Source organism: Paraburkholderia sp. GAS334 (assembly GCF_050436625.1).
GTDB lineage: Bacteria > Pseudomonadota > Gammaproteobacteria > Burkholderiales > Burkholderiaceae > Paraburkholderia.
Genome location: NZ_JBNDMO010000034.1, coordinates 1 through 46,748, shown reverse-complemented (window position 1 = coordinate 46,748; position 46,748 = coordinate 1). Strand labels below are relative to the sequence as shown.

37 protein-coding genes and 7 pseudogenes are annotated in these 46,748 nt (G+C 60.2%); 20 read left to right on the top strand and 24 right to left on the bottom strand.

Going from position 1 to position 46,748, the window contains the following annotated elements:
• From P3T21_RS33375 to P3T21_RS33360, 4 genes are all read left to right on the top strand, one after another.
• Window positions 1-984: amidase (locus P3T21_RS33375; protein WP_429260198.1), on the top strand; the 984-nt coding region annotated here is incomplete at its 5' end.
• A 380-nt stretch (window positions 985-1,364) separates the two neighbouring features.
• Window positions 1,365-1,727: a hypothetical protein gene (locus P3T21_RS33370; protein WP_429260197.1), complete on the top strand. Its 363-nt coding sequence runs from the start codon at window positions 1,365-1,367 to the stop codon at window positions 1,725-1,727.
• Window positions 1,728-1,774: 47 nt separating this feature from the next.
• Window positions 1,775-2,017 carry a hypothetical protein gene (locus tag P3T21_RS33365; RefSeq protein ID WP_429260196.1) on the top strand — a complete coding sequence of 81 codons (243 nt, stop codon included), beginning with the start codon at window positions 1,775-1,777 and terminating at the stop codon, window positions 2,015-2,017.
• Window positions 2,014-2,310: an H-NS histone family protein gene (locus tag P3T21_RS33360; RefSeq protein ID WP_429260195.1), complete on the top strand. Its 297-nt coding sequence runs from the start codon at window positions 2,014-2,016 to the stop codon at window positions 2,308-2,310. Before P3T21_RS33365 ends, P3T21_RS33360 begins: the two co-directional genes overlap by 4 nt.
• 467 nt (window positions 2,311-2,777) lie before the next feature.
• Here the strand turns inward: P3T21_RS33360 and P3T21_RS33355 are convergent, their stop codons facing one another.
• Window positions 2,778-4,223: an IS1182 family transposase gene (locus tag P3T21_RS33355; protein WP_429260194.1), complete on the bottom strand. Its 1,446-nt coding sequence runs from the start codon at window positions 4,221-4,223 to the stop codon at window positions 2,778-2,780.
• Between the two features lie 498 nt (window positions 4,224-4,721).
• A pseudogene (locus tag P3T21_RS33350) lies at window positions 4,722-4,964 on the bottom strand (alpha-L-rhamnosidase C-terminal domain-containing protein); the annotation flags it as partial.
• Window positions 4,965-5,382: 418 nt separating this feature from the next.
• On the opposite strand from P3T21_RS33350, the gene P3T21_RS33345 reads away from it, so the two are divergent.
• From P3T21_RS33345 to P3T21_RS33320, 6 genes are all read left to right on the top strand, one after another.
• On the top strand, window positions 5,383-5,964 hold the full coding sequence (locus P3T21_RS33345) for a UxaA family hydrolase (RefSeq protein WP_429260193.1): 582 nt from the start codon (window positions 5,383-5,385) through the stop codon (window positions 5,962-5,964).
• On the top strand, window positions 5,958-6,689 hold the full coding sequence (locus P3T21_RS33340; protein WP_429260192.1) for a hypothetical protein: 732 nt from the start codon (window positions 5,958-5,960) through the stop codon (window positions 6,687-6,689). Before P3T21_RS33345 ends, P3T21_RS33340 begins: the two co-directional genes overlap by 7 nt.
• Window positions 6,690-7,174: 485 nt before the next feature.
• Window positions 7,175-8,458, top strand: coding sequence for an ATP-grasp domain-containing protein (locus P3T21_RS33335; RefSeq protein ID WP_429260191.1), 1,284 nt, complete (start codon window positions 7,175-7,177; stop codon window positions 8,456-8,458).
• Window positions 8,459-8,468: 10 nt separating this feature from the next.
• Window positions 8,469-11,168, top strand: a complete 2,700-nt coding sequence (locus P3T21_RS33330) for a CoA-binding protein (RefSeq protein ID WP_429260190.1) — start codon at window positions 8,469-8,471, stop codon at window positions 11,166-11,168.
• Window positions 11,169-11,375: 207 nt separating this feature from the next.
• Window positions 11,376-12,674: an MFS transporter gene (locus P3T21_RS33325; RefSeq protein ID WP_429260189.1), complete on the top strand. Its 1,299-nt coding sequence runs from the start codon at window positions 11,376-11,378 to the stop codon at window positions 12,672-12,674.
• A gap of 46 nt (window positions 12,675-12,720) precedes the next feature.
• On the top strand, window positions 12,721-13,503 hold the full coding sequence (locus P3T21_RS33320) for a substrate-binding domain-containing protein (RefSeq protein WP_429260188.1): 783 nt from the start codon (window positions 12,721-12,723) through the stop codon (window positions 13,501-13,503).
• A gap of 61 nt (window positions 13,504-13,564) precedes the next feature.
• On the opposite strand, the gene dctA is transcribed toward P3T21_RS33320, so the two are convergent.
• The 4 genes and pseudogenes from dctA to P3T21_RS33300 all read right to left on the bottom strand — a co-directional run bounded on the left by dctA (window position 13,565) and on the right by P3T21_RS33300 (window position 18,725).
• Window positions 13,565-14,866, bottom strand: a complete 1,302-nt coding sequence (dctA, locus tag P3T21_RS33315) for a C4-dicarboxylate transporter DctA (RefSeq protein ID WP_429260187.1) — start codon at window positions 14,864-14,866, stop codon at window positions 13,565-13,567.
• Complete coding sequence (locus tag P3T21_RS33310; protein ID WP_429260186.1) at window positions 14,863-15,795, bottom strand: LysR family transcriptional regulator; 933 nt, start codon at window positions 15,793-15,795, stop codon at window positions 14,863-14,865. The genes dctA and P3T21_RS33310 overlap by 4 nt, the downstream gene beginning before the upstream one ends.
• A gap of 167 nt (window positions 15,796-15,962) precedes the next feature.
• A pseudogene (locus P3T21_RS33305) lies at window positions 15,963-16,322 on the bottom strand (alpha/beta fold hydrolase); the annotation flags it as partial.
• 150 nt (window positions 16,323-16,472) lie between these two features.
• On the bottom strand, window positions 16,473-18,725 hold the full coding sequence (locus P3T21_RS33300) for a WD40 repeat domain-containing protein (protein WP_429260185.1): 2,253 nt from the start codon (window positions 18,723-18,725) through the stop codon (window positions 16,473-16,475).
• 158 nt (window positions 18,726-18,883) lie between these two features.
• Between P3T21_RS33300 and P3T21_RS33295 the strand changes: the two are divergent.
• Together P3T21_RS33295 and P3T21_RS33290 are read left to right on the top strand one after the other, a co-directional pair.
• Window positions 18,884-19,419, top strand: a pseudogene (locus P3T21_RS33295) (transposase); the annotation flags it as partial.
• Window positions 19,420-19,723: 304 nt separating this feature from the next.
• Window positions 19,724-20,277, top strand: a pseudogene (locus P3T21_RS33290) (tyrosine-type recombinase/integrase).
• Here P3T21_RS33290 and P3T21_RS33285 read toward each other — a convergent pair.
• Window positions 20,261-21,067, bottom strand: coding sequence for an IS5 family transposase (locus P3T21_RS33285; protein ID WP_429260184.1), 807 nt, complete (start codon window positions 21,065-21,067; stop codon window positions 20,261-20,263). The pseudogene P3T21_RS33290 and the gene P3T21_RS33285 sit on opposite strands and share 17 nt — an antisense overlap.
• A 42-nt stretch (window positions 21,068-21,109) precedes the next feature.
• On the opposite strand from P3T21_RS33285, the pseudogene P3T21_RS33280 reads away from it, so the two are divergent.
• Window positions 21,110-21,199: pseudogene (locus P3T21_RS33280) on the top strand (integrase); the annotation flags it as partial.
• Between the two features lie 626 nt (window positions 21,200-21,825).
• Window positions 21,826-22,794, top strand: a complete 969-nt coding sequence (locus tag P3T21_RS33275) for a hypothetical protein (protein WP_429260183.1) — start codon at window positions 21,826-21,828, stop codon at window positions 22,792-22,794.
• A 173-nt stretch (window positions 22,795-22,967) separates the two neighbouring features.
• Here the strand turns inward: P3T21_RS33275 and P3T21_RS33270 are convergent.
• Window positions 22,968-23,182 (bottom strand): annotated as a pseudogene (locus tag P3T21_RS33270) (DUF3820 family protein).
• A 387-nt stretch (window positions 23,183-23,569) separates the two neighbouring features.
• On the opposite strand from P3T21_RS33270, the pseudogene P3T21_RS33265 reads away from it, so the two are divergent.
• Window positions 23,570-24,070: pseudogene (locus P3T21_RS33265) on the top strand (DNA-3-methyladenine glycosylase I); the annotation flags it as partial.
• Window positions 24,071-24,118: 48 nt separating this feature from the next.
• Here P3T21_RS33265 and P3T21_RS33260 read toward each other — a convergent pair.
• From P3T21_RS33260 to P3T21_RS33205, 12 genes are all read right to left on the bottom strand, one after another.
• Window positions 24,119-24,622, bottom strand: a complete 504-nt coding sequence (locus tag P3T21_RS33260; protein WP_429260182.1) for a methylated-DNA--[protein]-cysteine S-methyltransferase — start codon at window positions 24,620-24,622, stop codon at window positions 24,119-24,121.
• A gap of 36 nt (window positions 24,623-24,658) precedes the next feature.
• Window positions 24,659-25,333 (bottom strand): antibiotic biosynthesis monooxygenase family protein, encoded by a 675-nt coding sequence (locus tag P3T21_RS33255; protein ID WP_429260181.1) that lies wholly within the window; start codon window positions 25,331-25,333, stop codon window positions 24,659-24,661.
• A 95-nt stretch (window positions 25,334-25,428) separates the two neighbouring features.
• The gene (trxA, locus tag P3T21_RS33250; protein ID WP_429260180.1) at window positions 25,429-25,758 is read right to left on the bottom strand and encodes a thioredoxin TrxA; all 330 of its coding nucleotides are present in this window, start codon (window positions 25,756-25,758) and stop codon (window positions 25,429-25,431) included.
• Window positions 25,759-25,907: 149 nt separating this feature from the next.
• Window positions 25,908-26,414 (bottom strand): DUF1993 domain-containing protein, encoded by a 507-nt coding sequence (locus tag P3T21_RS33245; protein WP_429260179.1) that lies wholly within the window; start codon window positions 26,412-26,414, stop codon window positions 25,908-25,910.
• 129 nt (window positions 26,415-26,543) lie between these two features.
• Window positions 26,544-27,455: a LysR family transcriptional regulator gene (locus P3T21_RS33240; protein ID WP_429260178.1), complete on the bottom strand. Its 912-nt coding sequence runs from the start codon at window positions 27,453-27,455 to the stop codon at window positions 26,544-26,546.
• 148 nt (window positions 27,456-27,603) lie between these two features.
• Entirely contained in the window at window positions 27,604-28,350 is a 747-nt protein-coding gene (locus P3T21_RS33235) for an SDR family oxidoreductase (RefSeq protein WP_429260177.1), read from the bottom strand.
• A gap of 380 nt (window positions 28,351-28,730) precedes the next feature.
• Window positions 28,731-29,375, bottom strand: coding sequence for a glutathione S-transferase family protein (locus P3T21_RS33230; protein ID WP_429260176.1), 645 nt, complete (start codon window positions 29,373-29,375; stop codon window positions 28,731-28,733).
• 5 nt (window positions 29,376-29,380) lie between these two features.
• On the bottom strand, window positions 29,381-30,043 hold the full coding sequence (locus P3T21_RS33225; RefSeq protein ID WP_429260175.1) for a DUF7002 family protein: 663 nt from the start codon (window positions 30,041-30,043) through the stop codon (window positions 29,381-29,383).
• A gap of 126 nt (window positions 30,044-30,169) precedes the next feature.
• Entirely contained in the window at window positions 30,170-30,973 is an 804-nt protein-coding gene (locus P3T21_RS33220) for an isocitrate lyase/PEP mutase family protein (RefSeq protein WP_429260174.1), read from the bottom strand.
• A 43-nt stretch (window positions 30,974-31,016) separates the two neighbouring features.
• Window positions 31,017-32,540 (bottom strand): efflux transporter outer membrane subunit, encoded by a 1,524-nt coding sequence (locus tag P3T21_RS33215; RefSeq protein ID WP_429260173.1) that lies wholly within the window; start codon window positions 32,538-32,540, stop codon window positions 31,017-31,019.
• Window positions 32,537-35,725: an efflux RND transporter permease subunit gene (locus P3T21_RS33210; protein ID WP_429260172.1), complete on the bottom strand. Its 3,189-nt coding sequence runs from the start codon at window positions 35,723-35,725 to the stop codon at window positions 32,537-32,539. The genes P3T21_RS33215 and P3T21_RS33210 overlap by 4 nt, the downstream gene beginning before the upstream one ends.
• A 13-nt stretch (window positions 35,726-35,738) precedes the next feature.
• Entirely contained in the window at window positions 35,739-36,971 is a 1,233-nt protein-coding gene (locus P3T21_RS33205) for an efflux RND transporter periplasmic adaptor subunit (RefSeq protein ID WP_429260171.1), read from the bottom strand.
• A 442-nt stretch (window positions 36,972-37,413) separates the two neighbouring features.
• Between P3T21_RS33205 and P3T21_RS33200 the strand changes: the two genes are divergently transcribed.
• Window positions 37,414-38,025, top strand: coding sequence for a TetR/AcrR family transcriptional regulator (locus tag P3T21_RS33200; protein WP_429260170.1), 612 nt, complete (start codon window positions 37,414-37,416; stop codon window positions 38,023-38,025).
• A gap of 112 nt (window positions 38,026-38,137) precedes the next feature.
• Here P3T21_RS33200 and P3T21_RS33195 read toward each other — a convergent pair whose 3' ends face one another.
• Complete coding sequence (locus P3T21_RS33195; RefSeq protein WP_429260169.1) at window positions 38,138-39,247, bottom strand: alkene reductase; 1,110 nt, start codon at window positions 39,245-39,247, stop codon at window positions 38,138-38,140.
• Window positions 39,248-39,687: 440 nt separating this feature from the next.
• On the opposite strand from P3T21_RS33195, the gene P3T21_RS33190 reads away from it, so the two are divergent.
• Complete coding sequence (locus P3T21_RS33190) at window positions 39,688-39,981, top strand: hypothetical protein (protein WP_429260168.1); 294 nt, start codon at window positions 39,688-39,690, stop codon at window positions 39,979-39,981.
• A 326-nt stretch (window positions 39,982-40,307) separates the two neighbouring features.
• On the opposite strand, the gene P3T21_RS33185 is transcribed toward P3T21_RS33190, so the two are convergent.
• On the bottom strand, window positions 40,308-40,895 hold the full coding sequence (locus tag P3T21_RS33185; RefSeq protein WP_429260167.1) for a hypothetical protein: 588 nt from the start codon (window positions 40,893-40,895) through the stop codon (window positions 40,308-40,310).
• Between the two features lie 1,007 nt (window positions 40,896-41,902).
• Here P3T21_RS33185 and P3T21_RS33180 point away from each other — a divergent pair.
• The 3 genes from P3T21_RS33180 (at window position 41,903) to P3T21_RS33170 (ending at window position 44,109) form a co-directional block, all read left to right on the top strand.
• Window positions 41,903-42,595 carry a nucleoside 2-deoxyribosyltransferase gene (locus tag P3T21_RS33180; protein ID WP_429260166.1) on the top strand — a complete coding sequence of 231 codons (693 nt, stop codon included), beginning with the start codon at window positions 41,903-41,905 and terminating at the stop codon, window positions 42,593-42,595.
• Window positions 42,596-42,791: 196 nt separating this feature from the next.
• Window positions 42,792-43,568: a tyrosine-type recombinase/integrase gene (locus P3T21_RS33175; protein WP_429260165.1), complete on the top strand. Its 777-nt coding sequence runs from the start codon at window positions 42,792-42,794 to the stop codon at window positions 43,566-43,568.
• Window positions 43,569-43,641: 73 nt separating this feature from the next.
• Complete coding sequence (locus P3T21_RS33170) at window positions 43,642-44,109, top strand: hypothetical protein (protein WP_429260164.1); 468 nt, start codon at window positions 43,642-43,644, stop codon at window positions 44,107-44,109.
• Between the two features lie 131 nt (window positions 44,110-44,240).
• On the opposite strand, the gene P3T21_RS33165 is transcribed toward P3T21_RS33170, so the two are convergent.
• A complete protein-coding gene (locus tag P3T21_RS33165; RefSeq protein ID WP_429260163.1) occupies window positions 44,241-45,164 on the bottom strand; it encodes a hypothetical protein in 924 nt (307 codons plus the stop codon).
• A gap of 101 nt (window positions 45,165-45,265) precedes the next feature.
• Window positions 45,266-46,228, bottom strand: coding sequence for a DUF4238 domain-containing protein (locus tag P3T21_RS33160; protein WP_429260162.1), 963 nt, complete (start codon window positions 46,226-46,228; stop codon window positions 45,266-45,268).
• Between the last annotated feature and the right edge of the window lie 520 nt (window positions 46,229-46,748).

Sequence of the window (46,748 nt, the reverse complement as noted above, 5' to 3'; positions counted from 1 at the left end):
AACAATCCATGGGATCTCGAGCGTACACCGGGTGGTTCAAGCGGCGGTGAGTCGGCAGCGATTGCAGCCGGTATGTCACCGCTCGGGCTGGGTACCGATCTCGCCATCTCGGTGCGTGGGCCGGCGGCGCAAACGGGCATCGTTTCCCTCAAGGCTACGCACGGACGCGTGCCAATGACGGGCATCTGGCCGCGTGCACCGCGCCGCTTCTGGCATGTGGGTCCGATGGCGCGCAGCATCCGCGACCTTGCGCTCGCCTTCTCGCAATTGTCGGGTCCTGACGGACACGACGCCTTCGCGAGTAGCACGGTCCCGTTCGATGCAGGCCTCGGTCACCCGACGGATCGGCAATTAAGGATAGGCTGGATGGTCGAGCCAGGATTCGGGCCGGTCAATCCCGAAGTCGCCGCCACTGTTAGAGCGGCCGCCGAGGCGCTCAGTGGCGTAGGCTGTTTCGTGGAACCCGTCCGCATTCCCGAGCTTGAGCGCGACTTCGCTCTCGATGTGTTCAACCGTCTGCACGTCATGGAATTGAAGCCGGCCTTTGAGCAGGCCACGGTCGGGCGCAGTCAGGACGAAATCTACAAGATGGCGAAGACAATGCTGTCACTGCCCGATACTTCCATGAAGGACTATATCGATGCGGAACAGGCTGCTGAACGTCTGCGAGACGGCTACGCCGAATACTTCAGGAAGTACGACGCATTGATCACGCACGTGCTGCCAATCCCGGCCCACAAACATGGCGTGGACACGTTCACCGTCAACGGTCAGACCGTCGACGCGACGTATCTCCAGGGCGCAACTGTTCCGCTTAACGTGACCGGCTTGCCCGGCATTTCGATGCGATTTGGTACAAGCAAAGAGGGTCTACCGATCAACGTTCAGATCGTTGGCAGCTGGCATGCAGAGTCGACCATCCTCCATGTCGCGTCATTGCTTGAGTCTGTGAGCCCCGTGCGCAACCAGCATCCGAAGATCTGATGCGGTTGGCGGTTTGGTTTTGTCGCGCCAGACTAGTCCGCGAGTTGGGCGCACACGAGCACCTTAACCTCGGCGACCGCTTGCTGTCTGACAACGGTCGCTCGCATGGTGGCGGCTTACCAAGTTCGGATGTCCGCTCATGGCCGGCTTGTGCCTGTCGACGATCGGCGGCACACGATTCGATTGATGCCGATGCTACGAATACGGTGCGTTTGTCGCAGAATCACTGGAGGTTCGCTACACAGTCACGGATTGCCTCTGCGAATTGGAGGTCGGCCCTTCAGGCTCTCCGGTCGACGGGACGTCCATGGCTTGGTTCTCCATTGATGCTCTTCTACAATTGACGCGGGGACACAACCTGCGTCAGATGGACTATCACGATGAGCCGGCCGTTGAATCTGGATTTGCGCGCTCGCGCGGAACTGCTTACCTATCTGGTTGCCTCGCACCTGCTGACACGCGAGATGACCGGTGAGTGGCTTTCCGTAGAGCACGTCGTTGAATCCACCAAACTGTGGCTCTCGTCAAACGGGGGCGGTGCCGACCTGATGCAGCGTGCGCACCTGGCAAGCCAGGCGCTGGATATTGCAAAGCGCATCGCACTCACGTCAGCAACCCGGTTTGATTCCAGAACCGTTACCGGCATGTTCTGCGAGAACCTGCGCCTGGACTTTCGTTCGGCTGCTGTGAGGGAGACCTACCAGACGTGCCTGAACCGGCTGGTCAGTCAAAGATGGTATTAGTTGCAGGCACCGCGACAATTCAGGTGCGGTCCACGTCCGAGGAAACGATGACCGATAACGTTGAGGTCAATGTTGTGCCGGGTGGTCAGTCGGGCGGCTCGCTTGATGCGGCATGCGCCCATGTCCTCCAGGTCACCCACGCACGGTGCGCTGCGGTCATCGTGCTTGACGGTGAAGCCGGCTCCGGTTACTCGGTCAAGGGGCCGCTTGACGCACAGGTTATGCTACCCGACATCCTGGAGCAGATGGCACAGACATTACGCCTGCAGCTTGCCAGAAATCTGAATTGAGCATGCGCGAGAGTACGTATCTTGAGCTGAGGGCCAAGCTCGCCATCCTTGATGGGAAGATTCAGCGCGACAGGGCTGCCGAACGGGCTGCAGCGATCGAGCGGATCCGCAAACTCATGCGCGAATACGCCGTCTCGCCTGACGAAGTCGTGACCCGACGGCGCGGGCGTCCGCCTGTGTCGCCGCGCTATAGAAATCCTGCAACCGGGCAAACCTGGACGGGATGGGGCAAACGACCCGACCGGCTCGATGGAAAGGATTCACGCGAGTTCCGCGTCGCAAGAAGCACCTGACCCACAAGGACCCGGAAGAAGCTGCGTCTCAAACTGCGGAACGGTCGCGTTGTGTGCGGCAAGTGCAAAGAAGTCGCAATGTTCCATATCGACCCGTTGCCGACATTCGACCCGGTACGGCTACGGCGGCAGCTTCCAAAGTACAACGGCCGTTCAGTCGGACACATCGGTTGGCTGGAGGTCGGCCACAGCGGTCGTTGGTCCCTCAGGGCTTCAATGGCCGGTGTGGGTTCCTCAGCTGACGATGGGCGACCAGTTCGGGCGAACGGCCGCTTTGACCGTCGCCGAGCGGCAGTGCACGACCCAGGCTGTGTGGAAACCCGATGGAATTAAAACGCGACGCATGACCGGCGCTTCCGCCGGCGCGTTTGGCTGGCTTTGCGGCCATCACAGCGACGACGAGAAGGTGAGCCTCTCCCATCGTTCCCGAAGAGTTTAAGGGCTTTGTTTCAGGACCTACGGGGTGCTTACGCACCCACCCGCCGCATTGCCTTCATCGTCTTCTTGAAGCCTAGGATTCTCAGCACTCGAGTAAGATTGTAGGCGAGCACGTTCAAACTCATCTCGGTACCTACGTTGGGCAACCTGCGCGTCAGGAAGTGCGTGTAGCCCATCCAATGCTTGAACGTTCCAAAGACATGTTCGACGGTTCGACGGCGCACGGTCATCGCATCAGGCGTCTTGTCCAGCCGACGTTGAACTGCCTCCAGCACCGACTCATGCTCCCATCGACTTATCCGTCGTTCGCCGCTGGGCGTGCACTGTGACTTTATTTTGCATTGCGAACAGGCGCTACTCCAGTATCGGTGTAGCTGCATCCCGTGTTCCTCGCTGGTGTAACGGTAAATGGCTCGTTCTCCAGCTGGGCATTGGTATTCGTCGTCCCGCGCAATGTAGATGAAGTCTGCCTTGTCGAATCGGCCATGGTATTTCGCACCTGATGTTGTCGGCTTCGGTAGCATGACCGCAATGCCCGCATCGGCGCACTCCTTGATCTGAGGCCCAGTGTAGTAGCCACGATCGGCGACGGCCCGCAGTCTGGTCTTACCCATCGCGTCGCGCGCAGCTTTTGCCATGGGGCTAAGCTGCGCCCGGTCACTGCCAGAGTTCGTGACCTCGTGAGCCACGATGAGGTGGTGTTTGGCGTCAACAGCCACCTGCACGTTATAGCCCACCATTCCCGAGCCTTTGCCGCTCGTCGCCATGGAGCGAGCGTCGGGATCAGTCATCGAGAGTTGGCCATCAGGCTGCGTCTTGAGTTGCTCCTTGATCTGATCGAGATTTCGCATCTGCTCGCGTAAGCGCGCGATCTTGTCCTGCAATCGAGTGGTCTTCGCTTCCAGCTCAGCGGGTTGCGTACGATCGGCAGTTTCCAGCGCGTTCAGATACCGCTGGATGCTCTCCTCGATCTGCTTCTGCCGCTTGTCGACCTTACCCTCTGTGAAGTTGCGATCGCGCGTATTGACTGCCTTGAACTTGCTGCCGTCAATGGCCACCAGTGCTTGCGAGAACAGCTTCAGTTCACGGCACAGCATCACGAAGCGGCGACACACGTTGCGAATGCCGGTGCCGTTGTCACGACGAAAGTCCGCTATCGTCTTGAAGTCCGGCGCCAGACGACCCGTGAGCCACATCAGTTCAACATTGCGTTGACACTCCCGTTCCAGGCGACGGCTCGATTGGACCCGGTTCAGATAGCCGTAGATATAGATCTTCAGCAGCACTGCTGGATGATAGGACGGGCGACCTGTAGTCGACGGCATCGCGCCATCGAAGCCTAGTGACCCAAGGTCAAGCTCTTCAACGAATGCCTCGATGATCCTGACCGGATTGTCCTCGGCGACGAAATCATCGAGGCATTCTGGAAGCAGCGTCACCTGCTTGCGGTCTTCACCTTCTATGAATCGCTTCATCCGGTCACCCATGCTGAATGAGTTAATCCAGTCTAGGTGATCGGCGTGTTTTCACACAAGCTCGACCCGAAGCTGTCGTCTCGGCGTGATTTTCCAACGTCCGCGATTTGCTCAACAGCCGTCATTCGAAAATCTTCATCCGGCGTCCTGTGGACAAAGCCGCCACGACCATCATCCCGCCCGCGAGGCTGTGCGTTTGTCCCTGAACACGTTCCGCCTGAAGCCAAAGCGTCGAGCCGCAGCCTGCCGCCCCGTCTACCCTTCAAATCGTAAATTCAGGGCCGACCAGACGCTCCAGCAGTGCGCTGGAGCGCTCAAGGGGTCGCTATGGCCCATCACCTTGACTGCCGCAGGCCGACCATCAGCTTCCGATCTCCATTTCGTACGAGCCGGCAGCGATGCCGTCGATATAACGATAGCCGAAGCCATCGCTGCCCGAGGTCTTCGGGTCCAGCACGGAAGCCGGTGCGGTTGCGACCACTCTTCCGTTGACCTTGACTGCGCGTCGCCGGTCACGGGCACCGCAATCGTTCCGGAGGTACCGTTCGGCACAAACACATTCATCGCGAAAGTCCGATTCGAACGGACGCCCCACTTCACCGAGATGTTGCCGTAGGGAATGGGGGCCCGGCCCACTGCCGGTTTGTGGTTTAGCGAGCCACTGCTTGAAATCCGGGGACACAGAACGAATGCCAAGCACGTATCGGGATAATGCCGACATCGGGCCTGATGCCCAGCCATGCGCGAGACTCGTCTGTGTCTGTGTGCTGACCGGTATGCCGCTCGCGTTCAATGCTTCCCGCGTTTCGCCCGTAGAGTAATCGCCATCGACATTCACGTTGCCCCAAAGCGGTGAGATCAGATTGATCGCGCCTTGGACTAACTAACCTAAGTAGGGATAGTCCTTAAAGAAAACCTGCCTGTGTGAAAGCTAGCAGAAGGATTTGGCACACTACGATCGTAGCGTCGATACGGAAGTGGCGGCAGAGCGCGGTTGCGCGCCGCGCATGAAAAGGTGATCCGCTACGGCGCACCAATTGAACACGTGAACGTCGGCATCGAGACGGGCGAGCACATGCACGCAACCCCGAAAGCGACTGTCTTCGCGCCTATACGCGCAACGGAGGCCACAGCTATGTCGTGCGCTGAGGGATCGATCATGAATCGACCTGTTACGGATCAACCGATGCTGAGCGGCTATCCGCGCGGCGACGGGCGCAAGGGTATCCGCAATGTCGTCGCGGTCGCATATCTCGTCGAATGTGCACGCCACGTCGCGCGTGAAATCGTCGCGCAGTTCAAGCCGCTCTTCGGCGACGCGGACTTCGACGTGGCGAACGCGCACCATGCGGCGCCCGAAGTGCATCTGATCGGCTTTCCGGGATGCTATCCGAACCGCTACGCCGAGAAGATGATGGAACGCATCGCGACGCATCCAAACGTCGGCGCGGTGCTGTTCGTGTCGCTCGGCTGCGAGAGCATGGACAAGCACTATCTGGCGGATGTCGTGCGTGCGAGCGGGCGTCCGGTAGACGTGCTGACGATTCAGGAAAGAGGTGGCACGTGCAGCACGATCCAGCAAGGCGTCGAGTGGATTCACCATGTGCGCGAGTTGTTGCGCGAGAAGCCCACCGTGCCAATGCGCCTCGACGAACTGATCACAGGTGCGATCTGCGGTGGCTCGAACGGCACAAGCCGCATTGCCGCCAACGGGCTGTGGACCGCGCGCTCGTCATGCTGATCGCGGAGGGTGCCGCATGCGTGTTCGATAGAACGGCGGCGTGCGAATACGAAATAAAGTCGTGCGAGGCGCGCCCCGAACTGGCCGATGCGATCATCCACTGCCTTGCTAAGGCGACCCGCTACTCCAGGACGGTCGGGCGCGGCGGTTTCGCGGTCGGTAACGCGGGAGGCGGACTGATGATGCAGGAGAAGAAATCGCTCGACGCCTGTGCGAACAGCGACGCGTTGCCGGACGTCGGCATCGTCAAACCGGGCGACATTCTGCTGACGGGTGGCCTGTATCTGCTCGAATGTGGTGCCGGACGGCGAGCCACCTTCGGTTTGCCGAAAATCAGCGATAACGCGGAGATCCGCGAGCTAATCGCCTGCGGTTGCCACGGGATCCTGTTCACGACTGGACGCGCGCCGGTGGTCGGCTCCGCGATCTCACCCGTCATCACTGTGTGTGCGCATCCGACGATGTTCCGTAATCTGTGCGGTGACATGGACGTCGACGTCGTGCATGTTCTTGAGGGCTGCAGCACGCTCGATCAGATTGGCCGCGGGTTGTTCAGTCTGACGGTGGCCGTCGCGAACGGCACGCGTTCGAAGTCGGAGATGCTTGAGCATCGGGAGTTCATCACGAGCTGTAACTCCTTCGAGCCGATCGGGCCGGCGTGCCTGCCGGCCAGTGCCCACGACGAAATGTTGCATAAAAAGTCACTCGGACTCATGGCTGCGTGAACTGACCGTATCTGTCCGCGAGGCGGCTTGCTGCGGCATCGGTGCACGGATGCCGATGTGAATGGTCCTGGAAGTGCATTGATAACGTTTGAACATCAATGCTTCAAAAAATTGCACTTATCGCGTAGTTCCTTTTGCGTGAGTATCTGCAATCAAGATACCAGAGAGATTGGAACGACAGTCGAACGCATCGGAGACAAGCACATGCACACCCGGACGCCGCCCTTTCCACACGTCGCAGCCTGCAAGGCAGCCCACATCCCTCCTTGCATGGCGGGCGGTGCGGTTTCGCGATCAAGTCAGTCTTCGCGCATCGGATTTCGTAGAGCGCACCCGAGCGCCGCTTAGAGCGTGCGCCAACGACCGCGCATCTGTTCTGCGCACATACGGTGCCCGATCAATGGCCCGGCCGGCGGTTTGCCAATACCGGCGCCACACGACCCGTTTTCCTTTTCATATCGCAATGAACTTCAGGAGACATTTCCATGCAAATCACCGGTATGTTGCACGGCGCCCGCCTGTTGCAATTCGTCGGATTCCCGGCCAGCGAGATCCTGGACCCGAGCGCCAGCGAGGAGGAAATCAAGGCCTTGATCGATCGTCATGGTCAGATTTTTATCAAGCCCGTCTTCAAGGGCGGAGTCGGAAAGAAGGGGAAGGCGGGCTTGCTGGGCCGCGCGACCGACCTCAAGACAGCGTTGTCCGAAAAGGAGCGGTTGTACTTCGCCAAGCATGCCGTCGGCCACCTGAAAGCGAAGGCGAATGGCGTGACGTTCGAAGCTGGCGTCCCGGCCAAACACGAGGTCTACTTCTCGATCACCGATTCCACCCGCTTTCGTGCACCAACCATGACGCTCTCGCACATGGGTGGCATGGAAATCGAAGAGGTCGACCCGAAGCACGTGGCGATGGTGCCATTCGACGCGTTGACCGGCTTGAAGGCGTTCGTCGTCGCCAATGCGCTGAGTGAGATCGGCGCGCCGAAGGAGATCATCTCGCCGCTCGTTCAGCAGTTGCCGAAACTTTGGGAGCTATTTCACGACTTCGGCATGACCACGCTGGAGTTGAATCCGATTCGCATGCGCGAAGACAGGAAGGGGCGCCTCACACCGGTTGCCTGTGACTTCAAGTGCGGCTTCGATCGCGATGATCCGCGCTGGGCGCGTCTCGGGCTGCCGCCTCATCTGTTCGCAGCGGACTACTCCGATTTCGAGCAGGAGATCAACCAGCTGCGCACCCACCAGGGGCAGAGCGATGTGTATGTGATCAACGAGAGGGGAACGATCCTCGCCCCCACGTTCGGCGGAGGCGCCAACTCGCTCGTGACCGAAATGCTGGGCGATGCGGCGATCATCTCGTCGGATTTCGGCGGCAATCCACCTTATGCAAAGATGAAGGAAGTGGCTCGTATCTGCTTCAGGCACTGGCTCAAGCAGGCGAATGTGCTTTTCATCATCGGCGGCAAGTCCAACAACACCGACATCTTCGAGACGCTGCGAGCGATGGCCGACGCGCTTCGCGAACACTTCAGCGAGCACGGCCCGACACCGCTCTATGTCGTGCTGGGCCGGGGAGGCCCGAACCTCGTACGAGGCATGGCCGCGCTGAGAGACACATGCGATTCGCTCGGTCTGCCTTACCGGCTGTTCGGATTCGACTCCGACATCAGCGAAGTCATCCAGTACGCGAGGCAGGCAGACGCATGGATGCAGGCCGGCGGCCGTGCCGAGGTTGCAGCCCAAATCGGCGCTGAAACGGCTCAGGCTTAAGGAGATCGACATGTACAAGCAAGGCAGCAACCAGTTCAAGTATTTCGTCGGTGTCAACTCGCTCGCGCAGATCGCCACGCGCGACGACCGCGTGTGCGTCCTCAACATCCTGGGCGGCGAATCCTCGGACGTGACGCCCATCAGTCATGCATTCTCCGGCGGCAATGTCGTGTTCGGCACGGCGCCGGGCAAGGGCGGGCAAGTGCTAGCCACATCGATCGGCGATATCCCCGTCTACAACAACGTTCGCGAGGGTCTGGAAGCGGGACACCGGTTCAACTGCGGGGTGGTCTACCTGCCGCCATCGGCGGCCCGCGACGGTGTCGCCGAACTGATTCGGGTCAATCCTGATCTTCGAAAGATATTCATCATCACCGAAAAGATTGCCGTACACGACGCCCGCGAAATCCGCGCGATGGGGCAGCAAGCGGGCATCGACATCTTTGGGGCGAACGGGCTCGGCGTCGCCGACTCGTGGAATCGCGTGAGAATCGGCGGAGCGCTTGGCGGCGACAATCCGGACGATTCGTTGCGCAGGGGCTCGATCGCGATCTTCTCCAACTCGGGCGGCTTCAGCACGACGATCGCGCAGTATCTGCGCATGAGTGGCTGGGGCACGTCGACGGTCATCTCCAGCGGCAAGGACGTCTACATCCACTACGCCGCGCCGGAATTCGCCTTCGCGCTCGCGAACGACGCGCGCAGCAAGGCCGCTGTGCTCTATTGCGAACCGGGCGGCTACTACGAAGCCGACGCGGCCTTCACGAAGCCAGTCGTCGCGTGCGTGGTGGGGCGATGGAAAAGCCAGCTGACGCGGGCAGTCGGCCACGCCGGAGCGATGGCGGGCGGCGCCGACGACGCGCAAGCCAAGGAACGCTGGTTCATGGAGAAGTTCTGCGTGGATCGCCTCTTTACGCCCGACGATCCCTGCTGCTCGGACAAAGGCGCCGTGGTCACGAACATCGCGCATATCCCGGCCGCCCTGACTGCCGTGATGCGCGCCAACGCAACGATGCCCGACTTCGCGCCGGAGGGCAGTCTCGCGCTCAAGCCGTGGTTCGGTTCCGACCAGGACATCGCCCTTCCCTCCGGCCTTGCGATTCCGGTGGTAGAAGCTGTCGCGCCGTACAACGAACAGATCTTCCAGGTCAATCGCCAGGTCGGCGCGATTGCGCCCCGTCAGGCGCTAAAGGACGCATCGAGTGCGTCGCAGATGGACGCGAAGACGCAGGTAAGCAGTCTGCACGGAACCTCGATGCTGGATGCCGCGACGCGTTCGCTTGAAGCAAACGTAAGCCTCGCCCTGCTGCATGAATTCGGCGGCGAGAACGACGAGAAGCTCATCAATGTCGCGATCGCCGCATCAGTCAATCTGCACGGAACACCGGAGCTCGCCGCGGCGCAGGCCGCTCGCGAGGCCGGCAACGCGCCGAACGCAATTCTGGCGGCTGCCGCTTCGATCGTCGGGCCGAATCGTCAGCGCGCGGCGCGGGACGCCGCGAAATGGCTGATCGATCGCTTCGCTGCTGCCAACCTTGCCAACCCGCTTGATGAAACCTTCGACATCAGCCGGATCGACGCGAGCGGGTCGGAGCGGCTATTTACGGGCTCCCATGACCCGCGCGCCGAGGCGATGCTCGCAGGACTCGCCGAGCGTGGCGCCAGGTCGGCTTTCATCCGCTGGATCACGTCCCGACCCGCTCACCCTACGGCGGACGCGGTGCTGGCCGCGATCACCGCGACGCTGGCGTGGGGACCGCTCATGCGCAAACGCATCTCGCGCGTGACTGCCGAGAGCCTGCCCTGGTGGACCATGCTGTTCGGAACGCTGATCGGCGCTTCTGCGGATGCATCGCGACACAGTCCAGATGGCTTCTGTGGCTTCGCAACAGACGAACTCCTGAACGAACGCAGCCTTACCGAGATCTGCTTTGCCGCGCTGCTCAACCTCAAGCCTGCCCCTGACGACCTGTTCGCCTTCAAGACGCTCGTCGGCCTGCTGCTCACCAACGGTCCGGGTGCAATCTCGGCGCAGGGGGCGAAGGGCGCGGTATCAGCCGACGGTCCGGAAAGTCCCGAGCGCGTGCAACTCAACAAGGCGCTCGTCGGCTTTCTTTCGCATACAGGCTACACGCATGGCGGCAACGGGTATGAGGGCATCGCATTTCTGATTGAGGCCTTCCGGGATAGCGGGCTCGACGATCCGTCGAACCCCGGCCATGGTGTGGATCTGCGGTCGCTTGCCGAGCGCTCCGTGGAGCGGTATGCGCAGTACAAGGCACGGCAGAAAAATGCAGGCAGCCTCGACATAGCGAAGCTTCCGGGCGTGAATCATCCGGTCTTCAAGGACAGGCCAATCAACCACGACCCGCGCGAGGTGTTCATCGCGGATCTGTGCGAGAAGCGTGGGGAATACAACGTGTTCCATGCGTGGTATCGCTCGCTCGTGCAGGCGTTGTTCGATGCGGGCGTCTCCCGCAACGTCTATTGCGTCAATGTCGATGCGGTGATCGCTGCCCTGCTGCTCAAGATGCTGTGGCAGCCGCTGCGAAGCGGAGAATTCAGCGAGTCCGACCTGGAAACCGCCGCGTTCACGATCTTCCTTTATCCCCGGATGCTCGGCTGCGCGGCGGAAATCGACGATCACCTCAACCGCGGGCGCAACATGGACACACGCACGCCAGCGTCTGAGTGCCGCTTCGTGGCCTGATCGTTCGCCTTGCCGGCTGCGGGGTGAGCCAGCCGCGTCGCTGCTGCACCGAGCAGCTTCGGCGGGCTTTCCTCGCACCCATTGATAACCACCGAACATCAATCGTTCAGAAAATTGCACTTATCGTTTCGCGGCGTCCAGGCCAATATTCCAGAAAACCACAATCCGCCGGATCGTCGCGAATTCAAAATTTCAGGAGACACCTTGATGCAACCCTCCGCCACCACCCTGTCCCCCGGGCACTCCAGGAGCGCCGCCGTTTTCCGCGTGACAGCCGGCAACTTCCTGGAGCAGTTCGACTTTTTCCTGTTCGGCTTTTATGCGACGCAGATCGCCGCTGTCTTCTTCCCGGCGGCCAGCGAGTTCGCATCACTGATGATGACCTTCGCGGTCTTCGGCGCCGGCTTCCTGATGCGGCCTCTCGGCGCGGTCATTCTTGGCGCCTACATCGACGACGTCGGCCGCCGCAAGGGTCTGATCGTTACCCTGTCAATCATGGCGAGCGGCACCATCCTGATCGCCTTCGTGCCGGGTTACGCGACGATCGGCCTCTTCGCTCCGGCCCTTGTCCTGATCGGCCGTCTGCTGCAGGGCTTTTCCGCGGGCGCCGAACTGGGCGGCGTATCGGTTTATCTCGCCGAAATGGCTACGCCGGGAAAAAAGGGCTTCTTTACCAGCTGGCAGTCCGCGAGCCAGCAGGTGGCGATCGTTGTCGCAGCCGGCCTCGGTTTTGCGCTCAATCAATGGCTGGACGCGGCGGCAATCGCCGCGTGGGGATGGCGGGTGCCGTTCTTCGTCGGCTGCATGATCGTGCCATTCATCTTTATGCTGCGGCGTAATCTCGAGGAAACGCAGGAGTTCAAGAAGCGCCAGCACCGCCCGACCATGAACGAGGTCTTCCGCACGCTCGTGCAGAACTGGAATATCGTGATCGCCGGCGTGATGCTGGTGGCGATGACCACTACGAGCTTTTACCTGATCACGGTGTATGCGCCGACATTCGGCAAGACCGTTCTGCATCTGAGCACGGCGGACAGTCTGCTGGTCACGTTGTGCGTCGGTGTGTCCAATTTTATCTGGCTGCCGATCGGCGGTGCGTTGTCGGACAGGATCGGACGCCGTCCTCTTCTGCTCGCGATGACGGTCCTTACCATCGCAACCGCGTACCCCGCGCTCTCGCTGCTCGCCCACGCGCCGAGCTTCGTCAACATGCTGCTGGTGCTTCTCTGGCTCTCGTTCATGTATGGCATGTACAACGGCGCGATGGTCGTCTCGCTCACGGAAGTGATGCCGGTCGAGGTCCGGGTCGCCGGATTCTCGCTGGCCTACAGCCTCGCGACAGCGGTCTTCGGCGGATTCACTCCTGCAATCTCGACAGCGCTCATTCATGCAACGGGCGACAAGGCCGCGCCGGGCTACTGGATGAGCTTCGCCGCTGTGTGTGCGCTCGGCGCGACAATTGTTCTGTACCGGCGCCGTCCTCTCACCTTGCACCCAGCCTCATGAAGCAACCCTCCGTTTATTTATAAATCAGACTGACGCGCTTATACCGATGAAATCCTTCCTGCTGAAAATCTGCTCCGCCGCTCTGCTCGCGAGCACGGTCGCTGCGGCAAACGTACAAGCGGCCGAGCTGCATGTCATGAGTTCGGGCGGCTTCACTGCCGCGTACAAAGTGCTCGGCCCCAAATTCGCGGCGTCGACCGGCAATACCCTCGACACCACGCTGGGGCCGTCGATGGGCAAATCGCCTGAGGCCATTCCCAATCGGCTCGAGCGCGGCGAGCCCGCCGACGTGTTGATCATGGTCGGCTACGCGCTCGACGATCTGATCAAGCAAGGCAAGGTCATTCCCGGCTCGCGCGTCGAGCTTGCCGATTCGCGCATCGGCATGGTCGTGCGCGACGGCGCGCCGAAACCGGACATTGGATCTGTCGAGGCGCTCAAGCAGACCTTGCTGCATGCCAGATCTATTGCCTACTCGGACAGCGCGAGCGGCGTGTATATCGAGCGTGAGCTGTTCAAGCAGCTCGGAATCGAGGATCAGGTGAAGTCCAAAGCGAAGATGATTCCCAGGATTCCGGTGGCTTCCGTCGTTGCAAGCGGCGACTATGAAGTCGGGTTCCAGCAGGTGAGCGAATTGCTTCCGGTGCAGGGTGCCACCTTTGTCGGAAAGATTCCGGAGTCGCTGCAATCGGTCACGCGCTATGCCGCAGGGATTCCCGTTGGCGCACAACATCCGAAGGAAGCGAAGGCCCTGCTCGACTATCTTGCATCACCCGCGGTGCAGCCCGAAGTGACATCGACCGGAATGGACTCCGTCACATCGCATTGACGCGAACGCAACAAATGTAATGATCGAGCCGACGGCCCTCGCCCGCTGGCTCGGCGTCAATTCAGCCCGGCATGTCCGCGGGCCGATCTAAAGAATGACTCGGCTCGTGTGCAAAGCGCAATGAGTTCTTCAGTTGCACACGGTCGCACGAACGCTCCCACATCGATACGAAAATTACCGCGCAGGCGTTGCTGATCACGCTCGTCAACGCGCGGGCCTCGGACATGAAGCGATCGATGCCGACCAGTAGCGCCACACCGGCGAGTGGCAAATCGGGAATCACTGCCAGCGTCGCAACGAGCGCAACCAGTCCGCTACCCGATACGCCCGCCGCGCCCTTCGACGTGAGCAGCATGACGGCTAGCATTGTCGCGATCTGCGCGCCCGACAGCGGCACATCGCACGCCTGGGCAATTAACATCGATGCAAGCGTCAGATAGATCGCCGTTCCGTCGAGGTTGAACGAATATCCGGCAGGGAGCACCAGTCCCACGATTCCCTTGTCGCAACCGAGCGCTTCGAGCTTGACGATGAGGCGCGGCAGCACCGGTTCGGTCGACGATGTCGCGAGCACGATCACAAGTTCTTCGCGCATGTAGCGCAGGAGCCGCCAGAGCGAGAAACCGTGCAGGCGTGCCAGCGGACCGAGAACGAATACGACGAACAGTAGACAGGCGACATAGAACGACACCATCAGCATGCCGAGCGAGCCGATCGAGCGGATGCCGAAACGGCCCACCGTGAAGGCCATTGCACCGAATGCGCCGAGCGGTGCGAGCCGCATGATCCTCGCGAGAATGCCGAACAGCACGTGGGCCACGCCGTCGATGAACTCACGCACCCGCCGCCCAGCGCTTGCGCTGGCGTTCAGCGCGAAACCGAACAGCAGCGCGAGCAGCAACACCGGCAATACCTCGCCCTTGTCGAATGCGCCGAGGAGTGTCTCCGGGATCACATGGAGCGTGAATTCCACGAGTCCGTGCGGCTGCGTCTGCGTGGCGTATTGCGCGAGAATTCTGGCGTCAAGATGACGCGCGTCGATGTGCAGTCCCGCGCCCGGATGCAGCGCAAACGCTGTGGCGAGTCCGAGAGCGAGCGCGACAGCAGTGAGGAAATAGAACAGCGCCAGTGCCTTCAGGATCGTGCGCCCGATCCTCGCGCCGCTCGCGAGCGAGGTAATGCCGGTGACGATCGTACAGAAGACGATCGGTGCGATCATCATGCGCACCAGCGCGACGAATGCGTCGCTCAGTGGTTTCAGCGATGCGCCGGCCTGCGGCCAGAAATGGCCGATGGCCACGCCGAACCCCATACCCAGCAGCACCTGAACGTAAAGCAGCCCGAACGGCCTTGCCACCTTCATTTCGGCGCCTTCTTTCTCACGGCACCCGTGCCGCTGCTGCGCTTCGAGTCGATGATCGTCTGATAAAACTCTTGCGCGGCCGGCGTAAGCTGACGCCCCCGCCGACTGACGATGCCCACGCGCCTCGTCACGACCGGATCGACGAGCGGCACGCTGGTCAGAATCGGATGTTCCCGCACGGGCATGGCCATCGAAGGTACAGCGGCAACGCCGAGTCCGGCTTCAACGAGGCCAAGCATGGTGGTGACATGACGAGTCTCGCAGACGCTTGGCACCCGCGGCGCCACGGCGGCGAGCGCCTGATCGAGCAGCAAGCGGTTGCCTGAAGTTTTGTCCACTGACACATATTCGTGTTCATAGAGCTCGCTCCAGGACACGCGCTTCTTGCGAGCAAGCGGATGATCCCTACGGCACGCAGCAACAAACCTCTCCTGCAGCAGGACCTTGAACTCGACCTCAGCCTCCTGGCTGCCCATGAAGCTGACGCCGAAATCGGCTTCACCGCTGATGACCGCGCCGAGAACCTCGTTGGCGCTGGCGTCCAGCAGTTTGACCCTGATCCGCGGATAGCGGCTGCGATAGTTCGCGATGACACTCGGCAGGAAATAGTAGGCAACCGACGGTACGCACGCGATGGTCACATGGCCCAGGCGGCTGGAGGAAACATCGCGAATACCAAGCAGCGCAGCATCGAGGTCATCGAGCAGTTGTTCAGCGCTTGGGGCGAATACGCGTCCTACAGTGGTGAGCGTGACGCTGCGGGTGGTTCGCTCGAAAAGGCGCACGCCGAGCGCCTCCTCTAGCTTGTCGATGCGGCGGCTCAGCGCCGGTTGCGAAATGTTGACCGCGTCAGCAGCCTTGCGGAAGCTCCCCAACTCCACGACTGCTCGAAACGCCTGCAAATCATTCAGGTCGAAGTTGACGCCCACTGCCATCCTCCGCGTTGTAGAGCCCCTATTTTGCGTGATGCGGGCGAAAGCGCCTATCGAGGACAACACTCGGTAATTCAGCCCGCGAGGGATAGAACCGAAGTGAGGAGCGAGGGGCCGGTTTCTTCGTGTCAGCGGTCATTCATGTCCGAGACGCGGGCGTCTCTTCATGGCCGACTACAGCCTGTCCGCAAGCGTCCTCCCTGGAAGTCCGCGAAGAACCATAAAGTAGCTGCCAGGAAGTTTCGCCTCGGTACGGTAGCGGGACAGAAAGCCGTTTGAACGCTCAGCGATTCGTCGGCACCGCCACCAGTCCGTCCCTCGAGCAGCGCCTTGTGAGACGCGTCCGGGTCCTGCATCTGCGGCGCGTGCCCGAATCCCGCGAACTCGACGAGCGTCGCATGCGGAATCGCCTTCGCGGCCGCGCGGCCCAGCACCGGGTAATGGCCGAGCTTCGCGCGCACCTCGGGCGGCGCCGCATCCTTGCCGATCGCGGTGGTGTCCTTCTGACCGATGGCCATGCTGGTGAATTCCTTCTGGACGACGATTCGCACGACGGCGAAGCGAGCAATTGCGACTCATGTGGCGGTCCGGTCACGCTCGCAAGGGATGGCGGTGTGCGGCCGTCCCTCGAGCAGGAAGTAGAGCGCGGCAGCTCGCCCCGTCGGGTCGGCAAGTTACGATCCGCATACGTTTTCGGCCAGGCGCCCGCGCACGAGAGGAAGGGCAGCTTCATCACCGATTGTAATCAGGTTTGCTCCCGCGAGCTTTTCGTTACACACCGCTTTAGCCAGGCTCCGACCTCGATTCTGCATGAGCCATCGGATCGGCCACACCCGCGCCGTATGATCCGCGGACGCGGTCACCACCCGCTGGCCGTCCGGGCTGAAGGCGGCGGAGCTCACCGGTCCCTGGTGCCCGGTCAGCTGCGCGATCACCAGACCCGTCCCCGTGTCCCACACCCGCGCAGTCTGGTCCACAGACGCGGTCACTACCCGCTGGCCGTCCGGGCTGAAGGCGGCGGAAAAGACTGCGCCCTGATGCCCGCTGAACTGAGCGATCTGTTTGCCCGTGGCCGCGTCCCACACCCGCGCGGTCCTATCCGCGGACGCGGTCACCACCCGCCGGTCGTCCGGGCTGAACGCGGCGAAAAAAACCGCCCCTTGATGCCCGATGAGCTGGGCGATCTGTTTGCCCGTGGCCGCGTCCCACACCCGCGCGGTCTGATCCTCAGAGGTGGTCACCACCCACTGGCCGTCCGGGCTGAAGGCGGCCGAATCAACCAGCCCCTGATGTCCGCTGAGCAGCAACACCTGTTCGCCCGTGGCCGCGTCCCACACCCGCGCGGTCTCATCCCAGGACGCGGTCACCACCCGCTGGCCGTCCGGGCTGAAAGCGACGGAATCAACCGGTCCCTGATGCCCGCTGAGCAGCAACACCTGTTTGCCCGCGGCCGCGTCCCACACCCGCGCGGTTCCGTCGGCGGACGCGGTCACGACCCGCCGGCTGTCCGGGCTGAAGGCGGCGGAAAAAACTTCCCCCTGATGCCCGCTGATCTGCGCAATCTGTTTGCCCGTGGCCACGTCCCACACCCGCGCGGTGCCATCACGGGACGCAGTCACCACCCGCTGGCCGTCCGGGCTGAAGGCGGCGGAATAAACCCACCCCTTATGCCCGCTGAGCAGCAAGATGCCCATCGCCGCGTCCCACGCGCGTGCGGTCCTATCACGGGACACAGTCACAAGCCGCTGACCGTCCAGGCTAAAGGCGGCGGCGTTCACCGGCCCCTGGTGTCCGGTGAGCTGCGCGATCTCCTGGCCGGTCGTCGCATCCCACACCCGCGCGGTCTTGTCATCGGACGCGGTCACCACGCGCCGGCCGTCCGGACTGAAGACGGCGGTGCTCACCGGTCCCTGATGCCCCGTGAGCTGCGCGATGACCTGGCCGGTCGCCGCATCCCATACCCGCACGGTCTTGTCATCGGACGCGGTCACCACGCGCTGGCCGTCCGGGCTGAAGGCGGCGGAGAAAACCGGTCCCCGATGCCCCGCGATTCGCGCGATGACCTGGCCGGTCGCCGCATCCCACACTCGCGCAGTCTTGTCATCGGACGCGGTGAGCACGCGCTGGCCATCCGGGCTGAAGGCGGCGGAGCTCACCAGTTCGTGATGCCCGGTGAGCTGCGCGATCAGCTGGCCGGTCGCTGAATCCCACACCCGCGCGGTCCTGTCCGCGGACGCGGTCACCACGCGCCGGCCGTCCGGGCTGAAGGCGGCGGAGAAAACCGGTCCCCGATGCCCCGTGAGTCGCGCGATGACCTGGCCCGTCGCCGCGTCCCACACCCGCGCGGTCCTGTCCGCGGACGCGGTCGCCACGCGCCGGCCGTCCGGGCTGAAGGCGGCGGAATAAACCCAATCCTGATGCCCGCTGAGCTGCACGATCTGTTTGCCCGAGGGCACGTCCCACACCCGCGCGGTCCTGTCCGCGGACGCGGTCACCACGCGTCGGCCGTCCGGGCTGAAGGCGGCGGAATAAACCAGATCCTGATGCCCGCTGAACTGCACGATCTGTTTGCCCGTAGGCACGTCCCACACCCGCGCGGTCCTATCCCAGGACGCGGTCACCACCCGCTTACCGTCCGGGCTAAAGACGGCGGAATCAACCGCATCCTGATGCCCGCTGAGCAACGCAATTTGCATTGATGCTTGCGCGCCACGCATAAGCTCCGGCTCTGCGGCTACCGATCCTGGCGAGAGCCAACTCTTCCCCATCGCCAGTATCGCGAAGCGCATCGCGCGGTCATAGATTTCCGCGTCGTTCGCCGTCGTCGCGGCCGATGCCAACACAACGGAAGTCTGGCGTGCGGCCGCCCGAGTCCGGTGAATGATCCACCCCCCTGCCACTATCACAATGAACAGGATTAAGCCCATCAGTACCTGGATGCGTCGCTGCGCGCCCCGTGCGTGTCTGCTCGTCCCTGGCATGGGCTTGCCCCTCAACGATTTGTTGCAACTACAAGTTCTGCGCGGTCGCGGCCAACAGGAATTCGCCGTACCTAACACTGAGTTCGGTGCGAATCTTGACTCCGCCGCACACCAAGGCATGCGATGACGCAGGCATCGCCGCGATGGTGCCGAAATCGCTGACATCTGGCGCGAGGGCCGAAGGGTGGTTCGGCCGGACTGACTTCGCCTATATCGCTAACGATGACCAGTATCGCTGTCCGGCGGGCAGCGGGCGATTTACCGGTTTAGTTCGGTTGAGCGCCACAATCCGATGACCCTGCGCACCTCGTGGAGCAGGGCCTGCCCGAATTGCCCGATCAAAAGCCAATCGCCATCTGATTACAGGCGTATCCGGCGATGGGAGCACGAATCGGTGCTTGAGGCAATGCAGTCAATGCTGGATTGCCAACTCAATGCAATGACGATACGACGCCGTACAGTCGGGCACGTGTTCGGCACGCTCAAGCACTGGATGGGTTCGACCCACTTCCAGACGCACAGGCTGGGTCACGTCGCGACCGAAATGAGTTTGCATGTCCTGGCATACAACCTCAAGCGCGTCATCACGATTCTCGGGTTCGTCAAGGCGATGCGGGCAATCAAGTTGGACGGCGCGTGAACTCGCGTGCCGACCTTGCTCCCCGGCATCACACAATCCGGTCAGCCGCCCGCGTCGAGGTGCAACGCAACTGCCCTTCCAACGGTGCTTTTCCGGTCGTCAGTTCTGCACGTCTTTACACGTGCCTCGGCCGGTGAGCGACGCCTGCGAGCGTCTCCGATCGTTTAGGGTTGTTCGATGCCTGCCATCGTCCGCAGGAATGTGACTGCGCCACCGCGCGTTGGTGGCAGGCGTCGAACAACCCTAAACGGACAGCGACCAACGCAGCACACAATCAGTCTCCCTTCATCGAAAGGAGATTGACATGGAAACGCTAAATTGCTCCGTTGGTCGGCGGGTGCCGTGGAACAAGGGCAGGTTGACCGGTCACAAACCTCCACTGAAATTGCGGGAGATCTGGGGAATTCGGACGCGGCTGCAGATGTCGTCGAACGTTCGTGAGCTGGCAATGTTCAACCTGGCGATCGACAGCAAGCTTCGAGCGTGCGATCTGACGCGATTGCAAGTGCAGGACATTAGCGTGGGAGGCCACGTGGTCTCTCGGGCAACGTTCATGCAGCACGACCGGTACAGTTCGAGATCACGGAACAGACACGTCTGAGCGTCGCGGCCTGGATTTCGGCGCGAGGACTGAAGCCCGCCGACTATCTGTTCCCGAGCCGGTTGCGTGGCTCGCCACATCTGTCGACACGCCAGTACGCTCGGATTGTTCACCGTTGGGTCGGATCGATTGGACTCGATGATGCTGCGTACGGGACTCACACGATGCGCCGTACCAAAGCTTCTTTGATTTATCGGCGCACAAAAAATCTGCGCGCAGTTCAGCTCCTCTTAGAGGGTGTTAGGAACTTTTGTTAAGGGCTGCAAAGTGGACGAGCATAAGTACGGAGAATACGACGAAGTGCAGGCCAGCCAAGGTTTCGGGCAATCGCTCGTAGTCTCTGGCCAGTCGGCGGAAGCGGTTGAGCCAGCCGAAGCTGCGCTCGACCACCCAGCGGCGCGGCAACAGCACGAAGCCCTTTTTCGCCTCCGGCAGTTTGATCACCTGAAGGTCGATCCCTTCGTCGAGTGCCGCCTGCGCAGGCTCTTCGCCGGTATATCCCTGATCGGCGAACGCCACCTTGACCGTCTGGCCCGTGGCCTGCTGAACCTGACGCGCCAGTTCTCCGACCTGCGCGCGTTCCTGTTCGTTGGCTGGCGTAACATGCACAGCAAGCAACTGCCCCAAGGTATCAACCGCCATGTGGACCTTGCTGCCGCGTTTGCGTTTGTAGCCGTCGTAACCGGCGCGAGGCCCGCTCTCGCAGGTCGACTGTATCGTGCGGCCATCGAGGATGATCGCACTGGGCTGTCCCTGACGGCCCTGTGCCACGCGTATCACCGAGCGAAGGTCGCTCACCATGCTCTCAAAGCAGCCAGCCTGCAACCAGCGTTGCGTCTGCTGGTAGACCAGTTCCCACGGTGGAAAATCATTGGGCAACAAACGCCACGGCGCACCCGCGCGTACGATCCAGCGCAACGCGTTGAACATCTCGCGCAGTTCGTAGCGGCGCTGCGGTGCGTCTTTGTTCATCAAGGTCAGGTACGGAGCGGCAAAGTACCACTCTTCATCCGATACATCCGTTGGGTATGGCCTGCGCTTTTTCATTCCGCCAGGATACCAGGTCCGACACAAAGTGCCTAACACCCTCTAGGCCATACAAAACTCGAAAGCACCGTGCGATACCTTGGGATCGAAGTCGACGATGCCCTCGAGATGGCGGAGCAAACCGAGGTCTGAACGCAAATGGTCGGCGAGCGGGCGCTTGCCGGCCAGGAACGGTCAGTCGCGAATGACTCCCCATAGCCGACGTTCGCCCTGGGAGATCGGCTCGTCTTTCAGTGCAGGCGCTGCATGACCAAGCGCTAATCGTCTCAGATTTGAGGGATAGAACACGGTCGCTTGGCGATCTACGACTGGAGTAACACCTTTGAGGATTCAGGCCGATAGCTTGCAACGCCGCCGCGGATCCGTATTAACCCAATGTGTGAGGCGAAGCCGTGCACATCAAAATCGTAAGGATGTTCGGCGCCATCGTCGGAGGGTGGGTAACCTGCGCGGCCACCTTTGCACCGGTGTCCGTGGCGGCACCGCGAGCGCCTTCATTGGAAGTAGTCTGGTCGGCTCCAATCACCGGCGAAAAGCCTCCTCCCGTCGGAACGACGTCTAATATCGGGACGGACACTGGACTCGTTTTATATGAAGGCGCAATGCTGCCGGATGGGCGCGTTGTGTTCCTTGCCACGCAGATAACCCGGCAAGGACGCTCTCAAGTCTTGCTTATCGACGCTGAGCGAAGCGGACCTAACGGCGGTGTTGGCCTGAAACTCGAAGACGTGCGGCCCCCGCCAAAGTCGAGTTGGCTTATGGGCCTACTAATACGCGACGAAGCGCCAAGAAAGCGAGTCATTGACGCACTGGCATTGGGACCCGACGAGGCCATGTGGGTCGGTGGCGCAAGCAATATCCATTCTGATATCGCAAGCGCGTCGCACAGCGATGCATATCTGGCGAAGCTCGACCCCGGCGGAAATCCCCTTTGGGAGCGAACCTACGGTAACGACGGCCAGAAGGATATAGAGAGCATCGCGGTGATGCCGGCCGGAGAGGTGACAATCTCGGGACATGACTTATCGAATGGCTGGCTGGCAAGGATCGCCGCGGATGGTGGGCTTGTATGGGAGCGTCACCTCGGAAAGAGCGGTTGGAACCATGACAACGTTGTCGCATCGCTGCCCGAAGGTCGGCTCGTCGTCGTCGGTTTCGAGGCGACCAACCCCGGTGCAAACAAAGAAGACTTGAACTATCTGACGGCGTGGATACTAGACGGATCAGGAAAAGAACTGTCCAGGACGCGAGTCGGAACATTTAGCTCCGATATCGTGACTGCGTTTCCTTCGGTCGCTGTTACCAGAGATGCTGTCTATATCGCAACAAGCACCAGCAATCCATCCAATGAGAAATCCGTCGCAATCGCGCGAGTGGCGCTGGATGGCAGACTTCTTTGGAGTACGGCGTTGCCCGACACCGCGCTCGTGGCAACGGGGAAAACCTCGAAATGGAAGAGTTGTCGACCGGCGCTAGCAACGCTTTCGAGCGGGGATGCGATGGTCGCTTGCGCTCTTGACGGTCAGATTCACCTGTACCAATTGGACAAAACATCGGGTGGCTATCAGGAAACCAACATTCCTCTACCCGCTTGCCAAGCGGAGCACCCGGCAGCCGTGTTCCTGATGGTGCGCGACGGGGCAACTATGGTGCTGAGCGGAACGCGTCCCTATGGCAACGTCGGGCCGAATTGCACGTGGGTCGGTCGGCTTACAGCAACCAGATGAAGGTGGTATCCGACGCGGCGCCTACTGAGATCCTTTCTTAGCGCCTACGGGTGTCCGCTTTTGCTAGAGCCGAGGGACTGCTTCGGGTCGGTTATCGCAGTCACGCTCGGCGACAAACACCTATCGGATGCGGCGGGGCCGGTGTGGCGCGCCGTGCCGATGACGCCTCAGCGCTATCCGCGTTTGCGCAGCGGCTCGATCAGGCCCCTCAGGCCGTTATGGTCCATCTCGTGCATCAGCGCAAGCAGGCGGCCGAGTTCGCCACGCGGAAATCCCTCGCAGGCCAACCAATTAAGGTAATGCCCGGTAGGTCGGCGATGAGCCGGCCGTTGTATTTGCCAAAGGGCACGACGACGGCAACAAGGTGTTCAAGGTCTGGGACTTGCATGGGCATAGGCAAATGCCACTGCGTATCGATACCCAGCGGCGTCGATCGCCATTGACCGATATCCTGAATCGCGTCGAACTGGATACAGTGGAGCCGCGCCTAACTTCCATAGGTGGAATCTGCAAAAAGGTTACGGTCGCGTGACGCCACAGGCTGCGGTTCCGCTACCATCTGTTCGGTGATTCAATTTTGGAAGCCTCAAGAGTCATGGCAAAAAACTCTGGTATTGCAGATAGTCAGATTCCTACCTCGCCGGGAGATAGCAAAGCCGTCAGCGGCATAGATCGCGCGCCATCTATCGACCCAGTCATCTGCGAAGATGGTCTGACGCGACCACCGTGGGCGGCACATGATCCCCTCCTGAGGGCCTATTAAGACACTGAATGGGGTATGCCCATTCGTGACGAGCGTGGGTTGTTTGAACGCTTGAGCCTGGAAGCATTTCAATCGGGTCTTTCATGGATGACCATCCTCCGCAAGCGCGAGGCATTCCGCCTGGCCTTCGAGCGCTTCGAAGCCGACAGAGTTGCAAAATTCACTGATCTGGATGTCGCCCGACTTATGAGTGATGCAAACATCATTCGTAATCGCGTCAAGATTGCTGCGACTATCACGAACGCGATTGCGACGATCAACCTGAGGAGAGATGGCGGCCTTGCCGATTTCATATGGTCCTTCAAGCCTGCCGCTACGCCCGCGCCGCGTACGATGGCCGATGTCCCAACCAGTTCTCCGGAATCCATTGCGCTCGGCAAAGCGCTACGTAAACGCGGCTTCACATTCATTGGTCCGACTACCATGTATGCGCTCATGGAGGCTACTGGCATCGTCGACACGCACCTCGTGGACAGTCATCGACGTGGCAGTTCAGGCGTCTGGCAGTCCTGATCTGATGAGCACGACTGCCCCTATCCGTCGATTGCGCCTTCTGTCCGTTCAGCCTCGTTTTGCCCTGCCCCAACTGGCGCCTTCCAACGACAGAAGCGTCTCCTTCGCGGCCAGGCCGCAAGTGAATCCGGTTAGTTCCCCGGAACTACCGATCACTCGATGACACGGCGCGATAATCGAGATGGGATTCCGGCCGTTGGCGGCGCCTACAGCGCGCACAGCCGTGGGGTGCCCAATGCCGGCCGCGATCTCCGCGTACGTGCGCGTCTCTCCGTAGGGAATATCGCGCAACGCTCCCCAGACCTTCTTCTGGAACTCCGTCCCGACAAAGCGCAGTCTCATGTCGAAGCACTGTCGCTTGCCGGAGAAATACTCGCCGAGCTGATCCTCCACGAGGCATAAAACAGCGCTGGCTTTGTCCTCTTGCATGGGACCCAGGCGCACCCGGGCCGGCCGCTCGTCTTCCCAAAGGATAGCCGTCAGTTCCGAATCCAACGCAACAAGTGTCAACTTTCCTACGGGCGAGCCGACAGTTTTGAATGAGTAATGCATAGCTGTAACCCTGATGAGTGCGTCGTCGCCATTCGTCTATCCGGGCGGCGCGACATCCGGATAATATTGAGGTGCTTCCCGCCGATCGTGCAGGGTGTAGTCTCGGATGACGCGAACCTGCCGGTAGCGCCGGTCGCCCGGAACCACCAGCCCGCGCTCGAACGCCGCCGCTGCAAGCTCGTTCCTCCACAGTGTGACAAGCACGACGTTACCCGGTGTCAACACGGCATCAAATACGTCCCAGTGAACCAGATCGCTCGCACTGGCCGGCAGGCCAAGAAATTGCGCGATAGCATCAGGCTTGTTTGCCTTGACCCACTCGGCGGATACGCTCGTATTCACGATTCCGATCGTGGTCCCTACGCCGACAACTGTTTCGTCGGAGCGTTGATTACTGAGGACGTAGCCATCCGGCACTCGCGTATCTCGCGTGATCTCGCCGACCCGCAAGTGATAGTCGATGAAAACCTGCTCCCGACCTTTCTCCTGCACGCCGTGATGGATCGCCTGCGTCCTCCACCGCACCAGCGCCTTCTCATCCCGCCAGTTTGACAGCGACAGGATCCAGCCGTCTCTCGTCAGACTCCGATATCGGATATTGTCGACGAATCCATCGATATGCTCGAGTTCGGGGCGCAGCAACTTCGCATAGTTCAGATATGCATCCCACTGTTCGTCCCTGGGATGCACCTCAAAAAGTACAGAGAACATGCCCACGCCTCCATTCGGTTCATTTTCTCAACGCGCGATCCGGTCCGATCAGGCATCGGCCTGGCTGCGTCAACGCTCTGCCCCTGCGAGCCCTGTCACTGGATGTTGCTATCCAGAAATGCCTTCAACTGGGACTTCGAGAGTGCTCCGACCTTCTGCGCGACGGCGCTACCGTTCTTGAAAAGAATCAGAGTCGGGATGCCGCGCACATTGAACTTCACCGGTGTCACCTGATGGTCATCGACGTTGATCTTCGCGACTTGCAGGCGATCAACGTAGTCTTCAGCGATGGCGTCCAGCACCGGATTGCTCATCTTGCACGGACCGCACCATTCCGCCCAGAAGTCGAGCAGAACCGGCTTGTCCGACTGAAGGACGTCATGCTCGAAGCTTGCATCACTAATGTGCTTGATCGACTCGTTCATAGCAAGGTTACCTCTTTCTAAACTGCGGCTCCGCCCCGTAACTGACTGGGCGATTGTGACATTCACACGGCCATCGCTGCGCTCATAACGTTCCGCGCCCAACGGCGGCTCTCAGACCACTTCGCGTCAGCGAATCACTCGATGAGCAGTTACGCATCAACGAAATTGATCGGCCCAAGGAAATCCATCTTCCCGATATTCACGCCGCCCTTTCGCAGAATTGCATACGCCATCGCGACATGGAAGTAGACATTCGGGATGATCATCTGCAGGAGATATTCACTACCCTTGAGTACCTTGCCGGGCGCCCAAGAGAGCTTCACAGCCTGTTCACCGGCCTGGGCATACTGCTCAGCCTTCATGCCTCGCGCAAACTCGACCGTTTTACGAATCCGCGCGCGGACTTCCTCGATCGTCTGCTCGGCATCTTCGTACTGTGGCGGCTTCTGACCCGCGAGCCATGCTGCCCCTGCCTTCAGATAATCGGACGCGCTCTGGACCTGATACACGAACGGCTTCATGTCCGGTGCGAGGCGCTCGGTCATGAACACGTTGACATCGAATCCTCTCTCGCCGGCGTGGCGCTCCGCCTTGTCGAGAAAAGTCTCGATCGTGCTCATGGCCTGTATGCATTGCGAAATTGCATCGTGGTACATATCGCTTCTCCTTCCTATTTATCGCCGATCGAACTGCGTTGCGCACCTACTGCGGAGACGCCTGGATGGGGTGTCAACGTCGCCAGGTCCAAGCGGTCGCCATGAGCTCCCCGATCAAACGCAACTAAGCTAAATCTTCCCAAAACCCGACAGCGACTCCCTGAGCCGTGGAACAGCAAAATCGATGAACCGGCGCAGTTTGACTGGCATCAGACTGCGCGAGACGTGAATCATGTGGACCGGCACAGGTTCGATCTCGAACTCCTTGAGGATCACTTCCAGTAGTCCTGCCCCTATCGCCTGTGCAACATCGTGCTCAAGAAGGAGAGTCACCCCGAGTCCGTCGATCGCCGCGTCTGCCGCTGCATCAGGCGCGAGGACCTGCAATCGTGCGTCCACCGGCACAGTGATGATCTTGCCCGTCTGCGGTTGCCGAAAGCGCCAGGGCGCCAGATACGGGCTGTTGAACACGACGCTTGGCACCTTCGTAAGCGCATCCGGTTCTCGAGGCACGCCATATTTCTGCAAAAATGCAGGGCTGGCGCAGACCATCGGACGTAATGACCCAACCCGCGTCGCTATCATGCTGCTATCTGCAAGTTCGCCGATACGTACGGCCAGATCGGCATGCGCGTCCACAAGATCGACATTCCTGTCTGACTGCAACAACCGGACCGAGATATCGGGAAACAGCGACAGGAACTCGTTCAGGATCGGCAGCACATGAATGCGACCGAACTGTACGGGCGTCGCGATGACCAATTCACCCCGGGGCGCGGTGAATTCGCCTTTTGCCTCGCGCTCCTGTTCGTGAACCTGGTCAAGGATCCTCCGCGCAGTGGCAACGTATGCCGTACCGGCATCCGTGAGCGTTATTTTCCGCGTCGTGCGCACCAGCAAGCGGGTCCCAAGCATCTCTTCCAGTTCGGTCACCCTGCGTGTCAGCGTCGTCACGGGCACTTTCATTTCCCGTGCTGCAGCCGAAAGACTGCCTCTGTCGACAGCGCTTAACAGCATCGTCATAGCTTCGAAGCGGTCCACGTCGTCTACCCATTCGAGGTTAAAGGGCAACATTGTATGAAATCGGGCTATCAAAATGGCCGGCTGCCCTTGTTCGCACCACACGCAGCAGCGGGCGACCGGTTCTTCACCAACGCTGCCGCGCGTCTTGCGCGAGGGATTGCAGAGATCAAAACTGCGTCAGGCCGCCGTCGACCACGAATTCGGTCCCCGTGGTGTACGACGAGTCGTCGCTCGCGAGGAACAATGCGGTTTTCGCGAGTTCGGCCGGCTCGCCGAAGCGCTTCAGGCCGATCTTCTCCGTCAACGCCGCGGCGACGCCGGACAACTGGTCTTCGCTGAGGCCCATCTTTCCGTAGAAGGGCGTGGAAATCGCCCCCGGGCTGATCGCGTTGACGCGGATGCCGCGCGGCGCGAGCTCAGCGCCCAGCGTACGAACCAGCGACCGCGCGGCCGCCTTCGTTGCGGCGAGAATCGACAGACCCGGCATGCCGATGGTGTTCAGGAACGACGTGGTCACGATGATGCTGCCGCCGGTCGGGATGAGCGGCGCGGTCTTCTGAATCGTGAAGAAGATGCCGCTGAAGTTGAGCGCAACGTTGTTGTCGATATACTCCGGCGTGATCGCCTCCAGCGGAGCAACCGTGCTGGCACCCGCGTTAGCGAAGACGACATCGATGCGACCGAACTTCGCGCGGGTCTGCTCGACCGCACGCTCGATATCGGCGACCTTGCGCACGTCCGCTTCGATCAGCAGCGCATCGCCGTCAAGCTCATTGGCCGCGGCTGCGAGCCGTTCGACGTTCGAGCCTACGATAGCGACTTTCGCACCTTCCGCGCGGAAAAGCTTCGCCGTCTCCAGGCCAATCCCCGAAGTACCGCCCGTGATGAATGCAACCTTGTTTGCGAGTTTCATTTTCAATCTCCTGTTTAGGTGAGCGGCGCCATCTGCGCGCCGTGAATTCAGATCGCCACCGGTACTGTCTGTGAACCAGAGTATCGAACCCTGCGGCTTCAAGACCAGCGAGCAGTGCAGCTCGCGTTGGATGAATCATGCCTGCCACGCTCTCTTGGGTGAATCCGGCTAACGTGGGTTACAGCTAACCAAATCCCGGTTAAATCAGAGTCGACCACTGCAGATCTCTACCCGCGCGACGGTGGGTTGAGTGGTAAGTCGCAGCCGCTGTATCGAAATAGCAACCTGCTGCTGAAGAAGTAACGGGTTCTCCGATGCCCGCCGTTCGGGTTGTGCGCCGCGGGCACGACTTTGTCGGCTCCCATGATCTGCCCGATCGCTCAAGCAGGATTATTGACGGACGGGCGTTCCGATATCCGGGTCCGCCATGCCTTGAGCGATTCACATTCGTCGGGAATCGCGATCTCGCCAATGTCAGCGAAATAGAGTCCCGCGTACACGGTGATGTCAGCCATCGAAAACGTATCACCAGCGATATAGGTTTGCCTCGACAGCACATCATCGAAGTAGCGCATGCCGGCGATCGCGCGATCTCGCTCAAGTGCTCCCCATTCCGTACGGCCCTTCCAGTTTGGCAATTTGTACGCTGCAACAGTCGGTCCCGCGCCCGGGGTGCCATAGTGGTAGTAGTTCCCCGCCGCATAGAGCAGTTCGCGTTCGCCACGCTTCTGCATCATCTGGATTACCGCCCTCTCTTTCAGTGTCGTGCCCGTCAGCACAGGATCGCCATCGAGGTTGTCGAGGTAATCAGTGATCGCGGTGCATTCAGAGATGAACGTGCCGTCATCCAGCTCGAGCACGGGCACCGTCCCTTCTGGGTTGATCGCCAGAAATGGAGGCTGTTTGTGCTCCGCCGCGGGCAGATCCACGAGAACGAACTCGACCTCGGACGAAAGGCCTTTCTCCGCCAACGCAATGCGCACGCGCAGCGGATTGGGGAAGCCTGGATAGTCGTGAATACGCATGATGGTTATCCTTTGGGTTGCCACGTGAACGAGGTTGCGGATTGTGACTTCGAATCCAGATGCGGAAATGTGTAATACCCCGTCATGTGGACATCGACATCGCGAATCCCGTCAAGCACCGTGAGTTCCTTGATCTGATCACGGCCGCCCCGCAAGCGCTGCCAATCGCGATATGTGTATTGACGCGCCGGAGAAAAAGTCGATAGCCCGCGGCGCGCCGGACGTCGAATCGTTGAGCCCGTGTTAATCGCCGCCAACTCGACCTGACGGTGATACGTTCTCGTAACGCTGAGCGTGTCGAAAACAAGAACAACGCGCTGTTCGCCGTGGCGGATGCTCGCGCGCAGGTGAACATCTACATTTCTTTCGTCCACCCAGAAGAACACGCGCTGGTTAAGCAGGCGCATCCAGTCTGCGGGTTGCAGACCATCATCAAGGCAGTGCAAAAGTGCCGCTTCGCTCAACGGGCCGCTATCTGTGATCGACGCCTCTCCGTACTCCGGATGAGCGATGGTGATGCTCGTCGGCCGCCTCACTGTTTCGATCGACTGACGTTCTGCCGCCGGAACATCGAAAAACCTGAGCAAGCTGCTCGTCGAGAGGAGCCCATGATTCCTGATGCTCGGCACCGCAGTCGGGCGGGTAATGTGGAACAGGCGCGGATGCATCGATGCGATTTCTTCAGGTGACAAGGTGATCCTCGATACGAAAAGACTTGATGCAGATCATGAACGGCAACTGGATCCAGGAAGCTCTGCTCCCAGGACCCGATTGCCAACACCTTCTGTGCCGGCTTACTTTCCGGGGAAGAGCTCCTGTAGTTGCGCGTACGGAACAAATCCCTTGTACATAGGCGCCGAGCCACCGTTCTTCAGGAAGTCCCGTGCGAGTCTTTCCGCGGTTTCCCATGCCACCTGGGCGATGCTGGTACCAGCGCTCAGGCGGCGCACCCCGAGTTTGCCGAGAGCTTCGGCGTCGGCGAGCTCCGGCCAGACCATCAGATTCAGCGGTAACGAAACGTCGTTGACGATCGCCCGAATCTGATCTGGTTGCTGTAGCCCGGGAAGGAACAGGCCGTCAGCTCCCGCTTCGGCGTAGAGATTGCCGCGGGCAATCGACTCCCCGACCAGTTCCGATGACGCCACGAGATTGCGTAGAAATACGTCGCAGCGTGCATTCACGAACAGATCGACGCCGGCGCGAGCAGTTGCCTTGCGGATGGCGTCGATCCTGGATGCCAGCAGCGATGGCTTGTCCTCGCCATCTTCGATATTGATGCCGGCGATACCCAGATCGACGAGTCGCATCACGTTATCCGCAACGATCTTCGGATCGTCTGAGTAGCCGTTCTCGATGTCGATTGAGAGTGGGACGGTCACGACACGCGCCATGCGCGCAACAACGCCAACCAGTTCGCTTAACGGGAGAACGCCGCCATCGCGATAGCCGAGAGCCCAGGCGACTCCTCCACTCGTCGTAGCAATGGCGGTCGCTCCCGCGCTTTCAAAGAGGCGGGCACTTCCAGCATCCCATGCGTTCGGCAGGCGGAGCGGCGTGGTATCGGCATGAAGTTGACGGAAAGTTTCGACAGTAGACATTTCTCTTCTCCAGATGATCAGGTTGTGAATCAGGTCCGGGTCTTTACATCCCGGCAGAAAGGTTTGTCTTTTGTGTCTCGGAGCCGACAGTGATGCTCGTAGATGCTCCGTTCGCTACGGCGGTCGGCGCATCCCATCCGCCACCGAATGCGCGGAAGACACCGACGGCCGCCCTTGCGGCGCCAGCCCGGTTGCTGTCGAGCTCGTCGCGTGCGGTGAGCAGGTCCCTGTCCGCGTCGAGCACATCCGTCAGCGTGATGGATCCGGCGCGATACGCCTGTTCGGAGAGATCACGCGCCTTGGTCAGTGCCTGCACCTGCTCCTGAATCTCGTCGACGCGGATCTGCGTCTGCGCAAGCGTCATCAGCGAGTTTTCAACGTCCTCGGCAGCGTGAAGCACCGATCGCTGATAGAGCGCCAGCGCCTCCGCATTCGCTCCCTTGGCCTGCGACACCTCGGCCTTCACCTTGCCGAAGTCGAACAGCCTCCAGCGCAACGCACCTCCGCCCAAAGCCTGGAACGCGCTTGGGCTCATGAGATGGCCGCTCAGGCTGTCGAATCCCAGCGCGCCAGACAGCGAGATCTTCGGGTAGTAATCGGAAATCGCTGCGCCGATGCGTTCGTTGGAGGCGGCCAGCCGCCGTTCCGCCGCGATGATGTCCGGGCGGCGGCGAAGCATGTCGACCGACTGGTCGTTTCCGGGAATCGCCGGTATGGAGGGAATGGCGGCGACGGTGCCGAGTTCCTGGGCGTACGTCCCGGGCTGGACGCCCATCAGCACGTCCAGCCGGTTCAGTTGCTGCTCCAGGCCGATGCGCAGCGGTGGCACGCTCGCGCGTGCCTGCTTCAGCAGCGCATCGGCCTGCGCGATTTCCCGTCCCGTCGCGGCCCCGGCAGCGTAGCGATCGCGCACGAGCTTCAGCAGGTGCTCGTCCGTGTCGATCTGGTCCTGGGCGACCGCGAGGCGGGCCTGATAACCGCGGATCTGCAGGTACGCATCCGCCGCGTCCGCCGCCACCGTCACGCGGGTGCCGGCCTGTTCCGCTTCCGCAGCCTGTGCCTCGGCGCGCGACGCGGCAGCATCCCTGCGCAACCCGCCGAACAGATCAATCTCCCAGCTCGCCGCCGGGCCGACGCTGTAGTCGCGGATGTTGCGCGAGAAGCCCGGACTGCCCTGGGCGATCGAGCCAAGCGGGCTGCGCAGGCTCTGATGCTCCGCAGTCGCCGAGGCGCCGAGATCCAGCGTCGGCAGCAGGTCGGCACCGCTTCCGGCCGCTACCGCACGCGCTTCACGAACCCGTGCGAGCGATGCGGCGAGATCCAGGTTCTGCGCCAGCGCGCGCTGCACCACTGTCACGAGCATCGGATCGTTGAAGCCCGTCCACCACTGGTCAAGCTGCGGTGCGGCCGTGCTGTCCTTCGCCGCCACTGTGGCGAGGTTGTGGAACGGCGCCAGTTCCGTCTTCGGGGCCTCGTAATCAGGGCCCACTGCACAGCCAGCCAGAATCATGCTGAGCGTCAGTACACTCAGAACCGGCTTGATAGCCATTTGAGCGATGCGATTCATTTGGATTCTCCACCAATGATCCGTTGGAAGTAGCTGTGGGTGGTCTTCTTGCCCGCGACCCGGCGGATAAACGTGTAGAAGGCCGGAGTGAAGAGAAGGCCGAAAACCGTCACGCCGATCATCCCGAACAACACGGCTGTCCCAAGTGATTGGCGCATTTCGGAACCCGCACCGGTCGCGATTGCGAGCGGAGCCACACCCATGATGAAAGCGAACGACGTCATCAGGATCGGGCGCAGGCGGGTCTTTGCTGCGCTGACTGCAGCCTCTTCCGGCTCGGCGCCGTGGTCCTCCGCCTGCCGGGCGAACTCGACGATCAGGATTGCGTTCTTCACCGCAAGTCCGACCAGCACGATGAAGCCAATCTGAGCCAGGATGTCGATGGGCATACCACGCATGTGCAACCCGCTCGACGAAGCCAGCAAGCACATCGGCACGATCAGCACGATTGCCAGCGGCAGCTTCCAGCTCTCGTATTGCGCGGCGAGCACAAGGAAGACGAACAACGCGGCCGCAGCAAAGATCGCCAGGGTCGGCGTGCCCTGCTGTTGTTGCTGATGAGCGAGATCGGTCCATTCATACGAGATACCGACCGGGAGCGCCTGCTTCGCGAGCTCTTCCATATGCTCGATTGCCTGGCCAGACGCATAACCCGGAGCTGCTCCACCCATCAGCTCGGCGGCGGGGAACAGGTTGTAGCGCGGAACCCGGTATGGCATGGTCCGTTCGTGCAGCGTAGCCACCGTACCGACCGGCACCATTTCCCCGCTAGCATTGCGCACTTTCAGCCGCAGAATGTCTTCCGGCGTCTGACGGAACTGACCGTCACCCTGCGCCAGCACCTGGTAGGTACGACCCAGATAGTTGAAGTCGTTGACGTACTGCGAACCGAGGTAAAGCTGGAGCGTGGAGAACACATCGCTCGGCGTCAGGCCGACCTTTTCAGCCTTGACGCGGTCGATATCCGCGTAGATGTCGGGTGCGCCCGGGTTATACAGGGTGAAAACGCTGTGCCCGAAAACCGGATCCTTGTTGGCTGCGGCCACCAGATCGTTCGCTGCCTTCGCAAGCGCCTGAGGTCCAAGATTCGAACGATCTTCGAGCTCCATCTTGAAACCACCCGCACTGCCAAGGCCCTGGACGGGGGGCGGCTGAATGACGATGACGTACGCGTCCTTGATGACCGACAGGTTCTTTTGCAGCTTGCCGAGCATTGTTGCTGCATTCACACCCTTGACATGGTGGCCGTACAGGGAGGGCAAGCCGATGTAGATCGTGCCGCTGTTGGAAGCAACGGTGCCGGTAACCACGTCGAATCCACTCGTCGGCGATGTGTGCTCGATCCCCGGCGTCTTCAGGATGATGTCGTTTGCTTCACGCACCACCTTGTCAGTCCGCTCGAGACTCGCACCAGCCGGCAACTGGATGATTGCGGCGAGGTAGCCTTGATCCTGCTCCGGAATGAAGCCGGTACTCATCTGTGAGAACTGGAAGCCGGTGAGCGAAACCAGCCCGACATAGACGGCGAGGATAACGGCCGTCGCACGAACGAACCGACCCGTCATACGTCCGTACTTGTTCGAGAGCCAGTCGAAGCCCGTATTGAACCATCCGAATGCCTTGTGATGAAGACGGCCAACGGCGCTCATCTTCGTGTGATCCTCAGCGGACTGGTGCGGCTTGAGCAGGATCGCGCTGAGTGCCGGGCTGAGCGTCAGCGACACCAGCATCGAGATCACCGTCGAAGCCGCAATCGTCGTTGCGAATTGCTTGAAGAACAGGCCCGAGATGCCGGAAATGAACATCGCCGGCACAAAGACTGCGCAAAGCGTCAGCGCGATAGCGATCAGTGCTTCGGATACCTCATCCATCGTACGATGGGCTGCCTCACGCGGCGACATCCCAAGGGCCATGTTGCGCTCGACGTTCTCGACCACGACAATCGCATCGTCAACCACAATGCCGACCGCAAGGATGAGGCCGAATAAAGACAACTGATTGATCGAGATACCGAATGCGGCGAGGATCGTGAAAGAGCCGACAAGCGACACGGGGATGGCGATCACCGGAATGATCGTCGCACGCCAGCTCTGCAGGAAGGCGTAGACGACACCGATCACGAGCAGGATGGCGATGGCGATCGTCTTGATCACTTCGTCGATCGAGTTGCTGACGAAGGTAGTCGGGTCATAGATGATCTGGTAGTCCAGCCCCGGCGGGAAGGTCTTCTTGAGCTCCTTCATCTTGGCCAGTACTTCGTGCTCCACCGTCACAACATTCGAGCCCGGGACTGCGAACACCCAGAACGGAGCCGACGGGGAGCGGTCCGCGTAGGCGATGCTGCCGTAATCCGTCGCGCCAAGTTCGACGCGGCCGATGTCGTGGATACGTGTGACGTGGCCCTGGTCGTCCGACTTGACGATGACGTTGCCGAATTGTTCGGGCGTGGTCAGGCGGCCAAGCGCTTCCACGTTGATCTGATATCCAGCCTTGCCTTGTGCCGGGACCGGAGGCTGGTTCAGCACGCCCGCCGATACCTGCACGTTTTGCGCCCTGAGAGCCGAGAGAATCTCGTTGGCGCTGATGTCGTGCACGGCTGCCTTGTCAGGATCGATCCAGATACGCATCGCGAATTGCCGCTCGCCCAACGACAGCAGATCGGAAACGCCAGGCAACCGCGCAATCTCGTCCTTGACATGAAGGATCATGTAGTTGGAGATGTACTGCGAGTCGCGCGACCCATCCGGTGAATACGGGTGGATACCCAGCAGGTATGCCGGGATCGTCTTCTTGACCTGCACGCCCTGTTGCTGCACTTCCTGCGGCAGGCGAGACAGCGTGTCCTGCACACGGTTCTGCGTCAGCATCTGCGCGATGTTCATGTCGGTGCCGATCTTGAATGTCACGGTGATGTTGATGAGCCCGTTGCCGGTCGATTGGCTGCTGATGTAATCCATGTTCTCGACGCCGTTGATCGCTTGTTCGAGCGGCGTCGCAACGGTGCGCGCGATCGTGTCGGCTGATGCACCGGGATACGCAGTCGTGATCTGGACAGTTGGCGGGACGATATTCGGATACTGGGCTATGGGCAAAAACTTCATTGCCACGAGACCGAACAACGTGAGGAAAATACTGATCACAGCGGCAAAGCGCGGGTGATCAATGAAAAAATGGGCCAGTTTCATGATTCGCTCCGCCTTAGCCTTGATCAGATCCGAACTGGATCGAGCCCGCGTGCGGGGACACCTTCGAGCCCGGCTGCGCGTACGGTATGCCGTCGACAATGACCTTGTCGTTCGGCGTCAGCCCCGACCGGATAACACGCAGGCCACCGCGCATATCCCCCAGCTGAACCTGCTTCGGGGTCACGATATCGTTCGGCCCGACGGTGAGCACGATGTGATCGGATTGGTCCGGCAGAACCGCAGCATCCGGAACGAGCAGCGTCGGATGAGGCACCGTGACCGCCAGTTGAACGCGCGCGAAACCGCCCGGCGTCATGAGCAGATTCGGATTCGGTACGATCGCTCGCGAGTGGATCGTCCCGCTGGAGCGGTCCAGCGCGTTGTCGATGAAATTCAGCGTACCGGCATGGGTGAACGTGGACTCATCGGCCAGCGAGATATTCACCTTGTCGGTGAGCTGATCCTTCTGCTTTTCGCGCTCACGCAGGAAGGTCATGTAATCGCCTTCGCTCATGTCGAAATCCAGGTAGATCGGGTCGAGCGAAACGAGGGTTGTGAGGAGCGTCGTCGGGCTGGTTGCGGCCCGGCTGCCGGCGACGAGATTGCCGACCGAAACCAGGTGAGTGCCGATGCGACCCGTGAACGGCGCGGTGATCTGGCAGTGGTCCAGGTCGAATCGCGCATCGCGAACCTGTGCCTTCGCGTCGTCCACGGCGGCTTGCGCTGCCAGCTTCTCGGCGTCGCGCTGCTCCACGTTTTCTGCAGTGCCGGCATCGGTGCTCTTCAGCATCTGGGCGCGCGCCAGCTCACGCGTGGCCAGATCGAGGCGAGCATTCGCACTTTCGAGCAGCGCAGTCGCCTGGCTCATCTTGATCTGGTAAGGAACCGGATCGATATCGAACAGCAAGTCGCCCTTATGGACGATGTCGCCGTCCTTGAAGTGGATCCCAGTCAGCGTGCCACCGACCTGTGCACGGAGTTCGACCTTCTGGACGGCCGAGAACTGGCCGAGAAAACCGAGGCGGGTATCGAGATTTCGCTGCAGCGGCGTGCTGATCGCGACCGATGGTGCCGCCGGTGCTGCACTGGGAGCCGCAGAGTTCGCCCCCCAATGCATCGCCACCGCGCTGGCTACGGCTACGGCGACGAGAGCCGCCCCTGACGCGATCCAGATTTTGCCCTTGCGCTTGCCCGGCCGCCGGACCGGGATCGTTCCGGCCTCCAACTCGTTCAGATTGTCGTTCATCGTGTTCCTCGTTCAGTCCTGGACATGTCTGCATCACCGCGAGACGTTGGGTGCGGCGCTGCGCCCGATATGTCGACACGCTCGTTCGGCTTTCCCGGCCCTGCTTTGCCCTGCCCGGTAAGCTTACGAAGTATCACTATCTGGCCGTAAAGATAAGACTCATAATCTAAAACGTCAACTTTTTAGCTTATGAATTTTTACTATCTTTAATTTTAGATAAGAGTAATAATCTAAATTAGAGACGAGAAGCCCCGCCAATTGGCGGCTTCACAAACAATGGAGGCTTCATCTGCACTAGAGTCGGGCCGTGAATGATTTTGTATGACCCCATTTTTAGATAACAATCATCATCTAATCTTGCTAAGATCTTGCTAAGATGGAGATGTTCTAAAGGAACACGTCGAGACAAATGGCCCGGCGTGCGGTCGAAAGGAGTAACAAGATGAAGAAGTCGAAAGCTGAAGCCGCGGAGACGCGGAAGCGGATCCTTGAAGTCGCTGCGCAGACCTTCAGGAGCAAAGGAATTACTGCGGCAGGCGTGGCAGAGATCATGGCGGGCGCTGGTCTGACTGTTGGTGCGTTCTACCGACATTTCACATCCAAGGAACAGCTGATTGCCGAAGCATGCGCAACGAGCATGGACGTGCTGGTTGAATCCGCTGAGGCGGCAGCCGGAGGCGGTCAGGCCTCGTTCCTGAAGCACCTGGAGGATTTCCTGTCTGCCGAATATCGTGACGACACGCTGGGCGGTTGCCCTCTGGTTGCGATGGGCAGCGAACTGGTACGGGCTGACACGCAAACACGTCGGGCAGCGTCGCAGGGCTTCGAGCAGCTAATCGACATCGTCGCTCGGTGGACGCCGGCCGACGATCTCGCGTCGGCGAGAGACGAAGCGATGTTTACGCTCTCGGCAATGATTGGCGCGGTCACGATGTCGAGAATTCTCGATAATCCGGAACTCTCGGACCGGGTCCTCAACGTGACGAGGCAGCGTTTGACCAATCAGTCCACAAGGCCACAGTCGAAGCGCGCGAAGTCCACCGTCACGTCCTGAAGAGTCGACAGATGTGCGTTGAGATTTTGCTGGCTCATCCTTGTCAGCCGATTTGACGGCCCGCTCGACGGGATGGTGATCTGTCCATCCCGTCGGGCGGCTGGAAGCCTGCTCAGGCCTCGCATTCCTCCGTCGTGTCGTCGTAGAACGGATAGTCGGTGTATCCGATCTCCGAACCGCCGTAGAACGTGGAGCGGTCGTAACGATTGAGCGGCAAGTTCCGACGCAACCGCTTAGGCAGGTCTGGATTGGCGACGAAGTGGCGCCCGAAGGCGATCAGGTCAGCGTCTCCGGCCTCGACAATCGCCTTGGCGAACTGTCCATCGAAACCGCCAGCCGTGATGAGTACGCCGGAGAAATGCTTGCGCAACTCTTGCGTAACCACCGGTGTCTGTTCTTCGCTTCCTTCTTCGGCGAGCCATCGCGGCTCGATCAGATGCAGATACGCGAGATTCAGCGTGTCGAGCTGCCGCGCCACGTACTGGAACAGGCTATGTGGATCGCTGTCCGCCATTTCCCCAAACGTGCTGCTCGGGCTCAGGCGCACTGCAACACGATTGCTTCCCCAAACGGAGATCACTGCTCGCGTCGCATCGAGAAGCAGCCTCGCACGATTCTCGAACGAGCCGCCGTAACTGTCGGTGCGCTTGTTACTGCCGTCCTGGAGAAATTGGTCGAGGAGATATCCGTTGGCACCGTGCAGCTCGACGCCGTCGAAACCCGCGGCAAGCGCGCGCTGCGCTGCGGCACGAAAACCTTCCACGATCGCCGGGATCTCTTCTATCTTCAGTGCACGATTGGGCGTGGCAGTGACCCAGCCGCCTGACGTATGTGCCATGGTGCTATGAGGCACTTCCGACGGGCCGACGGGCTGGTCATGATTCGGTCGCAGATCGGCATGCGACTGCCGACCCGCGTGGTAAATCTGCGCGAACACTTTGCCACCCCTAGCGTGAATTGCATCCGTTACGAGACGCCACCCGGCGATCTGGCTGTCGTCATACAGACCTGGCGAGCCAAGGTATCCGTTACCGTCCGCGAGCACTGCAGCCGACTCTGTGATGAGAAAACCGCCCTCCGACGCGCGCTGCCCGTAATACTCCACCATCAGCGCCCCCGGCACGCCACCCGTTTCTGCGCGTAACCGCGACAACGGCGCCAGAACAACGCGATGCGAAAATTCGTGCGGCCCAACCTTAATATTCGTGAATAGCTTCGACACAGTGTTCTCCTGATGTGATTTCGATTGCCTCGTTGATCGACTATCGAACGCTGGCGGTCTTCCGATTCCTGCTTCGAGAGCTTGAAATCTGCTGGCGCCTGATGCGAACTCGATAGATGGCAGTCTATGGATGTCGAAGCCAAAGCAGAATCCTGGTAGCGCGGGAAACATTTCCCCACTGGATGGGGATATGGAGAATCCGCTGGCCGGCGATCAGAGGTGCGGCGATCTCTTGGCGCCACGTCAGAGTATCTACCGGGCATATTCGACCTACACGAACCTGGTTGCGGGGATCGGTGACAGTAATGCTGCGCGCAGGTCTCTGCTGCAATCAGCTATCCAAGCGGCGTCGCTCTTACGCAGTCTGGGTAGATGTGTTCGCCAACTGGAGGGCTAGATGATGGAGCTTCAGCGCCTGCGCTGCTTCGTTGACGTTGCGGATGAATTGCATTTACGACGCGGCAGGACTGCTTGAGTTTCTTCGGGCGCATGGCACCGGGAAACCGGAAGAGCCAAGCTATTACTACAGCAACCTGGGCGCACGTCTGCTTGGCTATGCGCTCGCGAACCACGCCAATATGCCGTTCGTCAGCTTGCTCGGTGAACAAGTCTTACGTGCGCCAGGCATGACAGAATCGATGCGGTCGAAGCCGGCGTGGAGCGCTGTGCCGATGGCGCCTGGTTGGCACTATAGATCCAAGACGACCGAAGCTCGTGAAACCGGCCGCTTATAACGATCAGACGCCCAGTGGATAATGCTTGGTGGGGGGAGCCGATCGGCTCCCTGCTCTCATGTCGGGCGGCACGCGGCCAGCCAGAGACGTTCAACCAGACCGTCACGCGGACGTTCGGACGTCCGCTCCACCCCAAACAAGCGACTTACGCTCGCGATCATATCGATCGACGCTCGCCTCCCCGTGCCACCACGATCATGTTAATGGCGTCGGTGTCCGCCAGCATCACGGGGCACCGGCGCCCCCCGTATCGCGATCCAATCGTCAGGCTGGAGGCGCGGGAATTAAAGGACCGGGAGCCTGCAAACCTTAGCGACGTGAACCCATCAGTGGCTCGACTCGCGGAAGCCAGAGACCACGACCTTTTTCCCCTCAAAGTACTCTTGCACACCTTGCTCGCAATTCTTTGGACACGTTGTACCGTCCTTGGCAGCGCCTGACACGGTGACCGCCCTGTAGACAACGGATTCGATGAGCGTCCCGTCGGCTGCGACGACGATGTTCAGATCAGTTTCGACGCCGGCTGGCACGGCTCCGCCGGCGTCATAAAAGATTTGCATGGTGCCGGTGCAATCGGAGTTCACCGTGTAGAGGCCGTGCTGGGCCGAATTGAATGTCGTCTTTCCCCCTTTCGGCAACCCGCCGATCATGCCGAAGTCGGTGCGTTGAAATCCGCCCGTACCGTCGAACGTCACCAGGGCGACGTCATCGAGGATCGACGGGGCGGCGTACGGATGCAACACACCATCGGCAGTTTTTAATCCAAGAATCTCTCCGTGACCGATAAACCCAAACGGTCCCTTTAGCGTTGCGTTCGAGCAAAGGCCGTCGTGGTCGCCGGCCTGCGCGGCGCCACTGAGCGAGAGAAGTGCAACGGCGGTTGCTGACAAAATGCTCAAATGCTTGATCTTCACGGTCATCTCCTTGCCAGCGAATCGGGCGATTAACATCACGGCGCGCAGGAGCCTATTGCCTGGCTGGATTGGGCACCCAATTCAAAATGAAATTCAAAAAGGCCGCAGTGAATCCTGGCTGCCGCCGTTTGCGGAGGAAGCAATGAGGGAACGAGTGGCCGTCAGTGCGGCCGGGTGTTCTGGAGTGTGAGGCGAGAAAGCCGAGGTGCGGGCCAAGTAATGAACGGCGAAACGCTTCACCAAGCTGTTATTTTTCGCTTGGCGTCGGCAGACACGCGCAGAAGAGGTGCACGAAAGCCCGCGCAATTGTGACTTCGTGAGTCAGCCACGCATTAAGGTCGCATAGCAAAAAATAGTGTAATCCACGATCTTCGCAGGTGCCAGATAGATTTCGGACAAAATGACAGGCGCATTCAGCATCGTGCGGTGCGAATAATGCGCTCGCACCGTGTAGCGAATGCCTGCGGAGGCTTCAAAGGTCGGCCAGCACGTAGGCGAGGATGGCCGTTGCACCCTGGAAGCTGCCGTTGACGTGGCCTCCCGATCATCGTCCGCAACGGGTCGGGAATGTGAGTTCATCAATGCAGGAAGCTGCCGTCCGCCTGCTTGACGCTGTCACCGTCAGCAATCCGCCCCATTGCGGACGTAGAACCCAGTCCTCCGCAACGGCAGCTCTGGCCGATGAAGGAGCGTTCGTCTTTGACAATCGTATGGCCGGTTACGGGGCGGAGCCGACGCCTGAACGTCCGACCGACGACGCATGTGAACGGCGGTCTGTGGCCGAACCCGGTCGACCGTTAGCATCGGTTACATCCACTCGTGAGTCGGAAACGGGATGCGCGCAAAGTTTCAACGGCCGAACTGTGGCGCGGGCGTGTCGATCGCACGAACTTGACTCCGCTTCGCTTCCGTTAAGATCGGGTCATCGTATTAATGGACGGAGAGATCGTTGGATGACGCGCGTAACGAGTAAGCAGGCCAGTCTGGTGGATCTCGCAGATTGAGGAATGACGCCCGAGGAAATATCGGCAAATATCGGGACGCCGACAGGCACAGTCCGCGCACAATTGACCCGGATCCAGCGAAAAGTGCGAAGCGGCGATTTCTCCCCTCCTCCACTTCCCATCGAACAGATAGCTAGTCGCAAACGGATCTACCTCGCGGGCTTCGATGTTTTTCGCACCGATGCGATGGAACGCGGCCACTACCTGCGCGAGCTTTGCGCGTCGTTCGGTTTCGAGGCGACGTACCCGCTCGATGCGAACGTGCGGGATGGTCTTTCGCCAACTGAGCGCGCGACCTGGATCTATCGGTCGAACATCGAGGCGATACGCGCGTGCGACATTGTGATGGCCAACGTCGACGACTTTCGCGGACCAGGGGAAGCGGATTCCGGAACGGCCTTTGAGATCGGATTCTCCGCGGCACTCAATAAAGACGTTTGGGCGTACACCACCAACGAAGGGACGGTCCTGGACCGGGTGTCGTCACAGCTTACGTCGATGGGCGCGTTTTGCGAGCGAGGCTTCCTCGTTGAGGACTTTGGCCTGTCGAAGAACCTGATGATCGCGTGCGCAGCACGCATTGTTTCGGGCGACGCTGCTACGTGTCTCGCGGAGATGGCAACGAAGTACGGGATGGAAGGCACCCCCTCCCTTTATAGACCTGCTGGCGAATCGGAGATTCGCAGCACGGGGTGATGTCGCCAATTCAGTATATAAACACACTATGGATACGGTATCTCTCTGGTTGGACAATCCGGCTGCAGCCTACAGGGAATGGCAAGCGCACCATGCCGCCGGCGCAGACCGACGCCCATTCACTGCGCGCTCGGTCGTGCAGCACACGGCAATGTTTGACCGCTTCCTGCGATATCTCGTCGCGCGAGGTACGACCGTGGCCGCGTTCGACTCTGCCCATCTGGAATCCTTCTTCGCGGACGTCGACAACCGGTGCGCGCCGGGGACCACTACGCACGTGCGCTACGCAAAACTCGTCGATCGCCTGTGCCGATACCTCATGGAGTCAGGCGTGCGTAGAAGCAATCCTGCCGCTGACTTTGTTCGCAAGGAGCAGTGGCCCGAGGATGAGCCACAGCCCCTCTTTCTCGACCCGGCGGCCGACGAAAGGCTCCAATCTCACATCCAGCCGCAGGTCACCGACAATGATCGCGATAAGCGGAATCGAGCCATCGTTGCGCTGCTGTTGGGCACGGGCATCGCTGCGGGCGAGATCCGCGTAGCACGCGTTGGCCACCTCGTGATCGACGCAGTACGGCCGCACATCCTCGTTCCAAAGCGCGGTGCGCGGGCGGAGCGCAAGGTGACGTTGCAGGGATTCGCGATCGCGGCGCTGGCGCGCTGGTTGCTAGTGTCCCAATGCGACGAGGCGGAGCAACTGCTGTTTCCAGCTCCGAAGGCCGGAAAGCCGATGAATGACATGCTGTTAGGGATTATCGTCCGCGAGGCATTGGAGGCCGTCGACTTCCGCGCGCCTGACATGAGTCCGCGCATATTGCGGAACACATACGCGCGTCGACAGCTACTCGGCGGCCGCAGCAATGAGGACGTGAGTCGATTGCTCGGGCTTGTCAGCCAGCGTACGGTGGTTCGGCTACGAGCGACCATCCAACCCGTCTCAATCGAAAGTTCGGATACCGCTCTATCGACTTGACTTCTCGTACCGCTCCGTAGGCTGGTTTTGCCGGTTCGTCCGAATCGGCATCATCAACCCAGCAGGAGTGTTTATGCCGTTTCGAAGCCCATTTGCGGATGTCGTCTATCCCGACGAATCCGGTGTGCCCTGCGCATTGCAATACCGGATCGCAATCACCGACACACCTGACCGGCTGGCGGTGATCCATCTGCGTCACACGGATCAGACGTTCACCAGTCCCGCCGACTCGGCGATCGCTCGGGATCACACTCTCAATCGTATTGCCGAAAGCGCGTTGCACGGTATTCCCGTTAAAGCGCTCCGTCTTGTTGTCGAGGATCTGCGCGGCGCGGCGGAGTACGCTATCGAGGCGGATATCGACGACTACATTCGCCGGGGGAATCCATACGAGTCGAGCCATGTTAAGGCAGCTGGATCGCGCGTTCGCGAGAGCATTTCTATTCGATCTGAAAGTATCGTTGCGGGCCGAACTCGAGTGCAGACGGTACATGCCATCCCCATACCGACGTCGGCAGAAGTGGCCCACGCTCTAGCCTGACCGTTCCCGTCGCAACCTTGGAAACGTTGCGACGGTCAAAAGCTCTTTTCCTATTTGGTAGCGCCAACAGTTTTCCTATTCCAAATACACAAACAGCTCGCGCGGGAGGGTTCGCGCAAAGCAGCACGGCATTATGATGGAGTTACCCTTTCATTTTTTTTGCCCTCAGTCTTTCCACCCGCGCCCCATTGGGCTAAGACTCCCGTACCGGGCGAACGTACAGCAATCTGGCTGAGCTTCACGGACAGGACGCACTGGTTCCAGCTTTCCTCATAGGGATGATCGAGCGTTGCGCCCCGAGTACTTTGCCTGCAGTAGATTGCATGACCGTCGCTGCTCTTGAGAATCGTGCCTTCGACGTCCATCGTCAAACCTTGGGCCGCAGCTCTTGCCGCGTCGGGTGCGAGCTTGATCGTCTTGGATATTGTCCGATAGACGGTTAGCTCTTTCGTCGACTCCGGGAATTTCCCTAACACGCCTATATACGACCCGCCGACGGTACCAATCCCCAGAACCCGGTAGGAGACGGGGGTGACCTCTTTGGTCACGCTGAATGCGTTAGCTTCCAGCTTCGGCTGCCCGTATGATGCCTCTTTCGCAAGAGTGAGATACTCCATGGCCGGCGCATCCTGGCCGGTTCCATAGCTGGAATCCGGATATAGGGAGACTGAAAACTCCTCCTTTGATGCGTTGTAGTAGTAACTCGGGTTCCTTTGGCCTTTTTCATAGGGAATGGAGACCTTGAAACGCCTTCCAACCAACGCCGCGTCGTTGAACCCTTTATCGAATTCGTCCGGGCGATGGTAGTCCATGGCGGCATGAAGATAGTTCGTTAGCGTTTCGCTGTCGAGGTCGCCTTTCGGCAATGCCAACGGGTCCCGTGATGCAGACGGTGGCTCTCCCGGACTGGAGGCAGGGCTCGCGCTTTCCTGAACAGGAGCAGCGGGCTTGGTGCACGCACCCAATGCAAAAGTGACGAGCACCGTCGTTAGAAGACACTGTGCGCGGCGCTTAGAAACCGCGTCCTCGAGCAACACGTCGGTCAGCGGTTTCATTTTTCTGTTCATGGTGTTGAGTAAAAATAAAGTCGTATAGTAGAAAAAACAAAGTTGTATAGTGCTGCCCGCCCTAAAAGCTGGGATTCGGGAAGCGTTCGTCATGGCCTCAGCAACGTGGACAGCAGATCCTGCCCATAGCGCAAAGCGAGGTGCTGGTCGAAGAATCGAAACCTGTTGTTCTCGGCATAGACCTGCCGACCTGCATAGAAAATTGTCCGCGAGTTGATACCGGCGACCGCATCGACAGGAAGCTCGATAGCACCAACGCGACCATCGAATTGCCCTCGAATCGCCAAGGATTTTGAAAGCGTACAAAACACTGACGTACCTTTAAGTCCGAACCCCGGAGGGTAAAATCCACCTTCCATTTCCTTATCGTCCCAGCATAACGTGACGGGATGGTCCGAAGTCACAAACCCCCCAGAGCCAGGCGCCGCCCTCATCACGACCCAGCTGCGTCGATGCAGGAGGTTGTACACCGTGGTCAGTGACTTGAGTTCCTGTTGAACGTGTTCGGTCGTGAGCACGGCGATGGTGTAGTCACCCCGCTCAACAAACTCCCTGACTTCCTCGAAAGTGAGGTCTGCTGCGCCTTCGACGCCGGCCTCTGCGGCCTTGTGCCTTTGTGAATCCCAACGCTGTCGATTTTCAACGGCAAGCTCCATCAGTCTGCGGGTTGTCTGTTCCTTAAACTGGCGCATGGCCTCTCTGCGGTTCGGATTTCGCACTGCCAGCAGGGCAACCAGTTCGAAAATGAGCCCGCGGTCGGCATCGTCCTGAAAATCACCCTTGTCATCCATGCGGACCAACGCCGGTGCCAATTTCGATTCAAACTCCGCGTAGCTAGATTCGATCAGGTTAGGGTCCTCACCGTCGATTTCGATCCTGTTGAAGTCACGTTCGGCAGCGACGTTCTGCGGCGTCGTGACAAAAGCACGCTTGGCCGCCGAGTCAACTACATACAGCTGTGACTTTTTGCTGCGGTTGCGAGCGAACCCTTTGAGATAGCACTGGGGAACGTAATGGTGTTTTCGGGCTTGCCCGCCTTCGTTGCTTTCCATGGCATATCCGTGGTTTGGCCCTTGACATGATGCTGCCTGATCCGAAGCGTCGGCAATATCGTTTCGATTCCCTTCATGCATTTCATGCGTGTCGCAGTTATCGATAACCGCGCAAAATGCGGCCCATTTTTCGGTAGTTTTTCGTTCAAAATCAACAAGGTTACTATACAACCACGTTGCAAGACGTCTATCCACAACCGAAAAACGCTTATAAATCAAAGGCAGCGCTATACAACTTTATTTTTGTTCAACATCATGTTCGTGTTTTCCTTGCTGTGCAGCGAGAGCCGCTTTTCCTATCCGTCGAGCAGTTATTGGCAGTGTGTATTGAGGGTATTGCCTAGCGCGGTGGTTGTGCAATCCACTGCCGGCTTGACGGCGGGCACAGCGGTTGCCGCTCGTGCTGCGGCTTGCGCCTGCTGCTGTGGGGCCTGTCATAAATTTTGTGTGTAAGGCATAACATGTAGCTCAAGGAGCATGTATGCCACGCAAACCCAAGACGAGCCCCGAGGCCCAGACA

Bases quoted from the DNA above. Each gene is read 5' to 3' on its own strand.
- P3T21_RS33255 (WP_429260181.1), bottom strand. From the start codon at position 25,333: ATGTTCTCTGTACTTTTTGAGGTGCATCCCAGGGACGAACAGTGGGAT.
- P3T21_RS33275 (WP_429260183.1), top strand. From the start codon at position 21,826: ATGGGCCTACTAATACGCGACGAAGCGCCAAGAAAGCGAGTCATTGAC.
- P3T21_RS33300 (WP_429260185.1), bottom strand. From the start codon at position 18,725: ATGGGCTTAATCCTGTTCATTGTGATAGTGGCAGGGGGGTGGATCATT.
- P3T21_RS33190 (WP_429260168.1), top strand. From the start codon at position 39,688: ATGAATTGCATTTACGACGCGGCAGGACTGCTTGAGTTTCTTCGGGCG.
- P3T21_RS33230 (WP_429260176.1), bottom strand. From the start codon at position 29,375: ATGCGTATTCACGACTATCCAGGCTTCCCCAATCCGCTGCGCGTGCGC.
- P3T21_RS33285 (WP_429260184.1), bottom strand. From the start codon at position 21,067: ATGAAAAAGCGCAGGCCATACCCAACGGATGTATCGGATGAAGAGTGG.
- P3T21_RS33370 (WP_429260197.1), top strand. From the start codon at position 1,365: ATGAGCCGGCCGTTGAATCTGGATTTGCGCGCTCGCGCGGAACTGCTT.
- P3T21_RS33160 (WP_429260162.1), bottom strand. From the start codon at position 46,228: ATGGAAAGCAACGAAGGCGGGCAAGCCCGAAAACACCATTACGTTCCC.
- dctA (WP_429260187.1), bottom strand. From the start codon at position 14,866: ATGAAGGTGGCAAGGCCGTTCGGGCTGCTTTACGTTCAGGTGCTGCTG.
- P3T21_RS33180 (WP_429260166.1), top strand. From the start codon at position 41,903: ATGACGCCCGAGGAAATATCGGCAAATATCGGGACGCCGACAGGCACA.
- P3T21_RS33260 (WP_429260182.1), bottom strand. From the start codon at position 24,622: ATGCATTACTCATTCAAAACTGTCGGCTCGCCCGTAGGAAAGTTGACA.
- P3T21_RS33205 (WP_429260171.1), bottom strand. From the start codon at position 36,971: ATGAACGACAATCTGAACGAGTTGGAGGCCGGAACGATCCCGGTCCGG.
- P3T21_RS33165 (WP_429260163.1), bottom strand. From the start codon at position 45,164: ATGAAACCGCTGACCGACGTGTTGCTCGAGGACGCGGTTTCTAAGCGC.
- P3T21_RS33345 (WP_429260193.1), top strand. From the start codon at position 5,383: ATGAATCGACCTGTTACGGATCAACCGATGCTGAGCGGCTATCCGCGC.
- P3T21_RS33235 (WP_429260177.1), bottom strand. From the start codon at position 28,350: ATGAAACTCGCAAACAAGGTTGCATTCATCACGGGCGGTACTTCGGGG.
- P3T21_RS33325 (WP_429260189.1), top strand. From the start codon at position 11,376: ATGCAACCCTCCGCCACCACCCTGTCCCCCGGGCACTCCAGGAGCGCC.
- P3T21_RS33340 (WP_429260192.1), top strand. From the start codon at position 5,958: ATGCTGATCGCGGAGGGTGCCGCATGCGTGTTCGATAGAACGGCGGCG.
- P3T21_RS33220 (WP_429260174.1), bottom strand. From the start codon at position 30,973: ATGTCTACTGTCGAAACTTTCCGTCAACTTCATGCCGATACCACGCCG.
- P3T21_RS33245 (WP_429260179.1), bottom strand. From the start codon at position 26,414: ATGTACCACGATGCAATTTCGCAATGCATACAGGCCATGAGCACGATC.
- trxA (WP_429260180.1), bottom strand. From the start codon at position 25,758: ATGAACGAGTCGATCAAGCACATTAGTGATGCAAGCTTCGAGCATGAC.
- P3T21_RS33355 (WP_429260194.1), bottom strand. From the start codon at position 4,223: ATGAAGCGATTCATAGAAGGTGAAGACCGCAAGCAGGTGACGCTGCTT.
- P3T21_RS33335 (WP_429260191.1), top strand. From the start codon at position 7,175: ATGCAAATCACCGGTATGTTGCACGGCGCCCGCCTGTTGCAATTCGTC.
- P3T21_RS33330 (WP_429260190.1), top strand. From the start codon at position 8,469: ATGTACAAGCAAGGCAGCAACCAGTTCAAGTATTTCGTCGGTGTCAAC.
- P3T21_RS33365 (WP_429260196.1), top strand. From the start codon at position 1,775: ATGACCGATAACGTTGAGGTCAATGTTGTGCCGGGTGGTCAGTCGGGC.
- P3T21_RS33215 (WP_429260173.1), bottom strand. From the start codon at position 32,540: ATGAATCGCATCGCTCAAATGGCTATCAAGCCGGTTCTGAGTGTACTG.
- P3T21_RS33225 (WP_429260175.1), bottom strand. From the start codon at position 30,043: ATGCATCCGCGCCTGTTCCACATTACCCGCCCGACTGCGGTGCCGAGC.
- P3T21_RS33320 (WP_429260188.1), top strand. From the start codon at position 12,721: ATGAAATCCTTCCTGCTGAAAATCTGCTCCGCCGCTCTGCTCGCGAGC.
- P3T21_RS33200 (WP_429260170.1), top strand. From the start codon at position 37,414: ATGAAGAAGTCGAAAGCTGAAGCCGCGGAGACGCGGAAGCGGATCCTT.
- P3T21_RS33170 (WP_429260164.1), top strand. From the start codon at position 43,642: ATGCCGTTTCGAAGCCCATTTGCGGATGTCGTCTATCCCGACGAATCC.
- P3T21_RS33210 (WP_429260172.1), bottom strand. From the start codon at position 35,725: ATGAAACTGGCCCATTTTTTCATTGATCACCCGCGCTTTGCCGCTGTG.